At 70.2% G+C, this 56,135-nt stretch carries 51 protein-coding genes and 1 rRNA gene (1 of these 52 running past the window's edge); 20 read left to right on the forward strand and 32 right to left on the reverse strand.

The window, feature by feature from the left end; all coding sequences use genetic code 11:
* Positions 1-102: 102 nt before the first annotated feature.
* Positions 103-224: ribosomal RNA gene (gene rrf / locus CK500_RS02730) — 5S ribosomal RNA — on the forward strand.
* Between the two features lie 181 nt (positions 225-405).
* Complete coding sequence (locus CK500_RS02735; RefSeq protein WP_233138670.1) at positions 406-1,272, forward strand: DUF7504 family protein; 867 nt, start codon at positions 406-408, stop codon at positions 1,270-1,272.
* 15 nt (positions 1,273-1,287) lie between these two features.
* Here the strand turns inward: CK500_RS02735 and CK500_RS02740 are convergent, their stop codons facing one another.
* Complete coding sequence (locus CK500_RS02740; protein WP_095635732.1) at positions 1,288-1,584, reverse strand: hypothetical protein; 297 nt, start codon at positions 1,582-1,584, stop codon at positions 1,288-1,290.
* Between the two features lie 115 nt (positions 1,585-1,699).
* On the opposite strand from CK500_RS02740, the gene CK500_RS02745 reads away from it, so the two are divergent.
* Positions 1,700-2,587, forward strand: coding sequence for a DMT family transporter (locus tag CK500_RS02745; protein WP_095635733.1), 888 nt, complete (start codon positions 1,700-1,702; stop codon positions 2,585-2,587).
* Between the two features lie 94 nt (positions 2,588-2,681).
* On the forward strand, positions 2,682-4,274 hold the full coding sequence (locus tag CK500_RS02750) for a sensor histidine kinase (RefSeq protein WP_095635734.1): 1,593 nt from the start codon (positions 2,682-2,684) through the stop codon (positions 4,272-4,274).
* A gap of 39 nt (positions 4,275-4,313) precedes the next feature.
* Here the strand turns inward: CK500_RS02750 and CK500_RS02755 are convergent, their stop codons facing one another.
* On the reverse strand, positions 4,314-4,811 hold the full coding sequence (locus CK500_RS02755) for an SRPBCC family protein (RefSeq protein ID WP_095635735.1): 498 nt from the start codon (positions 4,809-4,811) through the stop codon (positions 4,314-4,316).
* A gap of 117 nt (positions 4,812-4,928) precedes the next feature.
* Between CK500_RS02755 and CK500_RS02760 the strand changes: the two genes are divergently transcribed.
* Both CK500_RS02760 and CK500_RS02765 read left to right on the forward strand, forming a co-directional pair.
* Entirely contained in the window at positions 4,929-5,855 is a 927-nt protein-coding gene (locus CK500_RS02760; RefSeq protein WP_095635736.1) for a DNA-3-methyladenine glycosylase family protein, read from the forward strand.
* Between the two features lie 137 nt (positions 5,856-5,992).
* Positions 5,993-6,442, forward strand: coding sequence for a DUF555 domain-containing protein (locus CK500_RS02765; protein WP_095635737.1), 450 nt, complete (start codon positions 5,993-5,995; stop codon positions 6,440-6,442).
* A gap of 118 nt (positions 6,443-6,560) precedes the next feature.
* On the opposite strand, the gene CK500_RS02770 is transcribed toward CK500_RS02765, so the two are convergent.
* From CK500_RS02770 to CK500_RS02805, 8 genes are all read right to left on the reverse strand, one after another.
* Complete coding sequence (locus CK500_RS02770; protein ID WP_095635738.1) at positions 6,561-6,794, reverse strand: UPF0058 family protein; 234 nt, start codon at positions 6,792-6,794, stop codon at positions 6,561-6,563.
* Positions 6,795-7,065: 271 nt separating this feature from the next.
* Positions 7,066-7,245, reverse strand: a complete 180-nt coding sequence (locus tag CK500_RS02775) for a DUF7836 family putative zinc-binding protein (RefSeq protein ID WP_050026851.1) — start codon at positions 7,243-7,245, stop codon at positions 7,066-7,068.
* Positions 7,246-7,378: 133 nt separating this feature from the next.
* On the reverse strand, positions 7,379-8,380 hold the full coding sequence (locus tag CK500_RS02780) for a transcription initiation factor IIB (protein ID WP_095636231.1): 1,002 nt from the start codon (positions 8,378-8,380) through the stop codon (positions 7,379-7,381).
* Between the two features lie 328 nt (positions 8,381-8,708).
* Positions 8,709-10,760, reverse strand: coding sequence for a DUF7282 domain-containing protein (locus CK500_RS02785; RefSeq protein WP_198951500.1), 2,052 nt, complete (start codon positions 10,758-10,760; stop codon positions 8,709-8,711).
* Between the two features lie 581 nt (positions 10,761-11,341).
* Positions 11,342-11,650 (reverse strand): hypothetical protein, encoded by a 309-nt coding sequence (locus CK500_RS02790; RefSeq protein WP_095635740.1) that lies wholly within the window; start codon positions 11,648-11,650, stop codon positions 11,342-11,344.
* A 99-nt stretch (positions 11,651-11,749) separates the two neighbouring features.
* Positions 11,750-12,031 (reverse strand): winged helix-turn-helix domain-containing protein, encoded by a 282-nt coding sequence (locus CK500_RS02795; protein ID WP_095635741.1) that lies wholly within the window; start codon positions 12,029-12,031, stop codon positions 11,750-11,752.
* Between the two features lie 85 nt (positions 12,032-12,116).
* Positions 12,117-13,073: a mechanosensitive ion channel family protein gene (locus tag CK500_RS02800; protein ID WP_095635742.1), complete on the reverse strand. Its 957-nt coding sequence runs from the start codon at positions 13,071-13,073 to the stop codon at positions 12,117-12,119.
* Positions 13,074-13,166: 93 nt separating this feature from the next.
* Entirely contained in the window at positions 13,167-14,429 is a 1,263-nt protein-coding gene (locus CK500_RS02805) for a Zn-dependent hydrolase (RefSeq protein ID WP_095635743.1), read from the reverse strand.
* A gap of 100 nt (positions 14,430-14,529) precedes the next feature.
* Between CK500_RS02805 and CK500_RS02810 the strand changes: the two genes are divergently transcribed.
* On the forward strand, positions 14,530-14,745 hold the full coding sequence (locus tag CK500_RS02810; protein WP_233138676.1) for a PLDc N-terminal domain-containing protein: 216 nt from the start codon (positions 14,530-14,532) through the stop codon (positions 14,743-14,745).
* Positions 14,746-14,788: 43 nt separating this feature from the next.
* Here the strand turns inward: CK500_RS02810 and CK500_RS02815 are convergent, their stop codons facing one another.
* From CK500_RS02815 to malA, 3 genes are all read right to left on the reverse strand, one after another.
* Entirely contained in the window at positions 14,789-15,820 is a 1,032-nt protein-coding gene (locus CK500_RS02815; protein ID WP_095635745.1) for a sodium:calcium antiporter, read from the reverse strand.
* A gap of 4 nt (positions 15,821-15,824) precedes the next feature.
* On the reverse strand, positions 15,825-17,327 hold the full coding sequence (malQ, locus tag CK500_RS02820; protein WP_095635746.1) for a 4-alpha-glucanotransferase: 1,503 nt from the start codon (positions 17,325-17,327) through the stop codon (positions 15,825-15,827).
* A gap of 85 nt (positions 17,328-17,412) precedes the next feature.
* On the reverse strand, positions 17,413-19,560 hold the full coding sequence (gene malA / locus CK500_RS02825; protein WP_095635747.1) for an alpha-amylase MalA: 2,148 nt from the start codon (positions 19,558-19,560) through the stop codon (positions 17,413-17,415).
* Positions 19,561-19,726: 166 nt separating this feature from the next.
* On the opposite strand from malA, the gene CK500_RS02830 reads away from it, so the two are divergent.
* Positions 19,727-24,448 (forward strand): glycoside hydrolase family 15 protein, encoded by a 4,722-nt coding sequence (locus CK500_RS02830; protein WP_095635748.1) that lies wholly within the window; start codon positions 19,727-19,729, stop codon positions 24,446-24,448.
* Between the two features lie 543 nt (positions 24,449-24,991).
* Here the strand turns inward: CK500_RS02830 and CK500_RS02835 are convergent.
* From CK500_RS02835 to CK500_RS02860, 6 genes are all read right to left on the reverse strand, one after another.
* A complete protein-coding gene (locus CK500_RS02835) occupies positions 24,992-25,450 on the reverse strand; it encodes a hypothetical protein (protein WP_095635749.1) in 459 nt (152 codons plus the stop codon).
* Positions 25,443-27,305 carry a MutS-related protein gene (locus CK500_RS02840; RefSeq protein WP_095635750.1) on the reverse strand — a complete coding sequence of 621 codons (1,863 nt, stop codon included), beginning with the start codon at positions 27,303-27,305 and terminating at the stop codon, positions 25,443-25,445. The genes CK500_RS02835 and CK500_RS02840 overlap by 8 nt, the downstream gene beginning before the upstream one ends.
* Before the next feature lie 88 nt (positions 27,306-27,393).
* On the reverse strand, positions 27,394-28,542 hold the full coding sequence (locus CK500_RS02845) for an acyl-CoA dehydrogenase family protein (RefSeq protein ID WP_095635751.1): 1,149 nt from the start codon (positions 28,540-28,542) through the stop codon (positions 27,394-27,396).
* 61 nt (positions 28,543-28,603) lie between these two features.
* Complete coding sequence (locus CK500_RS02850) at positions 28,604-30,910, reverse strand: AMP-binding protein (protein ID WP_095635752.1); 2,307 nt, start codon at positions 30,908-30,910, stop codon at positions 28,604-28,606.
* 24 nt (positions 30,911-30,934) lie between these two features.
* Positions 30,935-31,369, reverse strand: coding sequence for a universal stress protein (locus CK500_RS02855; RefSeq protein WP_095635753.1), 435 nt, complete (start codon positions 31,367-31,369; stop codon positions 30,935-30,937).
* A 93-nt stretch (positions 31,370-31,462) separates the two neighbouring features.
* Entirely contained in the window at positions 31,463-32,416 is a 954-nt protein-coding gene (locus CK500_RS02860; protein ID WP_095635754.1) for a transcription initiation factor IIB, read from the reverse strand.
* A gap of 445 nt (positions 32,417-32,861) precedes the next feature.
* Here CK500_RS02860 and CK500_RS02865 point away from each other — a divergent pair, with 445 nt between their 5' ends.
* A complete protein-coding gene (locus CK500_RS02865) occupies positions 32,862-33,263 on the forward strand; it encodes a hypothetical protein (protein ID WP_095635755.1) in 402 nt (133 codons plus the stop codon).
* A gap of 4 nt (positions 33,264-33,267) precedes the next feature.
* A complete protein-coding gene (locus CK500_RS02870; RefSeq protein ID WP_095635756.1) occupies positions 33,268-33,891 on the forward strand; it encodes an METTL5 family protein in 624 nt (207 codons plus the stop codon).
* Between the two features lie 181 nt (positions 33,892-34,072).
* On the opposite strand, the gene CK500_RS02875 is transcribed toward CK500_RS02870, so the two are convergent.
* The 3 genes from CK500_RS02875 to CK500_RS02885 are packed head-to-tail and all read right to left on the reverse strand — an operon-like array spanning position 34,073 to position 35,878.
* The gene (locus tag CK500_RS02875; protein ID WP_095635757.1) at positions 34,073-34,441 is read right to left on the reverse strand and encodes a hypothetical protein; all 369 of its coding nucleotides are present in this window, start codon (positions 34,439-34,441) and stop codon (positions 34,073-34,075) included.
* Positions 34,442-34,483: 42 nt separating this feature from the next.
* A complete protein-coding gene (gene engB, locus CK500_RS02880) occupies positions 34,484-35,104 on the reverse strand; it encodes a GTP-binding protein EngB (RefSeq protein WP_095635758.1) in 621 nt (206 codons plus the stop codon).
* Between the two features lie 60 nt (positions 35,105-35,164).
* Complete coding sequence (locus CK500_RS02885) at positions 35,165-35,878, reverse strand: DUF4013 domain-containing protein (RefSeq protein WP_095635759.1); 714 nt, start codon at positions 35,876-35,878, stop codon at positions 35,165-35,167.
* 116 nt (positions 35,879-35,994) lie between these two features.
* On the opposite strand from CK500_RS02885, the gene CK500_RS02890 reads away from it, so the two are divergent.
* A complete protein-coding gene (locus CK500_RS02890; protein ID WP_095635760.1) occupies positions 35,995-36,747 on the forward strand; it encodes a 5-formyltetrahydrofolate cyclo-ligase in 753 nt (250 codons plus the stop codon).
* Positions 36,748-36,785: 38 nt separating this feature from the next.
* On the opposite strand, the gene CK500_RS02895 is transcribed toward CK500_RS02890, so the two are convergent.
* From CK500_RS02895 to CK500_RS02905, 3 genes are all read right to left on the reverse strand, one after another.
* Positions 36,786-37,013 (reverse strand): hypothetical protein, encoded by a 228-nt coding sequence (locus CK500_RS02895; RefSeq protein WP_095635761.1) that lies wholly within the window; start codon positions 37,011-37,013, stop codon positions 36,786-36,788.
* Positions 37,014-37,227: 214 nt separating this feature from the next.
* Positions 37,228-38,322 (reverse strand): archaeosine biosynthesis radical SAM protein RaSEA, encoded by a 1,095-nt coding sequence (locus CK500_RS02900; protein WP_095635762.1) that lies wholly within the window; start codon positions 38,320-38,322, stop codon positions 37,228-37,230.
* A gap of 37 nt (positions 38,323-38,359) precedes the next feature.
* Positions 38,360-38,944 carry a VanZ family protein gene (locus tag CK500_RS02905; protein WP_233138680.1) on the reverse strand — a complete coding sequence of 195 codons (585 nt, stop codon included), beginning with the start codon at positions 38,942-38,944 and terminating at the stop codon, positions 38,360-38,362.
* A 290-nt stretch (positions 38,945-39,234) separates the two neighbouring features.
* Here CK500_RS02905 and CK500_RS02910 point away from each other — a divergent pair, with 290 nt between their 5' ends.
* A complete protein-coding gene (locus CK500_RS02910) occupies positions 39,235-41,166 on the forward strand; it encodes an aldehyde ferredoxin oxidoreductase family protein (protein WP_095635763.1) in 1,932 nt (643 codons plus the stop codon).
* 76 nt (positions 41,167-41,242) lie between these two features.
* A complete protein-coding gene (locus CK500_RS02915; RefSeq protein ID WP_095635764.1) occupies positions 41,243-41,587 on the forward strand; it encodes a hypothetical protein in 345 nt (114 codons plus the stop codon).
* 41 nt (positions 41,588-41,628) lie between these two features.
* On the opposite strand, the gene CK500_RS02920 is transcribed toward CK500_RS02915, so the two are convergent.
* From CK500_RS02920 to CK500_RS02930, 3 genes are read right to left on the reverse strand one after another with little or no spacing between them, the layout of a single operon-like run.
* Positions 41,629-42,993 (reverse strand): hypothetical protein, encoded by a 1,365-nt coding sequence (locus CK500_RS02920; RefSeq protein WP_095635765.1) that lies wholly within the window; start codon positions 42,991-42,993, stop codon positions 41,629-41,631.
* On the reverse strand, positions 42,990-43,778 hold the full coding sequence (locus CK500_RS02925) for a hypothetical protein (protein WP_233138682.1): 789 nt from the start codon (positions 43,776-43,778) through the stop codon (positions 42,990-42,992). The genes CK500_RS02920 and CK500_RS02925 overlap by 4 nt, the downstream gene beginning before the upstream one ends.
* 48 nt (positions 43,779-43,826) lie before the next feature.
* Positions 43,827-44,939 (reverse strand): aldo/keto reductase, encoded by a 1,113-nt coding sequence (locus tag CK500_RS02930; RefSeq protein WP_095635766.1) that lies wholly within the window; start codon positions 44,937-44,939, stop codon positions 43,827-43,829.
* Between the two features lie 153 nt (positions 44,940-45,092).
* On the opposite strand from CK500_RS02930, the gene dacZ reads away from it, so the two are divergent.
* The 4 genes from dacZ to CK500_RS02950 all read left to right on the forward strand — a co-directional run bounded on the left by dacZ (position 45,093) and on the right by CK500_RS02950 (position 48,815).
* Positions 45,093-45,902: a diadenylate cyclase DacZ gene (gene dacZ / locus CK500_RS02935; RefSeq protein ID WP_095635767.1), complete on the forward strand. Its 810-nt coding sequence runs from the start codon at positions 45,093-45,095 to the stop codon at positions 45,900-45,902.
* Between the two features lie 5 nt (positions 45,903-45,907).
* Positions 45,908-46,696 (forward strand): mechanosensitive ion channel family protein, encoded by a 789-nt coding sequence (locus CK500_RS02940; protein WP_095635768.1) that lies wholly within the window; start codon positions 45,908-45,910, stop codon positions 46,694-46,696.
* A gap of 73 nt (positions 46,697-46,769) precedes the next feature.
* Complete coding sequence (locus CK500_RS02945) at positions 46,770-48,026, forward strand: sensor histidine kinase (RefSeq protein WP_095635769.1); 1,257 nt, start codon at positions 46,770-46,772, stop codon at positions 48,024-48,026.
* A 120-nt stretch (positions 48,027-48,146) separates the two neighbouring features.
* Positions 48,147-48,815, forward strand: coding sequence for a GNAT family N-acetyltransferase (locus tag CK500_RS02950; RefSeq protein ID WP_095635770.1), 669 nt, complete (start codon positions 48,147-48,149; stop codon positions 48,813-48,815).
* A 110-nt stretch (positions 48,816-48,925) separates the two neighbouring features.
* Here CK500_RS02950 and CK500_RS02955 read toward each other — a convergent pair whose 3' ends face one another.
* Both CK500_RS02955 and CK500_RS02960 read right to left on the reverse strand, forming a co-directional pair.
* Complete coding sequence (locus tag CK500_RS02955) at positions 48,926-49,243, reverse strand: RPA12/RPB9/RPC11 RNA polymerase family protein (protein WP_095635771.1); 318 nt, start codon at positions 49,241-49,243, stop codon at positions 48,926-48,928.
* 261 nt (positions 49,244-49,504) lie between these two features.
* A complete protein-coding gene (locus CK500_RS02960) occupies positions 49,505-49,783 on the reverse strand; it encodes a hypothetical protein (protein ID WP_095635772.1) in 279 nt (92 codons plus the stop codon).
* Positions 49,784-49,993: 210 nt separating this feature from the next.
* Between CK500_RS02960 and CK500_RS02965 the strand changes: the two genes are divergently transcribed.
* The 3 genes from CK500_RS02965 to CK500_RS02975 all read left to right on the forward strand — a co-directional run bounded on the left by CK500_RS02965 (position 49,994) and on the right by CK500_RS02975 (position 54,554).
* A complete protein-coding gene (locus CK500_RS02965; RefSeq protein WP_095635773.1) occupies positions 49,994-52,441 on the forward strand; it encodes a DEAD/DEAH box helicase in 2,448 nt (815 codons plus the stop codon).
* A 70-nt stretch (positions 52,442-52,511) separates the two neighbouring features.
* Positions 52,512-52,958 (forward strand): phosphate-starvation-inducible PsiE family protein, encoded by a 447-nt coding sequence (locus tag CK500_RS02970; RefSeq protein WP_095635774.1) that lies wholly within the window; start codon positions 52,512-52,514, stop codon positions 52,956-52,958.
* A gap of 39 nt (positions 52,959-52,997) precedes the next feature.
* The gene (locus CK500_RS02975) at positions 52,998-54,554 is read left to right on the forward strand and encodes a cryptochrome/photolyase family protein (RefSeq protein ID WP_095635775.1); all 1,557 of its coding nucleotides are present in this window, start codon (positions 52,998-53,000) and stop codon (positions 54,552-54,554) included.
* 93 nt (positions 54,555-54,647) lie between these two features.
* On the opposite strand, the gene mvaD is transcribed toward CK500_RS02975, so the two are convergent.
* Complete coding sequence (gene mvaD, locus CK500_RS02980) at positions 54,648-55,646, reverse strand: phosphomevalonate decarboxylase MvaD (protein ID WP_095635776.1); 999 nt, start codon at positions 55,644-55,646, stop codon at positions 54,648-54,650.
* Between the two features lie 394 nt (positions 55,647-56,040).
* Positions 56,041-56,135 carry the 3' end of a hypothetical protein gene (locus CK500_RS02985; RefSeq protein WP_095635777.1) on the reverse strand. Its footprint extends 169 nt past the window's final position, so the window shows 95 of its 264 coding nt (coding positions 170-264); its start codon lies off the right edge, out of view — the gene reads right to left on this strand; its stop codon occupies positions 56,041-56,043.

Below are 56,135 nucleotides of genomic sequence, written 5' to 3' on the forward strand. Positions count from 1 at the left end.
CACGCATACACGGTCGGCCGATCGAGAGGTCGGAACCACCGACACAGGCGTCTCTTCCACAGATTGTGGAGAGAGTCTCGGTTCGAGTCCGAGAGTCGGCGTAAAGGCGGCCAGAGCGGTGGGGGAACACCCGTACCCATTCCGAACACGGAAGTTAAGCCCACCAGCGTACCGGGAAGTACTGGAGTGAGCGATCCTCTGGGAACCGCGGTTCGCCGCCTGCCCATTCATACGGGAGAATACTCCCACTCACAGCCCACGGACACCGTGTCCGTGGGCTGATTTGCTATTCGGCGAGCGGCAGTGCCGTCTACCGCACGCGACCGCATTTCGATCGCCGCGGCTCTCAATATTGAGACTTGTTCCCATAAGTTTATGCACGTTCTCCGTGAAGCGAAGGTAATCATGGCCGCTCCGACAGACTCCGCTCGCGAGTTTGCGGTGCGCGTGTCCGACCGCGGACGGCCGCCGGTTCGTGATCGGGACGTCGGAGAGCGGGTGATCTCACTACTGTTCGGAACGGGAATCGAGGAGTGGCGACGCGGGTGGCGCCGAACCGTCGGAACGGTGCCGGACCGGGAGGCGATCGTTTCCGCGAGCGATCACACCCGCGGTGCCGCGACGGCGACGCAGGTCGTCCCGGACCGGGGGCTCGCGTACACCGTGCTCGGTGCGCCGGTCGACGTCGATCGGATCCTCGAGGCGGTCACGGGCCACTTGGCGGATGCTCGCGGCCTCGAGGTCACGGTGATCGTCGACGATATCGAACCTCTCTTGGCCGAGCACGGCCCGGAGACGGTGAGCGAACTCCTCGACGGCTTGCGGCTCCGACTCGACGACTGTCGGAGCACCGTCGTGATCGGCTGTTCGTTCACGGAGCGGACGGCGCCGTCGGCCGCGTCCCTGTTCGATCCGGCCGACGACGTCGAACGGATGGACCACGCCCTCGCACCCGCTCTCGACGAACTCCGACGGAACGATCCGACGACGTTCGGGTACGTTCGGCGGCACTGGGCGGAAGCGCGGGCCGGTATCGAACGGTGCGATCGGAACTACCCGCAGGCGAAGCAGGTTCACGCGGCGCTTTCCGAGCCGGAGACGACGCCGCGGACGCTCGGAACGGCGCTGTCGGGACTGGTCACGCTCGGCGTCGTCGACACGTGGAGCGAGACCGTCGGCCCGACGCGGTACGATCTCACCGCGTACAGGCCGACGCGCATGTGGGCGGTCGGGGCGACCCTCGCGGCCGCCGACGGGTCGTTCGACGACTGAGGCCGCGGTCAGTCGTCACCTCTCGGCGTCGCTCTGGTCGCCTCCGGGAATTTCCAGGTCGTGTGAGACCACGGTACCGTCGGGTTCGAGGGTCACCGTACCGAGCGTCGCCGTCTCACCCGTTCGGAAGCGATCGGCGACGGACTCAAGCACGGACTGTCGATCGAGCTGCTCCCAGACCGCGTCGGCGACGAGCGACTGGAACTCCTCCGGATCGGTCCACCCGGAGTCGACGTCGGAGGGGACCCCGACGACGACTCGGAACTCCGCTTCGGTGAGGTGGATCCCGACCCCGAACGTGTCTGCGCACATGCGTCGCCGTTCGGCCCCGCTTTTTAAATCCCCGTCGGACGCGTCGCGCTCGGCGTCCCTCGGGGGCGTCCCGAAACCGGTAACCGGGTGCGATGGGAACCCGAGAGTCGAACGGATGTCGACGGATCCCCGCGTCTCGCCGATGCTCGGGCTCGCGGTCGCGGTGGCCGCCGTGAGCGGTGGGGCGGTCCTCGTCCGTCTCAGCGACGCCCCGAGTTCGGTCGCCGCGTTCTATCGGGTGCTGTTCACGACGGTGCCGCTGGTCCCGGTCGCGCTCTGGCGATATCGGGCGCAGCTCGCCGAGGTCACCCGCAGCGATCTCGGGTTCGCGACACTCTCTGGGATCGCGCTCGCGTTGCACTTCGCCGCGTGGTTCGAGAGCCTCGCGTGGACGAGCGTCGCCGCGAGCGTCACGCTCGTCCAGGCGCAACCGGTGTTCGTCGCCCTCGGGGCGTGGCTTCTGCTGCGCGAGCGCGTGACCTCGCGGATGGTCGCGGGTATCGTCGTCGCCGTCGCCGGAATGGCGGCGATGTCGCTCGGTGACTTCCTCGGCGGCGTGCTCGTCGGACCCCGGCCGATCTACGGGAACGGGCTGGCCCTGTTCGGGGCCGTCATGGCGGCCGGATACGTGCTCGCCGGTCGGTCGCTCCGCCAGCGGGTCGCGCTCGTCCCCTACGTGGTGATCGTGTACGGAGTCTGTTCGGTCACGCTCCTCGCGATCGTCCTCGCCGAAGGGCACGGGCTGACCGGGTACCCGCCGAGGGAGTGGGCGATCTTCGCCGGGCTCGCGATCGGGCCCGGACTGCTGGGCCACACCGTGATCAACTGGGCGCTCGAGCACCTCGAATCGAGCGTCGTCTCCGTGTCGCTGCTCGGGGAGCCGGTCGGGGCGACGGTCCTCGCGTTCGCGTTCCTCTCGGAGGCGCCGACGGCGTTCACGATCGCAGGCGGTGCCGTCGTGCTCGCCGGAATCGTGCTCACCGCCACCGAGAGCGGGACGTGACCGTCGGGCCGGCGTTTCCCGAACTGCGGTACGACGTTCTCGAAGCCGATATTTGCGGGTTAACCTTCAAATGCGGTTGGTCCGATCCCTCCGTATGCACCGGCGGTCCGTCGTGATGTACGTCGGAGGAGACGATCCGGACGTGCGGACGCGCGTGTCGGACGCGGTGGAGGCCGCGTGGGGCGGTGCGCGGGCTCCGGAGTACCGAGCGACGGCTCCCGACGCGCTGCTGGAGGCGGCGGAAGACGCCGATCTGCAGCCGCTGGCGGACGCCTGCGGGATCGTCACGACGACCGAGGCTGTCGGAGAGCCGTCGGTCGCCGAGCGGCTCGCACAGACGCCGGACACCGTTCCCGTCATCGTCGTTCTCGAGGGCGAGACCGCCGAGGAGTTCCGGCTCGCGCTTCGGGCGGGCGCCGCCGACGTGGTTTCCGGCCCGGCGCCCGCACGATCCGAGTCGGATCCGGCGGCCGACCCCCTCGTCGAGCGACTGCGCGGTGCGGTGGAGCCGCGGCGGGTTCGGTTCGGGGCGGACGACGCGGATCGCCTCCGCGAGGTCCTGCTGGACTCCGGGTCGACGCTGATGAGCACGCGGTCCGACGAGGTCGACACGAAGATCAGCTGGACCATAGAGAGCGTCGGCGAACACGCCGAGCTCGACCGGATCGTCTGTTACCTCCGGGACGGGGAGGCGCTCGATCCCGCGTACGTCTGGTGTCCGGACGGCTGTGACACCGAGCCGCGCGCGCTCGACCAGTTCCCGGAGTCCGACCGCCTCTCGACCTTCGAGAACGTGGTCAGATCGTCGGCTCCGCCGGAGTCGGCGGAGCGGTCGACGGCCGAGCGCGACACGGCCGGAACGGGGGTCGACTCGCCGGCGACCGTTCACGTTCCGCTCGTGGCCGACTGGGAACTCGTCGGCGTGCTGGCGTTCGAGACCGACGCGCGGCGCACGTGGACCGACGAGGAGGTCGACCTCTATCGGACGTTCGGCGACCTGATCGCGCACACCATCGCGCGCAACGATCGGCGGCTGGAGCTCCGCCGACGGACCGAGCAGCTCGAACAGTTCAGCTCGGTCGTCTCCCACGACCTCCGGAATCCCCTCAACGTCCTGTCGGGGTACTTGGAACTGGTGGAAAGCGAGGTCTCGCCGTCGACGTACGAACCGATGGATCGGGCGGTGACCCGGATGGAGACGCTCATCGACAACCTCCTGATGTTGGCGAAGCGCGGGGAGACGATCGGCGAGACCGAGTCGATCTCGGTGACGGGGATCGCCGAGGAGGCCTGGCAGACGGTCCGTGCCCCCGACGCGACGCTGACGATCGCCGACGAGATCGGGCAGGTGCGCGCGGATCCGAACCGGCTCAGACAGGTGTTCGAGAACCTCTTCCGGAACGCCGTCGACCACGGCGGTCCGAGCGTCGCGATCGAGATCGGTCCCCGAACCGACGGCGCCGGCGGCGCGGGGATGTACGTCGCCGACGACGGGCCGGGCGTCCCCGCCGACGTGAGCGACTCCCTTTTCGACTCCGGATTCTCGACCGCGGACAGCTCGGGTATCGGGCTCGCCATCGTCGACCGGATCGTCGACGCTCACGGGTGGGATGTCGACGTCCACAACGACGACGGCGCAGTGTTCGAGCTCTCCTTCGACGCGGGAACGCCGGTGACCCCGGCCTGAGCGTTCGGACCTCTCTCGGCCGGGATCGAAAGCCGGGAGCTACGGCTCGAACCGCGCGACCGTCCGCCGGTGGCGGTCGCGGAACATCCCTTCGAACCCGACCTTCGCGAACGGCCCCGCCGCGTCCCCGAGGGGGCCGAACGGCAGCCGGTACGAGACGGTGTCCACGAGCAGGGTCTCGTCTCCGTCGGCGTAGAACGCGTGCGTGTGTTCCCATTTCCGGAACGGACCGCCGGACATCTCGTCGACGAAGTGGGCGCGGTCGCCGGGATCCTCCCCGTCGCCGGGCTCGCGCTCAGTGATCCGCGAGGTCCACCGCTGTCGCGGACCGACGCCGAAGGGCCGTATCGACATCCCTATCTCCGATCCCTCGACGAGCACGTCCGGATCCGGCGCTCCGTCCGGCCCGGTGACGCCGGTGATTCGGAGATGCATCCACTCGGGCGTGAGTTCGCGGAGCCCGTCGATCGTGGAGTGAAACGCCCACACCTCGTCGATGGGAGCCGGCACGCGGGTCGTCCGTCGGTACGTCGGCATACGACCGTTACGGGACGAACGGGCAAAAACCCGTCTTCGGCGGCGGTTCGCGGGGTCGGTCCGTTCGCAACTGACCGACCGAAACCCGCATACGGCCGCGGCGCCATCCGATCGGTAATGGAGCGAGGCGCGATCGACGTCGCCGATCTGGCCGGCCCGTTCGATCTCCAAGCGACGGTCGAGAGCGGACAGAGCTACCTCTGGAACCGCGCCGACGGCGGGACCTACGAGGACCTCCACGCGCACGGCGGCGACGCGTGGTACGAGACGGTCGTCGACCCGATACCCGGCGTCGTCGACGAGCGGGTCCCCGTTCGGGTGCGACAGGAGGGCGGGGTCCGCGACGGAACCCTTCACTGGGAGTCGTCGACCGACGCGGTCCCGCTCTTGGAACACCTGTTCCGGCTCGACGACGACCTCGACGCCATTCTCGACGCGACTCCCGATCTCCCGCTCCTCGAACGCGCGTACGACGCCTACGAGGGGATGCGGCTCACGCGCGACCCCGTCTTCCCGTGTCTGATCTCCTTCATCTGCTCGGCGCAGATGCGCGTCGCGCGGATCCACGGGATGCAGCGTCGCCTCCGCGAGACGTACGGCGATATCGTCGAACTCGACGGGGAGGCGTATCACGCGTTCCCGACGCCGGACCAGCTCGCGGCGCGGACCGAGCAGGAGCTCCGCGACCTCTCTCTGGGCTACCGCGCCCCCTACGTCCAGCGGACCGCGGAGATGGTCGCGACCGGCGAGGCGCACCCCCGGGAGGCGTCAGACCTTCCCTACGAGGAGGCGCGTGAGTCGATGACGCGCTTCGTCGGCGTCGGCGACAAGGTCGCTGACTGCGTCCTGCTGTTCTCGCTCGGCTTCCTCGAGGCGGTCCCGCTCGACACCTGGATCCGGACGACGATCGAGGAGTACTACCCGGACTGCGAGCGCGGGAACTACGCCGACACGTCGCGCGCGATCCGGGAGCGGTTCGGCGGGGAGTTCGCGGGCTACGCGCAGACGTACGTCTTCTATCACCTCCGCGCGGGCGGCGAGTAGCCCGATTCGATTCGACGCGGCTCCACGTGGCTCGACGCGACCCAACCCGGCGCGACGCGGACCGCTCCGGCGTCGTTTCGCCTCGGAGACCTGTCGGCCGAACTTTCATGCCGGTTCGCGTGGTACTGCCCCCCGTGATGGACTGCCGAGTCGTCGTCGAGGCCGCCGTTCCGGTGTACGACGTGGAGACCGCCGACGAAGCGGTCCGGATCGCCATCTCCAAGACGGGCGAGATGCTGAACCCGGACCTCAACTACGTCGAGATCGAGACGGGACGCCGCACGTCGCCCGGCGGCGAGGAGCTCCCGCCTGCCTTCGTCGCCGCCGACGAGGCCCTCGTCGCGCTCCGGCTCCGGATGGACGTGTTCAACGTCGACCGCGAGAAACACGCGAGCCGCGTCGCCCGCAAGGAGATCGGTCAGCGGCTCCGAAACATTCCGCTGAAGGTGCTCAGCGTCGAGGAGATCGAGGACGACTCCGAGGCGGAGCCGTCGCCCGACGGGTCGGCGGACGGGGATCAGGCCTCCGGAGACGCGATCGACTCCGCCGACGGGGGAGACGACGACGCGACCGGAGTCCGGGACTAACGCTCGGACTGACGGTTCTCGCTCGGGACGAAACGCACCGCGATGGGGACTCAGCAGTCCGTTTTGGCCGGCGTTGTCACTGAGAACGTAACGATCGGTCGCAGGTAGCGACGAAGATTCAGTCCGCGGTCGGGGCCAGCGGCTCCGATTCAGACTCTTCCATCGGCTCGGTGATTCCCTCGGTCAGCTTAAAAACGGCGGCTTTGTGGTCGGTCTTCGACTTGTGAATCGATGTCGGTTTGACGCCGAGTTCCTCGTAGGCGTCGAGGTCGATATCTTCGTCCCAGAACTCGCACTGCTTTCGTACTTCCGCGAGGAGGCCGTGAAGGTGGATGAGTTCCTGCTTCTTCATGAGTACCAGTCCTTTGCTACCGGAGGTTTATATTATTATCCTGAGTCACGTTACCATGGGTAGCTCCGATTTCCGCGTTTCGGGGGTAGAGAGGCGGCTTTTCGCGTTATCGATCGGGAAGATTCTGCGGCCCGGCCGCTGCTGATCGACCGCCGGACGTCGTGGTTTCCGTCGGTCGATGCGCGATATGCTCGTCTGTCGATGTGTCCCGGACCGCGCTGCGGTCGCGCGCGCTCGACGGACCGACGTGGATCGTCTGAGCCGCCGTGCGTCACTGGAACTGCTTGACCGCTTCGAGATCGCGTTCGGTCCGCATGAACTCCGTCAGTCGGCGCGTCGCGTGACAGTCGGGACAGCTGAAGTTCGAACGAAGCCGCTGAAGGTCAGCGGGGTTGTCCTGCCACTCCTTGTTACACTCCGGACAGACGAGTCTGACGAACGCGTCTACCATGTGAGTGACGTACACGGGGCCGGGTTAAAAACGTACGTGGCGGCTGCGCCGCGCGACGACGTGGCCGAAGCCGGCGTCGATCGAGAGGGGTCGCGACCGAGACGACCCAGACGAACACGGGGACGGAGACGACTCAGGCGGTCAGCCCCTCGCTGGCGTCGAGGAGCTCCTTGTACCGGTTCCGGATGGTGACCTCCGAGATGTCGGCCACCGCCGACACCTCGCTCTGGGTCACCTTCTCGTTCGAGAGGAGCGCGGCCGCGTACACCGCCGAGGCGGCGAGGCCGACCGGCGACTTTCCGCTCGTGATCCCGGACCGCTTGGCGCTGTCGAGCAGCTCGCGGGCGGCTCGCTGCGTCTCCTCCGAGAGATCGAGCCGCGAGACGAACCGCGGGACGTAGCTCTCGGGGTCGGCGGGCTGGATCTCCAGTTTCAGCTCGCGGATGACGTACCGGTACGTCCGGGTGAGCTCCATCTTGTCGACCCGCGAGACGGCGGTGAACTCGTCGAGGCTCCGGGGGTTCCCGGCCTGCCGGGCGGCGGCGTACAGCGCCGCGGTCGCGACGCCCTCGATGGAGCGTCCCGGCAGGAGGTTCTCGCTCAGCGCGCGGCGGTAGATGACGGATGCGGTCTCGCGGACGTTGTCCGGGAGGCCGAGCGCCGAGGCCATGCGGTCGATCTCGCCGAGCGCCTGCTTGAGGTTCCGGTCCTTCGAGTCGCGGGTGCGGAACCGCTCGTTCCAGGTGCGGAGCCGCTGCATCCGCTGGCGCTGGCTGCTGGAGAGGGACTTGCCGTAGGCGTCCTTGTCCTGCCAGCCGATGTTGGTCGAGAGCCCCTTGTCGTGCATCATGTTCGTCGTCGGGGCGCCCACGCGCGACTTGCTGTCGCGCTCGCTGGAGTCGAACGCGCGCCACTCCGGCCCGCGGTCCACCGAGTCCTGTTCGACGACGAGCCCGCAGTCGGTACAGACCGTCTCGCCGTGTTCCGTGTCGGTCACGAGGTTCCCGTCGCACTCCGGACAGGTCGTGGTCCGCTCGCTCGCGGACTCCGTCTCGTCCGTCGTCGATTCGGCCGACTCCGTGGTTCGGTCTCGCTCGATCTCGCTGTCGTAGCCGCGTATGTGTGTCTCAGTCATGGTGTTCATGGTGTCTTACCGATCGAACCTCGACAGAAATACTGGAGCCGGGTTCGCCGATTCGCTAACTCATAGTAAGCACCGAGAGTATATAAATCTTTGCCCTCTTTCACAAGCAATGATATCTGAAAAACCTCCTACCGGTCGTATGTGAGGGTATAACGGGATCGGCGCCGTTTCGCTGCAGCGTCGGATCGCGGGCCGAAGCGATCAGAAGTATATAAAACACGGCGTTTGAGTCGGCGTCGCCGACCCGGCGTCAACGAGAAAGCGCCGCCGAACTGGTGCTGCCGAGCTGGCGCCGCCGACCCTTTTTGAGGAACCGACCTCAGGGGCGACGGCGCGCGACGAGCGCGACCGCGATCAGCGCGACCAGGGCGACGACCGCGCCGAAGCCGGGCGCTTCGTCGCCGCTACCGTCGTCGCTCGCCTCGTCATCGCTCATCTCGTCGTCCGACATGCCGTCATCATCTGACATGCCGTCGTCGTCCGACATGTCGTCGTCGGCGTCATCGCCGTCCCCGCCGTCCGTCTCGTCTCCCATCTCTCCGCTCGCGACCGTCAGGTCGGCGGCGGACATCACGGGTCCGCTCGCGGCCGCGTACGGGCCGTCATCGGCGCCGTCGCTGCCGGGGAAGTCGTAGGCCTCGTTGCCGTTGGTGTCGCGGTGCGCCATCGCGAAGACCGAGTCGTCCTCGGTCAGCGGGTCGTCCAGCGCGATCTCGACGTCGGTGTGCGTCCCCGGTCCGAGGTACGCGCTGGTGCCGCGGATGGAGTCGAACACGGCGCCGTCGGCGAGCGACGAGTCGTGAACCGTCACGAACCCGCCGTCGTGGAGCGTCACTTCGTCGACGACGACGGTGTCGCCGTCGGTCTCCTGCGCGGTCGCCGCGACGAACGCGGTCACCTGGGCGCTCGTGCCGGCCGTCACCGGGGCGTCCTCGCCGGTCAGGAAGGGGCCGTCGGCGTCTCCCTCGCTGTCGACGAAGTCGTACGCCTCGTTGCCGTTGGTGTCGCGGTGCGGCATCGCGACGAGCTGCTCCGTGTCCGTCAGCGGCTCGTCGAGCTCGATCGTCACGTCCTCGTGGACGCCGGCCTCCAGGTACGCGCTGGTGCCGCGGACGGAGTCGAACACGGCGCCGCCGCCGAGCGAGGCGTCGTGGATCGTCACGAACCCGCCCTGGCTCAGGTCGACGCGCTCGACCGTGACCGTCGCGCCGTCCGAATCGGCCGTCTCGAACGCGACGCCCGCGGAGACGGTGACGTTCCCGTCGTCCATCACGATGTCCGACGAGTCGGTCGTGTACGGGCCGTCCTCGCTGCCGTCACTGCTCGGGAAGTCGTACGCCTCGTTGTCGTTCGTGTCCCGGTGCGCCATCGCGAACAGCGCGTCGTCCTCGGTCAGCGGGTCGTCGAGCTCGACGACGACGTCGCGGTGGATCCCCGGTTCGAGGTACGCGCTCGTTCCGCGGATCGAGTCGAACGTCGCGCCGTCCGCGAGCGAGGAGTCGTGCATCGTCACGAACCCGCCCTCCGGCAGGTACACCTCGTCGACGACGACCGCGTTGCCGCCGGAGGACTGCGCGTCGAAGCTCGCCCGCGCGTCGTCGTCGAGTTCGACGTCGATGCCGGTCATCACGATCTCGTCGTCGGCGTCGAGGTACGGGCCGTCCTCGCTTCCCTCACTGCTGGGAAAGTCGTACGCCTGATTGTCGTTCGTGTCCTGATGCGCCATCGCGAAGACCGTGTCGTCGTTCTGTAGCGGGTCGTCGAGCCGGACGCGAACGTCCTCGTGGACGCCCGCTTCCAGGTACTCGGTGGTGCCGCGGATGGAGTCGAACACGGCGCCGTCGGCGAGCGACGAGTCGTGGACCGTCACGAACCCGCCCTCGCTCAGCTCGACGCGGTCGACGATCACGTACTCGCCCTCGCCGGGCTGGTCGGTCCCGCTCACGCTCGCGGAGACCGTCACGTTCGCGTCGTCCATCGCGATGTCGCCGTCGACCGTGTACGGGCCGTCGGCCTCGCCGTTCGAGGAGACGAACGTGTACGCGCGGTCGTCGTCGGTGTCCCGGTGCGCCATCGCGTGGAACGTCCCCGACTCGACCGCGTCAGTGAGCTCGACCGTCACGTTCTCGTGCGTGCCCGCGTCGAGGTACGCGCTCGTGCCGACGACGCTCCCGAGGGTGTTCCCGTCGGTCAGCGAGTCGTCGTGGATCGTCACGAAGCCGCCGTCCGGGAGGTGCACCTCGTCGACGACGACCGTGCTGCCGCCGGACGCGCCGTCGGCGAAGCTCACGCTCGCCTCGTTGGTACCGCTCTGTGCCGCGACCGCGCCAGTCGCGCCGGCGACCGCCGACACGACCACCACGACCGTCATCGCCAATGTCAATGCGCTCTTGCGCATGAGAGAGTCGACCGCGGATATATAAAAAGAGATTTTCCGAACTCCCGCCGCGTTCTCACCCAAATTCGTTCGGAAAGGCTCCCAAAATACGTTTGCAAGCGCTGATGTTCCGTTTCTCGGAACAGCGGTGATCGATAGCGCGAGTGGATCTCGCAGCTCGGCGGTGGTAATTGGATATTTAAACAGGAATGAGCGATTGCGACGATCGCTTATAAAGAACGATGTGGTGGCGTCGCCGGCGGCGAAGCCGCCGGCTGCAAGCGAGAGCTGTGCTCTCGCCCTGCGTGCCTGCGAGGCCGCTCCGCGGCCGAGGAGCACGCGCGAGGGAGTCGGGCGGCCGGAGCGAAGCGGAGGCCGGCCGACGAGGCTGGGGCTTTGAAGGTCTTCACCGCAACATCGTCGATCACTTATAAACACCCGCCAGCACCACCGCAATCAGACTTATAAACAACCACGCTACCAACGTACGAGACTCACTCCCGTCATCGATCAAGCTGTACCTCAACACTCACGGATACTCGCTCGACAGTACGGTAAAAGCGCTCCCGGTCGGCTCAGTCCCACGTGACCCACACGAGGAAGAGGAGCCCGGCAGTCTGGAGCACGTGGAGCGCCATCATCCCGCGCCACGCGATCGGCGGCACCGCCTCGGACGCGAACCAGACCGACAGAGTCGGGTCGAGCAGGTAGATGTACAGCGCGAACGCGTTCTCCCCGAGGAGGAACACGCCGAACATCGCCAACCCGAGGGCGTGCTTCGAGCGGAACTGCGCGTAGTTCCGCCCCCACACCCAGACGAGCGCGAGCAGCAGGGCGACGTTCACCCCCGCCGAGACCCGCGCCACGTCGAACCAGAGACTCATCGTACACCTGCTATCGGCGGGCCGGGTATAACCGCTTTCCCAAATTCGTTCCGAATACGACCCGCAACGCGGCGCTGACGGGTCGAAACTGCCGATCGGTCAGTCGTCATCTGTTTGCTCCATGATCGTTTCGATAGTGTCCCAGTGCTGACGCGCCCGCGGCGTCGGGAGGTAGATGGCCCCGTAGTCGTCGCCGCTACGCTCGACGACGTCGTTGTCCATCAGTACGTCGAGGTGGTGTCGAACGGTCTTGTAGTCCAGATCGAGGTCCTCGGCGAGCTGGTTCGCGTTCCGCGGGCGGTCGTCGAGCGCCCGCAACAGCCGGACGCGGTTCGCTCCGCCCCGCGTTCCGGTTAGCACGTACCAGAGTGCCGCTTCCATCGTATTCGAGTCGTGCGCACGCCACCTAACTCCACCGCTCCCGGACGCGGTCGGCGGGGATCGCGATCGCGGGCCGCGCGTCCCGCTACCGGCTCCGGCTCACCGGGAACGCCACTCTGTCGGGGTTCTCGTTGAACCGCTCCAGAATCCGTTCGTACAGCCGGTTCTTCACGCGCTGTCCGCGGCGCGGGTGGGTGAGATAGCGGACGCGCAGCTCCACCCACGACTCCTCCTGTTTCACGTTCACCGTCGGCTTGTCGTACACCTCCAGCTCCACGGGCGTCTCGGCGAGCGCCTCGCGGTACGCCGCGATGCCCGCGGCCATCTCGTCGCCGAGGAGATCGGTGGCCTCCTCGGCCATGACCTCGCGCGCGAAGTCGAGATCGGTCTCGTAGGCGACCTGCACGGCGACCTCGTTCCACACGTACGCGGAGCCGCCCCCGCCGAAGTTGACCACGTTCGAGGAGAGCACGACGCTGTTCGGCACGGTCACCACCCGCCCGGACGGCTGATTCGTCGTCACCAGCTCGCCGTTGATCTCCCACAGCGTCGTCACGAGGAAGTCGACGCCGATCACGTCTCCCTTCGCGTCGTCGATCCGGACGCGGTCGCCGACGCCGTACGGCTGTTTGACCGTGATGTACACCCACGCGATGAGCGAGAGGAGCGGCTGCTGGAGCGCGAAGGTGATCGCGAAGCCGATGACCCCGAGCGAGAATAAGAGTCCGAGCCAGTTCTCCGTCAGCACCGCGAGCGTCGCGACCGTGCCCACGAACCCGAACGCGAGGCGCAACACGTTGCGCGTGTTGTACGCCCGTCGCTTGTTCGCGGAGCGCATCAACAGCTGGACCGCGAGGAGGTACGACCCGTACAGCACGCCGAACACGGCGACGACGAGCAGCGCGCGTCCGACGACGAGGGTCGCGGGATAGCCGATCAGGTCGGGCCAGTCGGCCAGCGCGCCGGTCGTCGTCACGAGGCCGCCGGCGGCGCCGGCGACGACGCCGAGGCCGATGGCGCCGAGTCCGAGCGGTCGTCTCACGGTCGTCGGTCGCGGCCGACCGCAAAAACGGTTGTGACGGCGGGCGGGGCCGGAGCGGGCGCGCCGTCGACCGTCGAACCGCGGCTGCAACGACTACTCGGTCGCGACGCGCGCCAGCGCCCCCGCGAGGACCTCGGTCGCCGCGGCGCAGTCGCTCCAGTCGGTCCACTCGCGCGGATTATGCGAGATCCCGTCGCGCGAGGGCGCGAACAGCAGCGAGGCGTCGGTGACCGCCGCCACCCGCATCGCGTCGTGGGCGGCCCCGGAGTGGAGGTCGATCGCGGTCCGGCCCGCCCCCTCGGCCGCCGCGTGCGCCTCGTCGCGGAGCCGGTCGCTCATCGGCGTCGGCGCCACGTCGAAGGGGCGCTCGAAGCCCGTCTCGACGCCGCGCTCGCGCTCCAACCGGTCGAGCGAGTCGCGCGCGGCGGCGACGATCCGGTCCATCGAGTCCGCGGTCACGTCCCTGACGTCGACGCCGGCCTCGACGCGACCGGGGACGACGTTGGTCGCGTTCGGCGAGATGGACAGCGAGCCCACCGTGCCGACCGCGGAGGGACTCGAGTCGTCGACGACCGCGTTCGCGGCCGCCTCCACGTCGAGGACGAACTCGCTCGCGGCCGCCAGCGCGTCGGTCCGCTCGCCCATCGCCGTCGCGCCCGCGTGGTTCGCCTCCCCCTCAATCGTCGCCTCGCAGTGGGTGATCCCCGTGATCGTCGTTACCACGCCGGCGTCGGCGGCCGCCTCCTCTACGACCGTGTCCTGCTCGACGTGGAGCTCGTAGAACGCCGCCCACGACGCCGGATCGACCTCGTCGTCGCCGCGGTAGCCGATTCGGTCGAGGGCCTCGCCGAGCGTCTCCCCGGCGTCGTTCTCGTACGCGAGCACCTCGTCGAGGTCGGTCACCCCGGTCGCGACGCTCGATCCGAGCAGCCCGTTCCCGAACGTCGCGCCCTCCTCTTCGGTGAAGCTCACGACGGCGACCGGCCGGGCCGGCTCGACGCCGGCGTCCCGCATCGCGCGCACCGCCTCCAGCGCCGCGTACACCCCGAGCGGGCCGTCGAAGATCCCGCCCTCGGGGACGCTGTCGAGGTGGCTCCCGCTCGCGACGGGCGCCGCGTCGGGATCGGCCGAGTCGGGGGTCCACGTCCCCACGAGGTTGCCGACCGGGTCGACGGAGACCTCGAGACCGGCGTCCTCGAACCGCTCGACCAGCCGGTCTCTGGCCGCGCGGTTCGCCTCGGTGCCGGTCAGGTTCGTTCGGCCGCGCTCCTCGGGGTCGTCCGACGCGATCCGTCCGAACGCCGCGTTCGCCTCCAGGTCCGCCCGGAGGCGGTCGGCGTCGACTGGCAGGTCCATGCCCGGATCGGGGGCCGGCGGGGCAAAACGGTTCGTGGTCGGAGCGCCAGCGGTTCTCGGGGCAGCCAAAGACACTTATTGCTCGACGGAGTCGTCGGGAGTGATGTCCCCGATACTGCTACAGGGAGGAGCCGGTGCGCTCTTCTTCCTGTTCGGCCTCCTCACGCTGCTCGTACAGCTCGGTATCATCGTCTGGATCTACTCCGACGCCCAACAGCGGAGCGACCAGCCCGCGTTCCTGTGGGCGATCGTCGCGTTCCTCGCGCCGCTTCTGGGGCTCGTGTTGTACCTCATTCTCGGTCGCAACCGGTACTGAGTACCGATCTGAGCGATCTGGCCGATCGGGGCGAACCCTCCGTTCACACGCCCCGAAGGACGGTCGTCGCCCCGACCGTCTCCGCAACCACCCACGCGACGAACAGGAGGTACGCGACCAGAAGCGTCGACGACTCCCGCTCGGTGAGCGACAGGTCCGTCCGGAGCGTCGCGAACAGCAGCACGGTCGCGACGGTGAGCACGCCGAGCATCGGGACGGCCGTCGAGAAGTTCACGTCGACGCTCCCGACGATCAACACCCCGACCGGGATGGCGACGAGCAGGTCGAACGTGTTCGACCCCAGCACGTTCCCGAGGCTCGTCCCGCCGCGCCCCTCGCGCGCGGTCCGGACGCTCACCAGGGCGTCGGGGAGGCTCGTCGCGGCCGCGACGATCGTGACGCCGGCGAGGAACTCCGGGATCCCGAACGCGGACCCGAGCGACTCCACCGACCCGACCAGCCGCTCGACGGCGACGCCGATGAGGAGCAGCCCGGCCGCGAGCTTCCCCCACTCGCGGCGGACGGCCACGCCCTCCCGCACGCGCTCGACCGCCGCGTCGCCGACGTCCTCGTACTGGATGAACAGGTAGAGCCCGTACAGCGTGAGCGGGATCGCCGCGACGGGCCGGGTCAGCTCCCCCACGATCGGGTCCGAGGAGACCGGGAAGTAGATCACCGCGAGCGAGAAGGTGACCACCAGCGCCGACACCGCGATCATGTAGAACTGCGCCTCCTTGTACACGATCGCGCGGCTCGCTTCGAGGTCCCCGTCGGCGCCGAACCCGGAGAGCCCGGGAATGACGAGGACGTTGAAGATCGCGGAGCCGACGAGCGCCCCGACGCCCATGTCGAAGACGCCGGTGGCCGCGGTGACGACGACGCTCGCGAACTCCGGGAAGCTCGACCCGACGGCGACGACGATCGACCCCTGTACCACCGCCGGCAGGCCGTAGTACCCAGACAGCGTCTCCGCGGCCTCCTCCAGCCACCCGCTCCCCACCCAAATGGCGCCGGTGGCGACGGCGATCACGACGAGGTGGAGTACCGAGCCGTCCGCGAGCCCCCAGCCGAGCATCGGGCTACCTCACATGTCGGCCGGCGAGCTCCCACAGCCGGTCAGCGATCTCGTCGTCGAGCGCCTCGCGGCGGACGCGCCACTCCCAGTTGCCGCCGAGGGTGCCCGGCTCGTTGAACCGCGCCTCGCTGCCGAGCCCGAGCAGGTCCTGGACCGTCGTCATCGCTAACACCGCCTCCGAGGCCCACACCTCGTCGATGATCTCCCACTCGGTCGGGCGGCCGCCGTCGGCGCCGACGTTGTACCGGAAGCAGTCGCGCTGGCGCTCGGGGAGGTCCTCGAAGTAGCCGACCCACGTGTCCGTGTCGTGGGTCGACGTGTAGCCGACGACCCCCTCAGGGTAGTGCATCGGCTGGTACTCGTCGCCCTCCGCGCACCAGTCGGCGTACTGCGGGACGCGCATCCCGGGGAAGCCGAACTCGGCCATCAGATCGTCCATCGCCGGCTCCTCGAACCCGAGGTCCTCGGCGATGAAGGGCGCCTGCCCGAGCTCGCGCTCCACCGCCTCGAACAGGTCCCGCCCCGGCCCCTCGTGCCACTCGCCGGCGGCCGGGTCGTCGCGGTCGGCGGGGATCGCCCAGTACTTCACGAAGCCGAGGAAGTGGTCGAGCCGCGCCACGTCGGCGAGCTCGAACAGCCGCCGGAACCGCGCGATCCACCAGTCGTAGTCGCGCTCCGCGAGCCGGTCCCAGTCGTAGACGGGGTTCCCCCAGCGCTGGCCGTCGTCGCCGGCGTTCGGCGGCACTCCGGCCACCGCCGCGGGGCGGTTCTCCTCGTCGAGCCGGAACGCCTCGGGGTTCGCCCACACGTCCGCGGAGTCGAGCGCGACGTAGATCGGCACGTCGCCCACGATCGAGACGCCCTCCTCGTCGGCGACGGCCCGGAGTTCCTGCCACTGCCGGTCGAACGTCCACTGGAGGAACTCGCGGAACCGGACCTCGGTCGCGTGGCGCTCGCGGGCGTCGGCGAGCGCCTCGGGCTCCCGCGTCCGGAGCGGCTCGGGCCACTCGGTCCAGGTGTCCTCGCTCCTCGCGTCCGAGAGCGCCCGGAACAGCGCGTAGTCGTCGAGCCACGGCTCGCGCTCGCGGAAGGCGTCGAACGCGGGGGGAGCGCCGCCGGCTCCCTCCCCGCCCCCCGCCTCGTCGAACCGCTCGAACGCGGCGCGCAACAGCGGCTCCTTGTACTCGCGGACGGCCTCGTAGTCGACCCGGTCGGCCGGGAACTCCGGGACCGGTTCGAGGTCGCCCTCGTCGAGCCACCCGTCGTCGACGAGCCCGTCGAGGTCGATCAGGAGGGGGTTCCCGGCGAACGCCGAGGGCGACTGGTACGGGGACTCCCCGGCGGCGTCCATCGTCGGACCGAGGGGACAGATCTGCCAGTGGCGGACGTCGGCGTCGCCGAGGAACGAGAGAAACGCCTCCGCGCCGTCGCCGAGGTCGCCGATGCCGTGTCTCCCCGGGAGCGAGGTGACGTGACAGAACACGCCGCCGGAGCGGTCGAGTCGCATGGGTCCCCCTGCGACCCCCACCGACTCAAGCGTTGTGACCACGCGGTCCCGGCGGGCGCGCCGGCGCCCCCCCGCGGCTGGCGGATCAGCGCTCGGTCTCCCGGACGACCGCCACGTCGTCGACGCGGATCCGCTCGGCCCCCTCGCCGTCGACGACCACGCAGGGCTCGTCGGTCACGAGGTTCCGCTTCCCGTGGTCGGCGCCGACCGCGACGCTCGCCGGCTCGGGCGCGAAGTTGAGGACGACGACCAGCGACTCCTCGCCGTCGCTCCGGCGGAACGCCACCACGTCGTCGGGGTGGACGTCGCCGCTGGCGACGATCGGCCGCTCCGCGAGGTCGCCGCTGGCGACGTGGTATCCGATCCGGTCGAGGTCGCCGTCGGGGCCGAGCGCGGGGTGCTCGTCGCGGACCGCGAGCAGCCGCTCGTAGCGCTCGCGGACGCCCTCGCGGGCGTGCTCCCACGCGATCGCGTCGCGCCGGCCGCGCTGGCCGATCTCCTGGCCCGCGTAGATCATCGGGACGCCCGGCAGGGTGACGATCGCCGCGCCCGCCGCGGCCGCGGCGGCGTCCCCGCACTCGACGCGGTAGCGCGTCTCGTCGTGGTTCTCGATGTACTGGAGGAACTCGGCGTGGTCCGGGAAGCCGATCTCCGCGCGCTGGTCGATCGCGTCCAGCACCGACGCGGCGGGGTCGACGCCCCGCCCGATCTGGCGGAGCTGGAAGTACAGCGTCGCGTCGAAGTGCACGTCGAACATCCCCTCGTGGAAGCCGGGGATGTACGGGATCGTCTCGTCCATCAGCAGGAACTCCCGGTCGATGTCCTTCACCCGGTCGCGGAGCTCCCGCCAGAAGGAGTCGGGGACCGCCCACGCCATGTCGCAGCGGAACCCGTCGACGAGCGGCGCCCACTCGTCGACCACGTCGAGGAGGAACCGCCGCACGTCGAGGCTCGCGTGGTTCAGGTTCGCGATCAGCTCCCAGTCGAAGTACGTGCCCGGCTCGCCCGACTCCTGCCACTCGTAGCGGTCGCGGTACGGGGAGTTCGGGTTCTCGTAGGCGTCCTCGAACCACTCGTGGTCGCGCGCGGTGTGGTTCGCGACGAAGTCGAACAGCACGCGCAGGCCGTGGTCGTGGGCGGTCTCGACCAGCGCCTCGTAGTCGTCGCGGTCGCCGAGGTCCTCGGCCACGTCGAAGAAGTCGGTGATGTTGTAGCCGTGCGGCTTCCCGTCGTGCTGGAGGACCGGCGTGAGCCACAGGGTGTCGACGCCGAGGTCGGCGATCGCCGGGATCCGCTCCGCGATCGCGTCGAACGTCTCTCCCCGCTCGCCGTCTCCATCGCCTCCGTCCCCGCCGCCCTCGCCGCCCCCGCCGCTTCCGTCGGCGAACGTCCGCACGTACACCTCGTAGACGGACGCGTCGCGGGTCCACGCCGGCGGGTCGTTGAGCCGAACCGTCTCGAAGTCGGGCGCGTCCGGACCGCCGATCCGCCCGGCCCCCTCGCTTCCCCGGACCGTCCCGGCGTCGCGCCGCTTGACCGCGACCGCGTCGGCGACGCTGACGCGCGGCTCCCGTCCGGGCTCCGCGGCGACGGCGACCCCGTGGACGCGCAGGCGGTCCGCGACCGCGGCCGCGGGCACCCGGAGCTCCCGTCCGTCGTCGCTCGTCTCCAGGGCGTCCCGCGGGTTGGTCCGCCCCTCCGCGACCGCGCTCTCCACGTCGCGGTCGTCGACGACGAACGTCACCCGCAGGTCCTCCGGGGCGAGCGAGGAGCGGGGGTTCGGCGTCGGCGTCGCGCGGACGACGATCTCGGGGGCGCCGTCGTCGGGCGCGCCGCCGTCTCCGCCGTCATCCACGGTCGCGTCCAGTCGCACGCGCGGCCGTCCCACTCCCTCGTGACCGTGCGACTCCGCGTAGCCGACCGGGGCGTCGCCGGCGGTTCGGTCGCGGATCGCCGTCCCGCTTCCGCCCGCCACGTCGACGCCCTCGTAGCTCGACGGGAACGCGCGGATCGTCAGCAGGTGGTCGCCGTCCGGCGCGTCGAGGCCGATCCGGTAGCGCCCGGGGACGTCGGGAGTGAACTCGGTCACCGGGTCGGGGCCGACCGTCGCCTCGCTGTCCGGGGGCGCGTCGACGACGCGCCACGCGTAGGACGCGCTCGGGTCCGGATCGCGCGGTGCGAGCTCCGTGGTCTCGCCGGTCGCGAGGAATCGCGGGGGTCCGGGATGGTGCATGTCACCCCCATCGGCGCCCGGGGTCTTCGGTGTTGCTCCTGCGCGGGTCGCCGTCGACCGGGCGTCCCCAGGGCCGGATCGCGTCGCGCCCCGCAGACGGCAAGCGTCGCGCCCCGCAGACGGCCTCGTTCGTCAAGGCTTTCACGCCGGGAATCGCAGGGAACCCATGCGACTGCGAACCGCTCTCACAGAACACGAACGTCGGCGCGGCGAGCGCTACCCGGCGGAGCGACCCACCACCGCCGGCGCGTTCACGGGCGACGACGGACGGCTCGTCCACGTCGGACCGGACGGCACCGTCCACGACTGTTCGTACTCCCTGTCCGGGGTCGGCGGCGCCGACCGGCTCCGCATGGGGATCACGGCCGGACGGGGCGTCCGCTGGTTCGACGACCTCACCACGACCCGACAGCACTACGACGGCGACACGCCCCTCGTCGAGACCGAGTACGACGCCGGGCGCTACACCATCCACCAGTTCGACCTGGTGGTGAGCGACACCCACCTCACGCACGTCGAGCTGCGCGGCGCCCCGCCGGCCGGCGCGGAGCTTGTCGCCGCCTGCGCGTTCTCACCCGACATGGTCGAGGGGCGCGTCGGCAACCTCGTCCACGAGGAGGCCGGCCCCGAGGCCGGCAGCGTCGTCGAGGTGTACCACCGCACGGAACATGACTTCCTCACCGCCTCCACGGGGCTGTCGGCCGCGCACGGCCAGCGGCTCCGCACGGTCCCGGAGCTGCTCGGCGAGAACGGCGAGGGGTTCCCGCACCGCGGCGAGATCGACCAGCGCGAGGACTCCCGGCTCACCCCCGACGTGGTCGTCCGCGCGCCCTTCGAGCGCGACGGGCGGACCGAGCGCGTCACGCTCGCGAGCCGCGCCGTCCTCGACAGGCGCGAGACCCGCGAGACGGTCGACGACGCCAAGGACGCGATCACGGACGGCCCCGACCGTCAGCGCCGCATCGACGAGCTGTCGCGGGTCGCGACCGCCTACCCCGACGCCGACGACCTCCGCGAGGCCGCCGAGGGCCGCGGGCCGGTCGTGCCCGCCGACGCGCCGCGCCGGTCGGTGCTCGCGAGCGACCTCCGCGCGCTCGACCTGCTCACCGCCGAGTCCGGCGCGCGGATCGCCGCCCCCGAGTTCGACGCCTTCTACTCCACCTCCGGCGGCTACGGCTACACGTGGTTCCGCGACGAGGCGGAGACCTCGCTGGCCCTGCTCGGCGCGAGCGACGAGCTCGGTCTCGACGCCGACGAGGAGCTGCTCGCGAGCGCCTCCTTCTTCTGCCGCACGCAGGACGCCGACGGCTCGTGGCCTCACCGGGTGTGGGCCGACTCCGGCAAGGTCGCCCCCGGCTGGGCGAACGCCCGGATCGAGGGGGCGAACGGCACCCCCGGGCCGAACGACCAGCTCGACCAGCCCGCGTCGGTCGTCGCCTTCCTCGCCCGGCTCCGCCGGACCGCGGACCTCCCCCCGGAGTGGCGCGACCGCGTCGACGACACGATCGCGGACGCGCTCGATTTCCTCCGGGAGACGACCGAGGACGACGGGCTCCCGCGGCGGTGCCAGAACTGCTGGGAGAACGCGCTCGGGCGCTTCACCCACACCGGCGCGACGTACCTCCGCGCGTTCGCCGCCGCGGCGCGCGCGCCCCTCCCCGACGACGTGCGGGCCGACGCGGCCGCGGCCGCCGCCGCCGCGCTCGCGGGCTTACACGAGCGCTGGAACCCGGACACGGAGCGGTTCCCGCAGCGCGCGAGCGCGGAGGACCGCGACGACCGCCCCGACGCCAGCACCTTCGCGCTCGCGGGCGCGGCGTCCGAGTACGCGGCGCTCCGCGAGGAGCGCGCGGGGGAAACTGACGGAGGTGCCGCCACCGCCGCGGCCGATGTCGACTTCGACGCCTTTCTCGACCGCGTGACGACGCACGTGTTGACGACGATCGGCGAGCTCCGCCGCGAGACGGCGGACGTGGAGGGGCTCGTCAGGTTCACGGGCGACGACTGGCGCACCGCGGAGCAGGGCGGCGCGAAGGTGTGGTCGATCGCGACGCTGTGGGGATCGACCGCCGCCGCCGAGCTGGGCGGGCTGGTCCGGGAACGGGGCGGGGACGCCGGCGATCTGTTCGGCGCCGCCCGGGACCTCTACGCGCTGTGCGAGCCCGACGGGCCGTTCGTCAACGACGCCGGGCTCATCGCCGAGCAGGCGTTCGACGACGGCGACCTCGACGGCGCGACCCCGATCGCGTGGTCGCACGCCCTCCGGATCGACGCGACTGTGACGCTCGCCCGACACGGGGCGCTCCCGGTCCCCCACGACGAGCCGCGGGGGCCGGGCGAGGCGCCCCACTGGACGACCGGTCGGAAGTTCGGCGTCGGCACCCCGGCCGACCACGAGGCCGACGACCCGGTCCCGGTCTGGTTCACGCTGACGGAGGGCGCGCTCACCGAGGCGCGGTTCCCCCGGATCGACGTGATGAACGTCCGGACGTTCGACTTCCTCGTCGCCGACCCGGAGACGGGGTACACGGTCCGGACCTTCGACGAGACGAGCCACGTGACGGCGACGGAGACGGTCGAGCGGACCACGGAGCCGACCGCGGACGACGCCCTCGCGTACCGCCAGACGATCCGGGAGACCGGCGACGGCCACGGCCACACCTGGACGCTCACCGTCGAGTACGCGGTCGACACCGACGGCGACGCGATCCTCGCGGACGTGTCGTTCGAGGGGAGCCGCGAGTACGACGTGTACGCCGTGGTCGACACCACGGTCACGAACGTCGGGACGAACGACCGCGGCGACCGCGTCGGCGGCGCCGACGGGTACCACCTGCTCGCGCGCAACGACGACGCCGAGCGCGGTCCGGGGAAGCTCGTCGACGACGGCGGCGACCCCTTCGAGGTCGCCCTCGCGCTCGACAGCGCCGGCGGCTTCGAGTGGGCGAGCGCGCTCGCGGCTGGCGGCGACGCCGCCGACGCGCTGTTCGCGGACGGCGACCGCGGCGAGGGGAGCGAGACCGCGGCCGGCAACGTGGTGCTCACCGGGCTGGTCGGCAGCGGCACCGAGGTCTCAGACGCGGTCGCGCTCGGGTTTGCCGAGAACGCCGACACTGCCGCCGCGCTCGGCGAGGCGCGCGGTGCCGTCTCCCGCGGGTTCCCGGCGGTCTCCGAGTCGTACGTCGAAACGTGGCGCGAGTGGCTCGCGGACCGGGAGTTCCCCGACTCCGTAATCGGCGACGCAGAGTTAGCGACCCAGTACCGGTTCGCGCTGATGACGCTCGCGGCGGTCGAGGACAAGCGGCACGACGGCGCCGGGATCGCCAGCCCGTCGGTGCCGTGGGGCGAGACCGAGTACGCCGCGGAGGACAGGGGGTACGGCTACAACTTCGTCTGGTCGCGGGACCTCTATCAGGTGTTCACCGCGCTGATCGAGGTTGGCGAGATCGAGCGCGGCGCGAACGCGCTCGCGTACCTCTACAACACCCAGCAGGACGACGACGGGTTCCTCCCGCAGAACACCTACATCGACGGGCGCACGCGGTGGGGCGGCGAGCAGATGGACAACATCGCCTTCCCGTCGGTGATGGCGTGGCAGCTGTACGAACACGGGACCGCGCCCGCCGACGCCGACTACACCTACGACCAGGTTCGCCGCTCGCTCGGCTACATCGCCGCTAACGGCCCGGAGACGGCCCAAGAGCGCTGGGAGGAGGAGGCCGGCTTCTCGCCGTCGAGCATCGCCGCCGAGATCGCGGGGCTGGTCTGCGGCGCCGCGCTCGCGGTCGCCGAGGCCGATCGGATCGAGGCCGACCGAGTCGAGACCGGCGGTGCCACCGCCGGGGAGTCCCCCGACTCGCTCCGCGCCGACGCCCTCGCGTGGCTCGCGCTCGCGGATGACTGGGCGGCCCGCGTCGAGGAGTGGTGCGCGACCGCGACGGGCACCGAGCGGCACGGCGAGACGCCCTACTACGTGCGGATCACGGCCGACGGCGACCCGGAGATCGGTCGCCCGCGAACGATTGCCAACGACGGCCCCACCTACGACGAGCGGGAGATCGTCGACGGCGGCTTCCTCGAACTGGTCCGGCTCGGCGTGAAGCCCGCCGACGACCAAGTGGTCCGCAACTCCGTCTCCGTGGTCGACGACTCGATCCGCGTCGACACCCCGTACGGCCCCGCGTGGTACCGGTACGTCGGCGACGCGTACGGCGAGCTCGCGCGCGGCGACCCCGGAGCGCCGTGGGCCGGGACCGGAGACGGTCGCGGGCGCCTGTGGCCGATCTTCACCGGCGAGCGCGGCGAGTACGAGCTCCGCGCCCGCGCCGACGGCCCCGACGGCTTCGGCGGCACCGACGAGGACGCCCTCGAACCCGACGCCCTTCTGGAGACGATGGCCGGGTTCGGCAACTCCGGCCGCATGCTCCCCGAGCAGGTGTGGGACCGCGAACACCCGACCGACTACGGCTGGGAGTTCGGCGAGGGAACCGGGGGGGCCACCCCCCTCGCGTGGTCGATGGCCGGCTTCATCCGGCTCGCGCACGGCGTCGACGCCGGCGAACCCGTCGAGACGCCGACGGTCGTCCGCGACCGCTACGTTGAGCGCGCCCGGTCGGCGCCCCCGGAGCTGACGGCGACCGACGACTACGTCGACGACGCCCTCGTCGTCGCCGGCGAGACCGACGCGGACACCGTCGCCGTGTACACGCCCGACGGCTCCGAGACCGCGACGCCGACGGACGGCGAGTACGAGTTCCGCCTCGACCCGGCGCTCGACGCGAAGACGATCGTCGTCGCCGCCGCGAACACCGGTGAGGATGGCAATGATAACGCGGTCCTCGGCGAGTTCGCGGGCGCCGGCACCGCGGTCGAGCGGCTCCGGCTGTAGTTGAAGGCGGTTTTTAAGCCGACACCGTTGAACGCCCCCGATCCGCCGGGGTCACGTTCAACCCGGTGGTCGCTGAAGACACCTCCCTTGATCGACGGCGGGAGTGAGTTTTGTAGTTCGTCGGTGGCAAGGTAGTATTTAAATGGTCGTGAGCGACGGCGACGATCGCTTATAAATATGTGCGGTGGCGCGTGCCTGCGAGCGGCCGACAGGCCGCGAGGAGCACGCGCGAGGGAGTCGGCCGGCGCTTATAAGCGCCGGGCGACGAGGCTGGGGAGGCGTGAGGCTGCGGTGCGGTCGCGGGGTGGGACTCAAAGGGGCAGCCGCGAGGCGGGCGCAGGCGACGTAAGCACCGCAGCGAAGGAGCGACAGCGACTGAGCGAGGAGCACAGCGAGCGTGCGCCCGCCTCGCCGGCTGGGGCTTTGGAGGTGTTCACCACAGACACGTCGATCACGTATAAACAGCCGCCAGCGACACCCCAATCTGACTTATAAACAACCGATCCGCCAATTTGCCATACTCACTCCCGCTGTCAATTGCGCTCAGCCGAGCGCGGCCACGTCGAGCTCGACGGTCTCTTCGTCTCCGTCACCCCCGCCGGCGTCGAGTTCGACGCTCTCGACCACCGACTCCCGAATCGTCTCGCGCCACGACTCGACGGCCTCGGTGTGTCGCTCTCTGCGGGTCTCCAGGTCGGCGTCCGGGTTGTCCGCCATCGTCTCGTCCACCTCCGGGTACGGGGGGACGTCCGCGACGAGGTCGCGCGGGTCGACGTGGATCGGGGCGGGGTCGGCGTCGGTGCCGGTCCCGTCCTCGCCGTCCGCGTCGAGCGCGTGCAGCCGGGCGCGCATCCGCCCCGAGAAGGGCGGCGTCACGCGGAGCGCGACCTCGCGATCGCTCCGGAGGGTCGCCTCCAGCGCGGTCGCCACGTCGTCGCGGTGGACCGCGATCGACCGGATCCGGCGCGGTCCGTCGGACGCGGCCGACCCCTCGTCAGTCATCGCCCTCCGACCACTCCGCGTCCGAGAGTGTGCGCTGGACCGCCTCCTCGCCGACCGCGCCGGCGAGGTGCTCGAACCCGGCCCGGACGCCGCGGTCCTTCGCGTTCGCCACCAGCCGGGAGACGATGAACTCCGGCGTCGACTTCCCCACCGTGCCGAACCGCGGCTGGTAGTCGACTCGGAGGTCCAGGTCGCTCGTGAGCCCCTCGGCGAAGATGCCGTCGATCCGGGCGGGCTCCGGGAGCGGACTCAGGTCCTCCGCGAGGTGGGTGACGTACACCCCGAGCGCCCCGCGATCGACCGTGAGCGTCACGAGCCCGTTCAGGAGATCCGCGGCCCGCCCCGGCTCCGTGATGGCCTCGAACTCGTCGACCAACATGAGGGTCCGGCCGTCGGCGACCAGGGGCGGCACCACCGACTTCAGCGTCGACTCTAACACGCCGGCGTTGAAGGAGGCGTGCCGCCGGTGGAACACGATCCGGTCGAACGCGCCGACCTCGGCCTCCTCGGCCGGCACCGGGAGGCCCATGGACGCCAAAAGCGCCACCGCACACAGCGTCTCCAACAGGGTGGTCTTCCCGCCGGAGTTCGCCCCGGTGAGGACGCTCACGCGGTCGCCGGTCGGCGGCGCCTCGGCGCTCGCCACGCCGGGGTCGCCCGCGAGCGAGTGGGTGCCGATCGCGTACGACACCGGCTGGACGTCGCCGTCGATGAAGAGGTTGCGGGCGTTGCGCACGGCCACGCCGTCGTCGACGAGGGTCGGTCGGGTCAGGTCGAACGCGGCCGCGAACCGCCCGAGCGACAGCAGGAACGCGGCGTCGGAGACCGCCGCGACCGCGGCGGCGACGGTGCTCGCGCCCGATTCGTCGCGTTCGTCGTCGTCGGTCTCGGGATTCTCGCCGTCCCCGCCCTCGACCCCCATCCCGCCGAGCCGCTCGCGGATGTCGTCGGCGACGGTCGCCTCGCGCTCCGCGACCGCCTCCTCCAGCTCCGTCACCAGGTCGCGGAGCGTGGCGGAGACGAAGTCGGCGGCGTCGAGCGCCTCGTCCGGCGCGACCGAGCGCACCGTCGCCGGGTCGACGCCGGTCTCGCGCGCGACGTGGTCGACCGTCGCCGCCTCCAGCGCCTCGAAGTCCCGCAGTGAGCCGTCCCGGACCGCGTCGAGCACGTCGAACGCGGAGTTCGCGAGGTCGCGGGCCGCGTCGAGCCGGTCGCGCCGACGGTCCAGCTCGTCGTCCGCGCCGCGCGCGACCTCGATCTCGCCCTCGCCGCCGGCCCCCGCCGGACCGATCGCGCCCCGCACGTCCGCGAGGGCGTCGGCGGCGTCGCGCAGGGCGTCCCCGTCCAGCGCGCCGATCCCCTCGAACGGAGCGTCGGTGAGCCCGGCCTCGCGCAGCGCGACGGCAGTCTCGACGGCCGCCAGGTCAGAGCCCTCCGCGTCGTCGTAGTCGTCGAACGACTCGATCACCCGCTCGCGCTCGCCGTCGTCGAACCCTTCCCACGCGTCGCAGGCGGCGACCACCTCGTCGAGCCGGGACTCGACCGCGTCCCGGTCGGTGAGGGGCGTCAGCACGCGGATCCGGTCGGCGGCGTGGGCGGTCAGCGCGTGGCCCGCCGCCAGCGCGAGGAGGTCGTCGTACACCGAGCGCGTGTCCCCGGTGGCGAGGACGTCCATCCCGGCCTCGCCGTTGGCCCGGCGGAGGATCCGGGTGGCCCGCCCGCGGTGGATCCCGGCGTCGACGAGCGCCCGCACGTCGGCCGCCTCGATCGCCTCGATCGCCCGCTCGGTCCCGAGCGACTCCGCGAGCCGCTCGCTCGTCTTCGGGCCGATCCCCCAGTAGTCCTCCAGTCGCATACCTCGTGGTGTCCCCCCGGCGTCTTGGCGTTTTCGTCGGGGCGCCCCGCGTGGACGCGGTCGGCGGCGGTCGGAGCCGCCGCTCGCCTCAGCGCGACTGCCGGTAGATCAGGTTCCGCTGGATGTCGTTGGCGCCCTCGTAGATCACCGGGATGCGCACGTCGCGGTAGACGCGGGCGATCCGGCGGTCGGTGAGGATCGAGCGCCCGCCGTGGAGCTTCATCCCCTGCTCGGCGCAGTCGGTGGCGACCTCGGTGGACTTGGTCTTCGCCAGCGCGGCCCAGTAGCCGGCGTCCTCGTTGTTCGCGACCTTCTCGCAGGCGCGCCAGTTGAGCGCCCGCGCCGACTCGAAGCCGATCCGCATGTCCGAGAGGGTGTGTTGGACCGCCTGGAACTCGTTGACGGTGCGGCCGAAGGCGTTGCGGCCGTGGACGAACTCCTCGGCCTCCTCGATGGCCGCGGCCGCGAGTCCCAGCCCGTGGCCGCCGACGACGACGCGGCCGTGGTTGAAGAAGTCCGCGAGCACGTAGAAGCCGCCGCCCTCGCTCCCGACGACGTTCTCCTCGGGGACGAAGCAGTCCTCGAAGACGATGTGGCCCTGCTTGGAGGCGCGCATCCCCATCTTCTCGGGGATGTGCTCCGCCTCGTAGCCGTCCGAGTCGGTCTCGACGATGAACAGCGTGTAGTTGGAGTAGCGGTCCTCGCCGTCGCCCGTCTTGGCGTACACCGTGAGCCAGTCGGCCTCGACCGCGTTGCCGACCCAGTACTTCTCGCCGGTGAGCTCGTAGCCGCCCTCGACCTTCTCGGCCTTCGTCGTCATCCCCGCGAGGTCGGAGCCGGTCTCCGGCTCGGAGACCGCGAGCCCCGAGATCTGGTCGTTCTCCGCGACCGGTCGGAGGTACTCCTCCTTCTGTTCGTCCGTCCCGTACTGCTCGACCATCTCGCAGCCGAAGCTCGCGAGCTGGAGCGTGAGCGCGATGCCCGCGTCAGCGCGGTAGAACTCCTCAGCGATCGCGAGCACCTGCGCGAGGTCGTACCCCTTCCCGCCGTACTCCTCGCCGATGTCCTGCGCGACGAGCCCGGCGTCCATCCCCGCCTCCAGCACCTCCCACGGGTACTCGCCCGACTCGTAGTACTCCTTGGCGTTCGGGGCGATGTGCTCGGCGGCGAACTCCCGGGCCTCCGCTTTCACGTCCCGCGCGTGCTCCGGAACGACGCTGTCGTCGAGTAGGTCCATGGGCTACGTGTGGCCCCCGCGGGCAAAACGTTCGTGGAACAACGAAAAACTCCGGGTGAGTTTACACCTGATCGTCCGAACCCGCATCGTTCGGCTCCTCGTCCGCGGCCACGGAGTCCCCGTCTGCTCCTTCCGGGTCTCCGTCTGCGGCCTCCGAGTCCTCCTCTGCGTCTCCCGAATCTCCGCCTCTCTCCGTCGAATCTGCGTCCGAATCTCCCGACTGGTCGTCCGCACCCGGTGATTCCCCGTCCACGTCCGTCGAGTCGGATTTTCCGTCCCCCGAGTCGGATTTTCCGTCCCCCGAGTCGGATTTTCCGTCCCCCGAGTCGGATTTTCCGTCCCCCGAGTCGGATTTTCCGTCCCCCGAGTCGGATTTTCCGTCCCCCGAGTCGGATTTCCCGTCTCCCGCGTCGGCGGGCCCGTCAGTCGGCTCGGCGGAGCCGATCTCGTCGGGCAGCGTTGACGGGTCCGGCGTCTCGCCCGGCGACTCGTCGCTTCCGTCGACCCCGTGCGGTTCCGCCGATTCGATCGGACTCGACGAGTCCTCGGATTCCGAGGCGTCCGCCGGATCGGCCGGATCAGCCGGATCAGCCGGATCAGCCGGATCGGCCGGATCGGCGGGCTCGAACCCGGCCGTCTCCAGATCGGCGTCGGCCTCGCGCCGCGGGTCGTGCCCGCGCTCCCGGAGGATCCGGCGGACGGCCTCCCGGTCGACGGTCCCGGACACGGTTCGGGGGAGCTCGTCGACGTACGCGACGGTTTTCGGGATCTTGAACCCCGCGAGTCGGTCCCGGGCGAATGAGACGAGCTGCGCTTCGTCCACGAGCGGCGCCGGGTCGCTCTCGGCCCGACGGTCTATGTCGCCCTCCGGCGGCTCGGGCGAGCCGTCGCCCTCCGAGCCCTTGCCGCCGACCTCCTCCTCCGAGTCGTCAGGATCGGCCGGATCAGCCATGTTGGCTGGCTCGTCTAGCTCGTCCGGGTCGGTTGGGCCGGCGACTCCCAACAGGTCACCGACCGCGAGCAGCGCGGAGACGCGCTCGCCCCACACGTCGTCGTCGAGCCCGACCACGGCGGCGTCCTCGACCTGCGGGAACTCCCGGAGCACGTCGACCACCTCGCCGGGCTCGACGTTCTCGCCGCCGGTGACGATCCGGTCGTCGAGCCGGTTGAGCACGTAGAGGAACCCCTCGTCGTCGATGCGCCCCACGTCGCCGGTGTGGAGACCGTGCGGGCCGAACGCCGAGCGGTCGAGGGTGCCCTCTTCATCCCCCGGCGGTCCGGCGATGTATCCGGGCGTGATCGTCGGACCGTCGACGACGATCTCGCCGGCCTCCCCGGGCTCGGCCGGCGTCCCGTCCCCGTCGACGACCGTCACGTCCGTGCCGAAGACGGGTCGGCCGACGGTTCCGAGCCGCCCCCGCGTCTGCCGCGGCGTCGCGGTCGCGATCTGCGAGGCCGACTCGGTCATCCCGTAGGTCGGGTACACCGGGATCGAGTAGTCGCGGCAGCGCTCGATCAGCTCGTCCGGGGCGGGCGCCCCGCCGAGCAGCACCACCCGGAGCGTGTCCGAGAGGGTCCCCCGCCGGTCGAGCATCTGCTTGAGCATGGTCGGGACCAGCGAGATCCCGGTCACGTCGTAGGCGTCGATGTCGTCGGCGGTGCCGCCCGGATCGAACCCCTCGCGGAGCACGAGCGTCGTCCCGTAGAGCGCGGAGCGGTACACCGGGGCGAGCCCGCCCATGTGGTGGAGCGACAGCGACACGAGCCACCGGTCCCCGCCGTCGACGCCGAGCCGGAACGCGGAGGCGACCGCCGAGCTGTACACGTTGCCCGCGGTGAGCGGGACCGGCTTGGGCTCGCCTGTCGTCCCCGAGGTGAACAGGACACAGAGGTAGTCGGACTCGGCCCACTCCGCCGGCTCGACGGGGTCCGGATCGACGCTGTGGACCGCCGTGACGCTCTGGGACGCCGGATCGTCCACGGAGAGCACCGGGATCTCACCGACGGCGTCGCACTCCTCGACGGCGCCCACCGCGGCGTCCTCCGTCGGCTCCGCGCACACCACCGCGTCGAGGTCGGCCCGCTCGACGCGCTCGGCGAGCTCCCGCTCCGTCAGCTCCTGTCCGAGGGGGACGAACGTCGCCCCGATGCGCATCGCCGCGTGGACGAGCCCGACGGTGCCGACGTAGGGGGGCGTGAGGACGCCGAGCCTGTCGTCCGCCTCGACGCCGTGCCCGACGAGCCGGCCGGCGGTCTCGGAGACGAGCCGGTCGAGGTCGGTGTAGGTCCACGCCTCGCCGTCCTCGGCGCGGATCAGCGCGGTGTGGTCCGGCGAGGAGACGACCCGATGTGACAGCCAGTCGCGCATCGTCGTCACCGGGGCCGCGATCGGTCACTCATCGGCGGGCTGGCGCACCGTCAGTACCGGCACGTCGGAGGTGCGGACCACCCGCTCCGTGACGCTGCCGAGCAGGTAGCGGTCGAGCCCCCGCCGGCCGTGCGTCCCCATCACGATCACGTCGATACCGTTCTCCTCGACGTAGTCGCGGATCGACTGGTACGCGGTGCCGGTGGCGACCGTCGTCTCGCAGTCGACGCCCGCGTCCGCGGCGGCGTCGGCGACTCGGCGCGTGGCCTCCTTCCCCTCGGATTCCAGCGCCTCGACGACGACGTCGGCGCCGGCTTCGAGCGTCGAGTACGCCGCGCCGTCGACGACGTAGAGGGCGTGCAGGCGGGCGTCGTACTGTCGTGCGAGGTCGATCGCGTGCTCGATCGCGGCGTCCGACGCCGGACTGCCGTCGGTCGGCACGAGGATCTGGGAGTACATCTCGTCGCACGCTACGCTCGGTGTCGATTAAAAACCCGATCACGGCGACGCGTCAAACCCGCCGCTCCTCGGAGGGCGTCGTCGACGGCGGTCCTACCGGAACCCCATCGCTTCGATCTGCTCTTGATACCGGTTGCGGATGGTGACCTCGGTGACCTGCGCGACGTCGGCGACCTCGCGCTGGGTCTTCTTCTCGTTGCACAGCAGCGACGCGGCGTAGATCGCGGCGGCGGCGAAGCCGGTCGGGGACTTCCCGGAGAGCAGTCCCTGTTCCGCGGAGACGTCGATGATCTCTGTCGCCTTCGACTGGACCTCCTCGCTCAGCTCGAGCGACGAGGCGAACCGCGGGACGAACTGCTTCGGGTCGACCGGCTTCAGCTCTAATCCGAGCTCCTGGGAGATGTAGCGGTAGGTGCGCCCGATCTCCTTCTGCGGGACGCGCGACACGTCGGCGACCTCGTCGAGCGAGCGGGGGATCCCCTCCTGTCGGCAGGCCGCGTAGAGGGCGGCGGTGGAGACGCCCTCGATCGAGCGCCCGCGGATGAGGTCCTCGTTGAGCGCGCGTCGGTAGATGACGGAGGCGACCTCGCGGACCGATCGGGGTACCCCGAGCGCGCTGGCCATGCGGTCGATCTCAGAGAGCGCGAACTGGAGGTTGCGCTCGCCCGCGTCCTTCGTCCGAATCCGCTCCTGCCACTTGCGCAGCCGGTGCATCTGCGACCGCTTCTCGGAGGACAGCGACCGGCCGTAGGCGTCCTTGTCCTTCCAGTCGATCGTCGTCGTCAGCCCCTTGTCGTGCATCGTCTCGGTGATGGGGGCGCCGACGCGCGACTTCGACTGGCGCTCCGAGTGGTTGAACGCGCGCCACTCCGGGCCGCGGTCGATGTTCCGTTCGTCCAGCACCAGGCCGCAGTCCTCGCAGACGAGCTCTTGATCGGCGTCGGTGACGATATCGGTGGAGTCACACTCCGGACAGGACACCGTTTCTTCGTCCGATTCTTGCTCGGTCTCCCGCTCCTGTTGGCGCTGGCGGCTCGGACGTTCCATTATAAGGTTTCTGGTTATTGCCGCATTTAAACCTTTGTCCCGGGTCGCAGGTTCGCCCGGCTCAAGCGCCGCTCCGACTGAACGAGTAAACCGGCTTGAAGGCTACTCTGTGGCCCGTTTACCGCGTCTGGGTTGATTCGAGCCGACTCCGGATCGGCCGGTTGCGACGACGGGACGAACGCGGGTTGTGACGGCGACACGAACACGAAACGTGACCGAGCTCGACGGTCGGAACCGCCGGCAGATCCGGGCCGATCACTGGCCGAGATCGGACTGCTATCGGGCTGATGTCGGACTACTATCGGGCTGATGTCGGACTACTATCGGGCTGATGTCGGACTGCTATCGAGCCGATGTCGGATCGATGCCGAGCCGTCGTCGTCCGCGATATATTACTATAAAGCATTTACCAAAGCTTTTGTATTACTAATACATATAGAGGAGTATGAGCACGACGCAGTCCGACGGGATCGAAGCCACGCTCCGCGGCTGTCGCCCCGCGGAGATAGACCCCATCGTCGTCGACGCCGCCGACCTCGAAAGCACCGCTCCCGAACACCTCCGCGACCTCAAAGCCGAGTTCTCCGCCCGCGGCTACCAGCCGGCGACGCTCTCCGTCGCGGCCTGCTTCGACTGCGACGACGCGCTCTCCACCCAGCGCGAGGCCGACCGGCTCCGCGAGTTCGTCCGCGCCGCCTCCTTCCTCGGCGCCGGCCGGATCGAGGTCCGGCTGGGCGAGGTCGCCGACCGAGAGGCCGCCGAGCCGGCGCTGTCGGCGCTCGCCGAGCGCGCGCGCCGCGAGGGCGTCGAGCTCGTCCGCGTCGACGACGGCTCGTCCCCCGCCTGACCGGATGGCGTCGAAGCGTTCGCTCGCGACCAAGCTCGGCGTCGTCGCCGGCTTCGAGGCGCCCAGCGCCGCGCTCGAACAGTACCCGACGCCCCCCGATCTGGCGGCGCACGTCGTCCACCTCGCGGACCTCCACGGCGACGTCGACGGGCGGACCGTCCTCGATCTGGGCACCGGGACCGGCATGCTCGCGCTGGCCGCCGCCCTCCGCGGCCCAGCGCGCGTGCTCGGGATCGAACTCGACCGCGACGCGCTCGCGACCGCGCTCGAAAACGAGCGTCGGGTCGCCGCCAGCGCCCCCGTCCACTGGCTGCAGGGCGACGCGACGCGGCTCCCGCTCGACGTGCCCGACCCCGTGACCGTCGTGATGAACCCGCCGTTCGGCGCGCAGGACGGGAACCGGAACGCCGACCGCGGGTTCCTCGCGACCGCGAGCCGCGTCGCGGCCGTCTCCTACTCGGTCCACAACGCCGGCAGCCGCGAGTTCGTGGAGGCGTTCGCGGCCGACAACGGCGGCGAGGTCACCCACGCGTTCGCCGCCGACTTCGCGATCGAGGCGCAGTTCGACCACCACACCGACGCCTCCCGAGACATCGACGCCGAAGTGTACCGGATCGAGTGGGCCTGAGGGCGACGATCGCTTCTAAACATCCGCCAGCACCACCACACTCCGGCTTATAAACAACCACTCTACCACCGTGTGGGACCTCCTCCCGCTCCCGATCACTGGGTACCGGTCTGACCGATCGAGATGTGAAACGGTCCACTGCGGAGGACTGCGACGGAACCGCCCGTTCCCCTCCACCGACTCACCCGATTCGGTCGGCGTACCGACGACCGAGCAGGAACGCGACGACCGCACAGCCCGCGGCGAACGGGACCGCCGTGTCGACGCCGACGAACCCGCGAGTCGGCGGCACAGTGTACGAGACCGCGGCGGCGACGAGCACGGCGTAGCCGAAGGCGGCGACCCCGAGCAGGGGCGGCCGTGCCCGCGGGAGGGCCCAGAGGCGCGTCCACGTCGCGATCCCCGCCGCGGCGCCGGCGAGGAGTCCGATCGGAAGCCCGACGATCGCCGAAAAGGCGATCCGGGCCGCGAGGAGTTCGGTGAGCAGCGCGGCGACGGCGAGGAAGGTCGCGAGCGCGACGCCGATCGCCGCGGCGGGACGGGCGTTCATGCGCGCGACATCGCCGCCAGCCGACTTAAAAGACGCGCGGCCTCAGGAGACGAACTTCAGCAGGTCGTCGCGGTTGTGCTCGTGGAAGCGCGTCCGGAGGCACTCCTCTAACGCCTCGATGTCGCCGCGCTTCGCGCAGATCGGGGCGATCCGGTCGGACCACTGCTGCCACGGCGGGTAGAGGCCGAGGCGGTCGCAGATCTCGTCGAGCCGCTCGTCAAGGTCGTCTATCTTGTCGGTCTTGTTGACCGCGACGATGGGCTCGACGCCGACGTCTTCGAGGAAGCCGTACATCTCCACGTCGTGCGGGATGTTCCCGCGCTCGGCGTGGCGGTCGATGATGTCGACGGCGGCCTTCCCGTCCATCACGACGACGCCAGCCAGGATCGAGTCGGCGTTCTCCTCCAGGTAGCGCACGATGTTCGTCTTGATCGCCTCGCGGTGCTCCTCCTCGACGCCGGACATGAACCCGAAGCCGGGCAGGTCCGTGAACATGAACCCCTCGCTGGCCCAGTCGAAGTGGTTCGGCTGGCGGGTCACGCCCGGCTTGCCGCCGGTCGAGAAGTCGTGACCCGTGAGCTCGCGCATCAGCGTGGACTTGCCGACGTTCGAGCGCCCCACGAGGACGACCTCGGCGTCGCGGTCCGGCCGGTCTTCGAACATACCCGTACGTGGGCGGTTGAACGGTTTAAAAGGCGCGTCGCGGGACCGCAGTCGGACCGCTCAGTAGGTGACTTCGTCGCCGCCGACCGCGCCGGTGTCGGGGTCGGCCGGATCGGCGTCGATCTGCTCGTTCACCGTCGCGAACGCGGCCCCGAACATCCGGAAGACGGCGACCTGCCCGTAGAACTGGACGAAGGGGACGAGGAGGAGTCCGATGATCGTCGCCGCGAGCACGCCCGCGACGACCCACGTGATCACCGCCACGACGATCGGCATCAGCACGGCGACGAGGTACTCGGTGCTCAACAGGGTGGGCTTCAGGAGGTCGATGTCGAACGCGGCGGCCATCTCGCCGCGGGCCGCGTACGCCGTCAGGCCGGCGGGGACCGCGTAGTAGACGAGGAATAGTACCGGAATGAACGCCAGCGCGAGCAGGAGACCGACGACGCCGATGAGGGCGCCGGCGTCCCCGCCGACCGCGCCGCCGGTGCCGACCACGACCGCGACGACGACCCCGTACACGATCACCGGAACCACCGTGTACGCGATCGTGATGATCGTTCCGATGACACCCTTCATCAGGAGGTCGCCCCAGTCGGTGAACTCCGGCGGCACCTCCTCGCCGGCGATCGTCTCTTCGAGCACCCGCACGAGGTACCCGACGATGACGAACGCCGGGAGGAGGAGCACGGAGAAGAGCCCCAGTATCCCGCCGATGATGATCCGGCCGATCCAGTCGCCGCGAACCGGGTACGAGAGTCCGTCTTCGAGCATAAGTTACTTCACACGAATCTGATGTATAAATACACCGGTAAATAAACGATCGCAGGACGCGAGGGGGACGGCTTCGGGGTCGAGGGGTACTTGTCGCCCCGCTTCCTCTTTGATCCATGGACAAGCAGGCCGTTCGCGAAGCCGTCTGGGACGCCTTCGACGCGGGGGATCAAGCGCGGTTCCCGTTCCCGCCCCACGGTCGGATCCCGAACTTCGCCGGGGCCGACGCGGCCGCGGAGCGACTCGCCGACGCGCCCGAGTGGCGCGACGCGGCGACCCTGAAGTGCAACCCCGACGCGCCGCAGCTGCCGGTCCGCCGGGCCGCGCTCCGCGCCGGGAAGACCGTCTTCGTCGCCCAGCCGCGGCTCCGCGACCCGGACCCGTTCCTCCGGCTCGATCCGGCCGAGATCCCGCCCGAGGAGATCGATGACGCCACCACCGTCTCGGGAATCGACGAGTACGGCGTTCCCACCGCGCCCGAGGACGTGCCGCGCGTCGACCTGATCGTCGCCGGCTCCGTGGGCGTCACGAGCGACGGCGCCCGGATCGGAAAGGGCGAGGGGTACAGCGACTTAGAGTGGGGCGTGCTCAGCGAGCTCGGCGCGGTCGACGCGGACACGACGGTCGCGACGACGGTCCACGAGCTGTCCGTCCTCGACGGCCCCGAATCGGCGGTCGAGGGGAGCGAGTCCGATCTCCCCGCGCCGGACGCCCACGACGTGCCGCTCGACTTGGTTGTGACTCCGGAGCGAACGGTTCGGACCGAGACCACGGACGCGCGACCGGACGGAATCGACTGGAACGCGCTCGACGACGAGCGACTGGACGCGATCCCGGTGCTCGCTGAGCGAGCGCCGGAGAGAGAGTGAAGAAAGCCGGTTCGATCGCCGTCCGACCGAGTCGCGAGTCAGTCTGCGGGCTGCGACGGCGCCGGGGCCGACCGCTCCGTCCGGTGGTCGGCGACGTGGCCGCACTCCGGACAGACGACGGTGCGCTCGTCGCCGTCGCTGACGACGAGCCACCCCTCCGAAACGGGGTTCTCGAAGCTGCATTCCGCACAGAACAGCACCGACTTCGCGCGGAAGGACTGGGAACCGCTGGCGTCCGACCGAGGACCGCTGGCGTCTGCGTTCATACGTTACCTCAGTATCCGGAGGTATAAGGGTCTTTTTCGACCTGATCGATCGGTATGGTCCGCATTCTCATGCAAATTCCGTCCGAAAAAACGGGAGAACCAGATCGAACGTTTCGGAATAGTGGAATAAGCTGATCGCGATTGCCCTCGATCGCTCCCGTTTCGGACGGGGGGCGAAAGGAGGTGGTCGGAAGGGGGTGGGCGAAAGGCGGAGCTACCGCGCGAGCGGCATGTTGTAGCTCGTCTCCTCCTCCATCACGAGCTCCCACGTCGCCTCGCACTCGCAGGACACCTGCTCGAAGACGCTCGGGTCCTGCCGCTTGTCGAAGTCCTTGATCGCTGTCTGGACGCGGTCATCGCACTCGCCGCAGTTGTGCGCCCCGCGGTCGGAGCCGTGTCCGACCGGGTCGGAGACCACGATGGCGTCGACGTCCGCGGTCTCCTCGAGGACGTGCGCGACCGACCAGAGCCACGGCGGCCGGTAGCCGCCCTCGAAGAACAGCTCGTCGACCATCGTGTAGCGCTGGACATTCGTCGGGTTCATCGAGACGGTGTGACAGCCGTCGACGTCGGCGCAGCGCCGGATCGAGTCGATCATGTCGGCGGCGGCCTCGGGCTCCGCGAGGAAGGGGGGCTTCATCAGGAGGTACGCCTTGATCCCCACGTCGGCGTCGAACTCGGCGTCTGCGGCGGCCGCCTCCGCGCAGGCGTCCTCGAAGTCGGCGAAGTCGAAGTACTTGTTCACGCAGTCGTGACGGACGCGGTCGGTCGCCGTTTCCAGCCCGACCGCCACGTCGGTCGCGATGCCGTGGTCCGCGAAGTCGCCGATCTTCTCTCGGCTCACGAAGTCCGGCAGCGACTCGACGACGATCCGGTCGCGGTCCGCGAACGTCTCGGCGATGGCGCGGCGGGTCTCCGCGGGGACCTCGCGCTCGTCGAGGAACGAGCCGGAGGTGTAGATCTTGATCAGCTCTGCGGGGGCGTCCGCCTCCTCGCGCTCGTGGTCGAGGCAGACCTCGATCTGGTTCATGAGGGCTTCGTGGCTCACGCTGCCGCCCTCCACGGACTCCGCGACGTAGCCGCACATCGTGCAGCCGCCGGCGCGGGCCCACCGACAGCCGCCGGTGTTTAAGATGATCGTGAGGGAGTTCACGACCCCGTCGGGCGTGTTGTCCTCGTCGATCCACACGCGGGTGGGCTGGGTCGGGTCGTACGTCTCCGAGCGCTCGGCGCGGATGTCGCGCATCACGGCGTTGTGCGCGTCCATCCCGCGCCCCTGCTCGTACGCGTCGGGGCTCGGCTTGCTCATTACCGGAGGAAGCGGGCGAACGCGTAAAGCCGTGTCGTCATTGCGAGCGGCGCGTGCGTGACGCCTCGTCCGGGTCGGTCTCGTCGCCCGAGCCGATCCCACCGGCCGCGACGAGCGCGGCCGACCCGATCGCCGCCCCGACCGCGTTGACGGCGGCGTCGCGCCACGCGAACGACCGCCACGGGATCGGTGCCTGCACGAGTTCGATCCCGAGACCGAACGCGACCGCTCCGGCGGCGGCGAGGAGGAGCCCGCGCCGCCCCCGACCGATCGCGCGGCTCGCGAGGACCGTCAGGACCGCGTAGCCGACGAGGTGGAACGGGTCGGTGAGCCCGACTTCGAACGGAAGCGCGCCGACCGCGCCGATTCCCGGCCAGCCGGCCCCGCTTTCCGCCCCGCCGCCGGACGCGACACGCGACACGGGAATCACCGACGCGACGAGGACCGCCAGCGCGAACGCGACGGTGCCCAGCCGCGCGTCGCTCCGCCCTCTCCCTGCGGCGGGGTCGGCGTCGCCGTCGGCGTCATCGGTCTCGTCGGCGTCGCTGGCGTCGCCGTCGGCGTCATCGGTCTCGTCGGCGTCGCTGGCGTCGCCGTCGCGTCCGCGGTCGGTCCGATTCACGCCCTCTCGTCCGCGGCCAGCGAAGTTAGCGGTCACGGACTGCCCCGATTCGGACGCCGTCGCCTCCCGGCGCGTCGTCCCTCCCGAAACCGCTCGGCAGTACGGCCCTCGTCTCGTCCGTGCGACACATGCGCAAGCGTCGTCATGTCGGCGATTTTCTCCGGATTCTTCGAGACCACCGTTTATATATCGCCCCGTCGACCGCGGGGGCTCCGACGTAACCGGTTCCCGTTTCGACCGGAGGTGAACAACTAACCCGCTACAGTCCGTCTATAATGAACGAGCATTACATGACTGAAATGGGCGGCTACAGAGACCGAGTTGCACAGGTCGATCTCGGGGACGGAGCGGTCGACTACCGGGGGATCGACGAGGAGGACGCGGAGAAGTACATCGGCGCGCGCGGGCTCGGCGTCAAGTACGTCTTCGACGCCGGCCCGGACGTCGACCCGCTGGGGCCGGACAACCGGCTCGCGATCATGACGGGTCCCCTCACGGGGACCCAGACCGTGATGAGCGGTCGGATCGCGTTCGTTACCAAGTCCCCGCTGACGGGGACGGTCACCGACTCGCACCACGGGGGCTGGTCCGGAGCGCGGCTCAAGTGGGCCGGGCTCGACGGTCTCCTGCTCGACGGCGCGAGCGACGAGCCCGTCTACCTGTTCGTCGAGGACGGCGACGTCGAGGTACGCGACGCCTCCCACCTCTGGGGGCAGGGCGTCCACGACACCATCGACCAGCTCGGCGAGGAGGTCGACGGGAAGGTCGGTCGGAACGTCTCCGTGATGGCGATCGGACAGGGCGGCGAGAACGAGGTGCGCTACGGCTGCGTCATCAACGAGGACGACCGCGCCTCGGGCCGCGGCGGCACGGGCGCCGTGATGGGCTCGAAGAACGTGAAGGCGGTCGTGGTGAAAAGCGGCACCGACATGCCGAAGCCGGCCGACCCTGAGACGTTCCAGGAGGGGTACCAGCAGGCGATGGAGGTCATCCGGGAGTCCGACGTGACCGCCCCCAACGAGGGCGGGCTCTCGATGTACGGCACCAACGTCCTGATGAACGCGACGGAGGAGATCGACGGCCTCCCGACGAAGAACGCGCGACACACCTCCACCGAGGCGTACAGCGAGGCCGACGGCGTCGACGTCCAGGCCGAGCGCGTCTCCGGCGAGAACGTCCGCGAGAACATCCTCGTCGACGAGCCGACCTGTCACTCCTGTCCGGTGGCGTGTAAGAAGGAGGTCGAGGTCGACGTGGTCCACAAGGGCGAGGACATGAACGTCCGCATGGAGTCGTACGAGTACGAGTCCGCGTGGGCGCTCGGCCCGAACTCCGGGCACGACGACCGCGACGAGATCGCGGTCATGCTCGACCGCTGTAACGACCTCGGCATCGACACCATCGAGTCCGGCAACATGATGGCGATGGCGATGGAGATGAGCGAGGAGGGCAAACTGGAGGGCGTCGGCCACCTCGACTGGGGCGACTCCGAGACGATGATCGACCTCATCGACGAGATCGGTCACCGCTCCTCGGACCTCGGCGACCTCCTCGCGGAGGGCCCCGAGCGCGTCGCCGACGCGAAGGACGCCCACGGCAACAAGCTCTCCGTCAAGGGCCAGACGATGGCGGCGTACGACCCGCGCTGCATGAAGGGCATGGGGATCGCGTACGCGACCTCCAACCGCGGCGCCTGCCACCTGCGCGGCTACACGCCGGCCGCCGAGATCCTCGGCATTCCGGAGAAGGTCGATCCGTACGAGTGGGAGGGGAAGGGCGAGCTCACCGTCACCTTCCAGAACCTGCACGCCGTCTCCGACTCCTTCGACATCTGCAAGTTCAGCGCGTTCGCGGAGGGGATCGAGGAGTACGTGCTCCAGTACAACGGCATGACCGGCCGCGACCTCACGGAGGACGAGCTGTTCGAGGCGGGCGAGCGCGTCTACAACCTCGAACGCTACTACAACAACCTCGCCGGCTTCGACGGCAGCGACGACACGCTGCCGAACCGGTTCATCGAGGGGCACCCGGACGCCATCCCCGGCACGGGCGCCAGCGAGGGCCAGCTCGTCGAGCTCGACCAGATGCTCGACGAGTACTACGAGACCCGCGACTGGGTCGACGGCGTCGTCCCCGACGAGAAGCTCGAGGCGCTCGGGATCGACATCGGGCCCGGGACCGGCGTCTCCGCCGGCGACTCCGCGGCGCCCGCCGACGACTGAGGGCAGTCGCGACTCCGCGACTCCCGCGGACGGCTCGCGTTTATTTTTTAAGTGTCCCGCGCCGGTAGCGCCGCGTATGGTCCACAACCCGCTCTCTCCCTCCGAGGCCCTCCGAACGCCGGTCGGGGCGATGCTCGCCCTGTTCTCGCTACTCGTGATCGCCTACTCCCTCGTGATCGTCGGACAGGTCCTCCTCGGCGTGATGGTCGGCGTCGCGCTCCCCGTCGGCCTGTACGTCAGCTACCGGCTGTTCGCCGCGCTCGACTCGATCGCCGACGCGACGCAGCGGATCGCCGACGCCCGCGAACGCGAGGCCGAAGCGTCGGGCCGGCTCGGATCGGCGACGCGACGCGACTCCGCTCCGGGGCGCGACGGCGATGCATCGCGGTCGTCGGACCGGCTGTCGGAGCGCGAGCGGTAGGCGGCCCCGGCGTTCACCCCTTCCTCGCCGGTCCCCCTCGGCTACCCGCCGCGGGATTCGACCGCGTCGCCGACCGACGCCAGCACGGGGTCCGCCTCGTCGCCGATCAGTTCGATCCACCGGTACGCGGCGAACGCCTCGGCGGCCCGGCGGGCCTCGGGACTGCTCGCTTCGAGCGCGTCGTCGGGCTCGGCGAACAGGGGGCGGAACCGTCCCCCGAGCCAGCGCGCCAGGGGGTTCGCGCTCGTCACGAGCCGGTCGACCGACCGGACCGCGTCCTCGCGTGCGTCCTCGACCGCGTCGGCGTCTTCCGGGAACAGCGTCTCCCCGTCCTCGATCAGTCCGGCGAGGTCGTCGAGCGCCCGCAGTCGGACGCCGGCGAGCGCAGTCCGCGTGAGCGCCGTCGCCGGGTGGTCCGGGGTGTAGTCGCCGACCGGGACCGGGTCGAACCGGAGGTCCTCGAAGGTCCGGTGGGTCACGCGAGAAAGGAGCGAGACGCTGGGCGCGTCGCGCGCGACCGGCCGGTCGTCGAGGAACGCGTCCATGCCGGGGCTTCCCCTGAGACCGATCGGGTCGTTCTCGTCTTCGTGAAGCTCTCGGAGCCGGTCGCCGATCGCGGCGCCGACCCGCTCCGCTGCCGCGCGAAGCGGGGCCCCGACCGCCCGCGGTTCCGAGAGCGACTCCCGGTACCGGTCGCGGAGGTGTCGCCCGGCTTCGATCTGCGACTGCACCCGTTCGACGTCGCCGACCGCCTCCCCGGTTCGAAGCGGGTCCGCGCCGTCCGCGACGCCCGTAGAGCCGACGAGGTCCCGGCGGCTCGCAACGTCGAGCCAGCGCTCGATCGGGCCGTACACGGCCGCGCCGGCGAGGGGCGACGACGCGGTCCCCGGGAGGTCGTCCCTCATCTCGCCGATCCGGTTCCGGACGGTCCCCACGCGCTCCGTCACCCCTCGCGGGTCGCCCTCGGTCGTCACGGCGGCCCACGTCCCGACTGCGGTCGCGGCGCGGCCCCGCGCGGTCGCGAAGCGCTCGGCCCGCGCGAGCGGCGTGAGCGACTCCCCCGGCGTCGGGACCGCGTCGCGGGCGTCGTCGCGCCCCGCCGCGATCTGCTCCCGGATCGCCCCGTTCGGAAGCCTCTCCGCCGTCAGCGGGTCGGGGATCGGGTCGAGCAGTCGGTCGACGCGGTCGGCGAACGCGGCCGAGGCCCTGGAGTCGATCGACACGGGGACGAGCCGCGGTCGGTCGGGGACGGGCGCCTCGACCGCCGCCGACGCCCCCGCCGTGTCGAGCGACGGCGGGTCGTCCCAGAACCCTCGGTCGCGCCCCCGGTCGCCGTCGAGACACCCGCCGAGCGCGAGCGCGCCGGCGGCGGACAGCGCCTCCCGGCGAGTGAGCCGCCGGGTCACGAGCGGTCACCTCCGGACTCCCCGGCGGTCGGTCCATCGCCTAAGTCCTCGTCGTCCGAGCCCCCGTCGTCCGGGCTCCCGTCGTCCGCGCTCCCGCCGAGCGCCGTGTCGTCTCCCGGGACGGTCGCGTTCGCGTCGATCCGGTCGTACTCCGTCTCGACGGCCCGACAGGGAGCGCGCCCGCTCGCTCCCGACCCGGTGAGCCGCGAGTCGAGCGCGGCCGGGAGCCTGAAGAGCAGTCCGACGGCGTCGCGCGCGCCGGCCTCGCAGGCCGCGTCGGGCGGCCGGAGCTCCCGGCAGTACTCGTACTCGACGCGACCCGGCCGCCACGAGACCGACCGGATCCGGAGCCGGTAACACGACTTGATGCCGGCGCGGGCGACGAACACCGTCTCCGTCTCGTAGTCGGTGTCGTCGAGGAACGACCGGACCCGCGAGCGGTCCGCCTCGTCGACGCCCGCGGCGACCGTCAGCTCGGCCGCCCGGTCGTCGGTCGTCACGATCTCGCGGGAGACCGGAGCGGGGTCGGTGTCGGCCTCGTCGCTCCCGCCGCCGGCTCCGTCATCCCCGTCACTCCCGTCACCACCGGCTGCCCGGTCGAGAACGGCCGCCTCGCCGCCGGGGTTTCTGACCGTCAACACGGTCGGGTCGTCGTCGCTGCCTGCGGTCGATCGGCTCGTCGAGGTCGCGCCGTCGCCGCCGGGCGGATCGGTGCGGAGGCAGCCGCCGAGCGCGAGCGCGCCGAGCGACGCGCTCCGGAGGAGGGCTCGCCGCGTGGGGGACATGCCCCCGGCTTGGACCGGTCCCGACAAACGTCTTGTGGCCGGCCGACCTCACTCGAACACCGCGTCGAACGCCGACGCGCCGAGCGGATCGAACGTGCCGGCGGCGACGTTCTCGCGGAGGTGGTCCAGGTCGCTCGCCCCGACGAGCGACGAGGTGACGCCCGGCGCGCTCCGCGCGAAGTTGAGCGCGCGCTGGGCCGGGGTCTCGCCCGCGAGCGTCGCGTCGACGTCGGCCGGGATCGCCCCCTCGACGGCGAGTTCGCCCTGCCCGATGCTCGCGCTCGTCACCACGGAGAGCCCCGCCTCGTGAGCGAGTTCGAGCGTCGAGACCGGCTCCGCGTCGCTCTCCCCGCCCGGGAGCCGCTGATTCCGCCGCGTGAAGGCGTCCGCCATCGCGACGTTAAATGGGAGCTGTACCGCCTCGAACCCGTGGTCGTCGCCGGGGCCGACCGCCTCGCCGGCGGCCTCGGCCCGCGCGAGCACCTCGGCGAGCGAGAGGTAGCGCTCGTCGTCCTCCGGGACCCGGAACGCGTCCCACGTCGCGACGCCGTAGGCCCCGATGTCACCCGCGGCGCGCCGACGCTCCAGCAGCTCGAAGGCCGCCTCCAACTGGTCGTACACGTCCGATCGCGACCTGACCGCCAGCTGCGTCTCCGGGTTGTGGACGTAGTAGCAGTCGATCGCGTCGAGCCCGAGCCGCTCTATCGACCGGTCGAGGGACCACTCAAGGAAGTCGGCGGAGATGGCGTGCGCCCCGTTCGCGAGGTCGTCGGGCGCGACGATCCCGGGCTCGACGAATCGCTCGCGGACGTACGCGGCGGGGTCGTCGGGACGCTCGCCGTCGAACGGGAGGAATCCGCCCTTCGTGGCCACGACGATCGACTCGCGGTCGATCGGCGAGTCCCGGACCGCCTCGCCGACGACGCGCTCGGCGCGCCCGCATCGGTAGTTGACCGCGGTGTCGACGTGGTTCACGCCGGAGCGGAGCGCGAGGTCGATCGCCTTCCGGTACGCGTCGTCGACCGCGGGGGTCGGGTCGCCGAGGTACGTCCCGATCCCGACGCTGGAGACCACGCCCGACCCGAACCGGCGGAAGTAGGTGCGACCGAAGGCGTCGCCGAACTCGTCGCGGTAGTCCCAGAGGGCCTCGCGGGTCGCCATGTTCGTCCGATCGGTTGCGCCGCGAGGTGAAAAGTCGCGCGGCACCGCGGCCCCTCGCCGTCGCCGGCGCGCTCGCCGGCGCTCCGAGAGTTGTCAGACGCACGCACGACGCCGACGCAACGACTATACGTCGTCCGGGAGTTCCTGCGAGTAATGGCCTCGCTCACCGACCACCTGTCCGATCTCGTCGAGGACGCCGACGCCGTGTTGCTGTTCTCGCCGACGAGCTCGTTCCACGACCGGTTCGAGGACGGCGACACGGAGATCGTCGTCGTCGCGCCGGACAACGACGTCGACGCCGAGGTGTTCGTCGAGCTCCCCCTCCCGTTCGACAACGTCAAAGACCGGATCCGGTTCGGGATCGAGGGCGCGATGGACGCCGAGCTCGTCTCGGAGGGCGACGAGGTCGTCTGTATCGCCTCGGTGTTCGACGGCGGGTCGGACGCGGTGGTCCGCGTCACCGTCGACGAGACGGTTCACACCGGGATCTACGACCTCTTCGTCAACTCCCGGGCCGAGCCGAGCGTGATCCGCGACGTGTTCGAGGTCGCGATCGAGCTCGGACAGAAGGGGCAGAAGGGGAAGCCGGTGGGCGCGCTGTTCGTCGTCGGCGACGCAGGCAAGGTGATGAACAAGTCCCGTCCGCTGTCGTACAACCCCTTCGAGAAGTCGCACGTCCACGTTGGCGACCCCATCGTCAACGTCATGCTCAAGGAGTTCTCGCGGCTCGACGGCGCGTTCGTCGTCTCCGACTCCGGGAAGATCGTCTCCGCGTACCGCTACCTCGAACCGGGAGCGGAGGGCGTCGACATCCCGAAGGGGCTCGGTGCGCGCCACATGGCCGGCGGGGCGATCACCCGCGACACGAACGCGACCGCGATCGTCCTCTCCGAGTCGGACGGGCTCGTGCGGGCGTTTAAGGCGGGAGAGCTCGTCCTGGAGATCGATCCGGAGGAGTACTAACCGCCATGTCCGCGGTACCGACACCGGTCTCCGAGTTCGTCGCGGCGGTCCCGGACCGGATCTGGCTCGCGCTGTTCGTGCTGCTGTTCGGGCTGCTGGCGGCGTACGTCGTCGGCGTGATCAACCGCCGGCTGCTGACCCGCGCGGGCGTTCCCGAGGTGATCGAGGGGACCGCCTTCGAGCGTACCGCCCGCGAGTTCGACACCTCGACGGTGCGAATCTTAGCGCAGCTGTCGAGCTACTTCATCCTCGCCGTCGCCGTCATCGTCGCCCTGACAGTCGCCGACGTGAACTACCTCGAACGGTTCTGGTCCGACGTCGCCGCGTTCCTGCCGCGGCTGTTCGTCGCGGTCGTCGTCCTCATCGTCGGGATCGTCGTCGGCGACAAGGCGGAGCTGCTCGTCGCCGAGCGGCTCCGCGGGATCAAGCTCCCCGAGCTCGGCGTGTTGCCGCCGCTCGTGAAGTACAGCGTCGTGTACGTCGCCGTCCTGATCGCGCTCGGGCAGGTCGGGGTCCAGACCATCGCGCTGGTCGTGCTGCTGGCGGCGTACGCGCTCGCGGTCGTGCTGTTCGCCGCGCTCGCGACGAAGGACCTCGTGGCCAGCGCCGCCGCCGGCGTCTTCCTCCTCCTGCGACAGCCGTACGGGATCGGCGACGAGGTGCGGGTCGCCGGGGAGCGCGGCATCGTCCAGGAGGTCGACCTGTTCGTCACCCGCATCGAGGCCGATGGCGAGGAGCACGTGGTGCCGAACCACTCCGTGTTCCGCGACGGGATCGTGTTGATTCGGGAGTGAGGACCGGTCCCGACGCCCCGCCGAAATCGAGTGCGGAACGCATATACTCGACCGCATTTTAGGCCGGCCTAAAATGAATCGGTACGAGGAGCAGATCGTCGGGGCCCTGTTCGACGTCGTCGACGCCGAGGAACACGGCGAGGCCAGACGGCTGTTGATGCGCGCGTACGAGTCGAACGCGACGGGCGACCGCGACGAGCTGATCGAGCGGCTCGTCTCGGAGCTGGTCGTCGTTCTCAACGAAGAGCTCACCCGCCGCGAAGGGGCCGACGTTCTCACCGACACGATCGGTTTCCTTCTCGATCGGTTCCTCTCGGTCGTGGAGGTCGCCCCCGTGGCGATCGTCGTCGTCGGCCCCGACGGGACCGTGCAACTGTGGAACGACGGCGCGGAACGGCTCTTCGGTTGGTCAGAGTCGGACGCGCTCGGACGCCGGTTCGTCTCTGGGGAGGCGGAGACGGAAGCGGAGGCGGAGGTGGACGGAGGTGCGGAGGCGGCCGACCCGCTCGAGTCGTCCCTGCAGCGACTCAGAAACGGCGAGCGGTTGACCGGCGTCGAGGCGCGTCACCCGCACCGCGACGGGTCGCTGCTCGAGGTTCGGTTCTGGGCGGCTCCGCTTCGCGACCGCGACGGGGAGTTCACCGGAGCGACGTACGTCGCGACCGACATCGGCGAACGGAAACGGCGAGAGCAGCGGCTGACCGTTCTCAACCGGGTGTTGCGACACAACATCAGAAACGACGCGAACGTCATCGCGGGACACCTCGAAGCGATCGCCGCGAATCGCCCCGACGACGATCCGCACGTCGAGGCGATGGACCGACGCCTCTCGAGCATCGTCGATCTGAGCGAGGCCGCGCGACAGCTCGAGCGTCTGCAGGGCTCCGACGGAGAGGAGAGCCAGACGACGTACGACCTCTCGTCTCTAGTGGAGGGGCGAGCCGGCGATCTCCGCGCGACCCACCCGACCGCGGACGTCGCCGTCCGGTCCCCGGCCGACGCCGAAGCCGTGGCTCACGAGCTCTTTCCGTACGCGCTCGACAACGTCCTGGAGAACGCGATCGAACACAACGACTCGCCGTCGCCCCGCGTTCGCGTGACGGTCCGCGCGGACCGAGACGGCGCCTCCGTCACCGTCGCGGACGACGGCCCCGGACTCCCGCCCCACGAGCGCGAGGTGTTGACGAGGTCCGACGAGACGAAGCTCACCCACAGCACCGGGATGGGACTCTGGTTGGTCCGGTGGATCGTTCGCGCCTCCGGCGGCGAGTTGCGGGCCGCGAAAAGCGACCTCGGCGGTACCGCGGTGACGGTGTCGCTCCGCGGGTGACCCTCGCGCCCCCGTTCCCACACTACGGGTGGCCCCGTTCCCTCGCTATAGGTGGCCCCCGTTCCCACGCTATGGGAGCAGCTATCACGATATAACCCCGCGGAGCACCGACGGGCACGTATGAGCCACGACGCCACCGCCGCCTGCGACGGCTGGGACGGCAGCGAGTGCGAGGGGACGGTCCACTGTCCGCCGCGCTGTCCGCGCTTCGTGGACAAACAGGGGGCCCGGTGGACGATCCGCCCCGCGGTCGACGAGGACGCGCCGTACCTCGTCGAGATGTACGAGCGGTTCGGTCGGGCGGACCGCGCGCAGGGGCTTCCGCCGGTGAGCCGGAACCGGTGCGTCGACTGGGTCGAGTCGATGCTGGCGGAGGGGAGCAACGTCGTCGCCGAGCGGGACGGCGAGCTGTTCGGCCACGCCATGTACACGCCGAGCGACGCGGCGGTCCCCGAACTCGCCGTCTTCGTCCACCCCGCGATGCAGGGGCGGGGCGTGGGCACGGAGCTGTGTCGGCACGTGATCGCCGACGCCGCCGCGGGCGGTCGCGACGGGATCGTGCTCCACGTCGAGACGGGGAACCGCGTCGCCCGCAGCGTCTACCGGACGGTGGGGTTCGAGGTCGTCGAGCGCCGGGGGGACCTCCGGATGCGGCTCGACCTCGACGACCCGATCGCGACCGAGGTTCGCTGGCCGCCGCTCGCTCGCGAGGGGCCGACTGAGCCGCTTCCGCGGGAGCCGCTCCCGATCGAGGTCGGCGGGACGCGGGCCGCGGGCGCCGACGACTAGCCGAGCGGGGACGGAAGCAGCGCACGGCGGGTGCCTTCCGGCGTTCGCCTCCGGAGGAACGGAAGGGGAATCTGCGCGTATTTAAGGAATAAACGCCGGGAGACGCGCCGTCAGGAGTCCCGCCACTTGTGGCCGCACTCGACGCAGGTGAACAGCCGCACCTCGTAGGAACCGCCCGGCTTCGGCATCATCTCGGAGGTGGCCCGGTCGCCGTCGCAATCGTCCGCCGGACAGGGCTCCCGCGTCGTCTCGGCGGCGTCCCCAGTCGCGTCGGCCACCGCGGGCGCCCCGTCGTCCCGCTGTCCCTCTCGGGTCGCCATCGACGCTTCCGCCTGCGAGTCCCGCGGCTCCTCGTTCTCGCAGGAGCGACAGACCCACGCGTCGCCCTCCGTGTGCATCATCGACCCGCACCCGTCGCAGAATTGCATCGTTGACGGATCTACGTGCGTGGTGGATAATAGGCTTTAAAATCCGGCTCCGCTCGGAGGCCAGCGAGCCGCCCCGAGCGATCCGACCGCTCTGCCAGGACTCTGAACCCGACTGCTTCCGACGAGAACGCGCTCGAAGCAGAGGCGCTATACGGGTGTACAGAGGCGCGGCGCTGTTGAAATCACACTTTCAGACACAGAATCAGGTGAAACAGCGGATCGGCGAGGGTGCCTATTTACTGGCGGCTTTATATCAGATTGTTACTCTTCATTCATCAAATGACGAAGGTTCTGCTGAGTGTTCGAGTCCTCACTGAACTCGAAGTCGGTTGCCTCAGAAATCCTCCGCATCGCATCTCTTGTATGTCCTTCACAAATCTCGAGTTCTGCGATTGAATGGTTGCCGTCGCTTGCTTGTTTCTTAAATATTCGTCCACTGTCGTCCTCGAACTGGATTACAAAATAGTGGCCGCCTTTGTCGTCGCTGAATTCCTTGAACGAACTCAACTTCTCTATAAAATCGTTAGCGTCACTTGACATACAGAAATTTATATATTCCAATAACTTAGTAGATACCATCCAACAATTGACCGCAACAGGGTCGGGCGATGTCTCTTTCTGAGGGTTTCGACAGGGCCGGAGGTGCTCGACGGAGTCAGACGGCCCGCTCCGAGACGCGCGGATCTCCTCTCCGAACCCACCGCCCCGACCGCAACGATTAGGGACGGGCGACCCCACGATACCGTAGCCGTGGAGGACGCCATCGAGTGGCTGCGGAACCGACCGTTTTACGAGGGACAGATCGCGGAGCACCGCCGCCTGCCCGCCCGCGAGCCCGAATTCCGTGACGTCGACCTCGCGCCCCGGATGGCCGACGCGCTCGCGAAGGAGGGGATCGACCGCCTCTACCGCCACCAGGTCGAGGCGATCGAGGCGGTCCGCGACGGCGACGACGCCGTGCTCGCCACCGAGACCGCGAGCGGCAAGTCGCTGGCGTACACCGTGCCGGCCTTCGAGGCGGCGATGGACCACGGGGGGCGGACCCTCTATATCGGCCCCCAGAACGCGCTGATCGCTGACCAGGAGGAGAGCCTGAGCGACCTCGCTCACGGGCTCGGCTTCGGCAGCGGCGTCTCGGTCGAGTCGTACACCGGGCGGCTCTCGCGGAGCGAGAAACGGGAGGTGCGCGACCGCGAGCCGACCGTGCTGCTGTCGAACCCGGACATGCTCCACTACGCGCTGCTCCCGTACGCCGGGCGCCTGTGGGACTGGTTCTTCTCCTCGTTGGAGTACGTCGTCATCGACGAGGTCCACAGCTACCGCGGGGTGTTCGGCTCGCAGGTCGCCCTAACCTTACGCCGGCTCGCGCGGACCTGCGAGCGGTTCGGGTCGAGCCCGCAGTTCGTCTGCTGTTCCGCGACGATCAACAACCCCGTCGAGCACGTCGCGACCGTCACCGGCCGCGACCCCGACGGGATCGCGCTCGTCGACGAGGACACGTCGGGGCGGGGACCGCGCGACTGGGTGCTGTGGAACCCGCCCGAGTACGACGACGACTGGCAGGAGCGCGGCAGCGGGCGCCGGAAGTCGAGCCACGCGGAGAGCAAGCGGCTCTTCGTCGACCTCGTGACGGCGGGCGCCCAGACCCTGGCGTTCACGCGCGCCAGACAGACCGCGGAGCAGTACGCGACCGACAGCGCGAGCGACCTCCGCGAGCGGGGCGAGCGCGACCTCGCGGGGAAGGTCGGCGCGTATCAGGCGGCGCTGACCGACGACCGGCGCCGCGAGATCGAGGCGGACCTCCACGCCGGCGACCTCCGGGGCGTCTGGTCGACGAGCGCCCTCGAACTCGGCGTCGACGTGGGCGGGCTCGACGCCGTGATCTTGGACGGCTACCCCGGCACGCGGATGTCGGCGCACCAGCGCGCGGGGCGGGCCGGCCGCGGCGACGACCCGGCCCTCGTGGTGATGGTCGGCGGCGAGGACCAGCTCGACCAGTACCTCATGCGCAACCCGAGCGACTTCTTCGAGGCGCCGCCGGAGGACGCGATCTGCGACCCGGAGAACCGGCAGCTGCTCCCGGGCCACGTCGCCTGCGCGGCCGACGAGAGCTGGCTCTCGCCCGACGACGAGCGGTTCTTCGGGGGGTCGTTCCCCGGCGTCGTCGCGGACCTGACCGACGAAGGCGTCCTGGACAGGCGGGAGGTCGCTGACGGGATCCGGTGGACCCACACCGGCTCGTCGAGCCCGCAGCAGTCGGTGAGCCTCCGGACCGCCGGCGACCGGGAGGTCGACCTGATCGACTCCTCGCGCAACGAGACGGTCGCCTCGCTCGGCTTCGGCGACGCGCTCCGGGACGCCCACCCCGGCGCGATCTACCACCAGCAGGGCCGGACCTACGAGGTGACGAATCTCGACCTCGACCGCGACGTGGCGGAGCTGCAGTCGTCGTGGGCCGACTACTACACCCAGCCGCTCACCGAGAAGGACATCGTCGTGAACGCGGACCTCGGCGAGCGCGAGCTGTCGGCCCGCCCGGACGTGCCGGTCCGGTTCGCCGACGTGACCGTCACGGAGCAGATTACGGGATTCGTCCGGAAGGACGCCAAGACGGGCGAGTCGCTCGGGGAGTCGACGCTGGACCTCCCCGAGACGACGCTGCGGACGAAGGCGCTGTACTTCCCGGTTCCGGGAGACGTCGAGTCGGAGATGCGGGCGCTCGGCGACTCCCTCGACGGCGGGTCCGCCGACGCCGACGCCGACGGCGACGTGGAGGGAAATGCCGACGACGCGGGGGCGGCGACAGACGGCGGCGAGAGCGTCCCGGGCGGCGAGTACGCCTTCAACGGCGGTATCCACGCGGCCGAGCACGGGCTCATCTCGCTGTTTCCCTTCCACCTGCTCTGTGACCGCGCGGACGTGGGGGGTATCTCGACGCCGTACCACCCCCACACGGACGCGCCGGCGGTGTTCGTGTACGACGGCCACCCCGGGGGGGTCGGGCTCACGCGGCGCGGCCACGAGCGGATCGAGGAGCTGATGGCCCGCACGGCGCGGCTGATCGACTCCTGCGACTGCGAGGGCGGCTGTCCCGCGTGCGTCCAGTCGCCGCACTGCGGCAACGCCAACGAGCCGCTGGCGAAGGCGCCCGCGGTGCGGCTGCTGGAGGCGCTGACGGGCGGGAACGCGGATCGGTGAGGCGGATCGACGACCTCCCTGACCGCGTTCACCCAAAGCCACTTGCTCCCGCGCACTCACCGATCCGGCGATGGCGATCGATCTCGACGACGCGGCGGATCCCGCCGCCCGGGCGATGGAGTGGCTCGTGTTGGGGGCGGCGTACTTCCTGCTCATCCTGTTTCTCATCGGCGTCTTCGACCTGTTCATCTCGCTGTACCGGCTGCTCGTCACGGGCGATTTCACCGATCCCATCGAGGTGGTGGGACTGCTCGACAGCGTGCTGCTCCTGCTCATCATCGTCGAGGTCCACCGGACGCTCGTTGCATACGCCCGGGGCCAGCCCGTCCTGCGGATCGTCGTGAGCGCCGCGATCATCGCGGTCTCCCGGCGTGTGATCAGCTACCGGCTCGACGACTACGCCACGGGGGAGGAGGCGCTGCTCGCGGCGGTCGCAATCGGGGCGCTGGTGCTCTCGCTCACGGTCGGGTACTTCCTGCTCGACCGCGTGAGCGTGCCGGGTCGCCTCGAGCTGTGATCCCGGTGGTTTCACGGTCGTCGCACCCGTGGCGATCCCATGGAGCTGTTCTGGCACCGGCGGGACCTCAGAGTCGCCGACAACGTCGGGCTCGCGGCCGCGGCGGGGACCGAGGACGACGCCCGCGGGCCGGCCGCCCCCGTGTTCGTCTTCGACCCGGACGTGCTCGCCCACGCGAGCGACGTGCGAGTCCGGCGCCTGCTCGACGGGCTCGCGGCGCTGCGGGACGACTACCGCGACCGCGGCGGCGACATCCTCGTCGCCCGCGGCGACCCCGAGACCGTGCTTCCTGCGTTGGCCAACGCCCTCGACGCCGACCGCGTCGTCTGGAACCGCGACTACTCGGGGCTCGCACGCGAGCGCGACGCGGGCGTCCGCCGGGCCCTCAACGAGGCCGGGATCGAGCGCGAGGCCCACCACGACGCGGTCCTCCACGACCCGGACACGATCCGGACCAACGCCGGCGACCCCTACTCGGTGTACACCTACTACTGGCGGAAGTGGACCGACCGCGAGACCGACCCGCTCGCGCCGACGCCGGAGGCGGACGACCTCGTCGGCGCGGACGCGTTGCGGGCGGCGGTCGGGGGCGGAGGCGGCGCCCTCGCCGACGGCGGCCTCGAACCGGAAACCGATAGCGCCGCGATCGACCGCGTCGCCGTCGGCGATCTACCCGCGCCCGCCGATCTTGGGTTCGCAGAGCCGGACGCCGAGCTCGGCCCCGCGGGCACCGACGCGGCCCGCGAGCGACTCGACGACTTCCTCTCGGAGGCGGTGTTCTCGTACGACGCCGAGCGCGACTACCCCGCGCGGGAGGCGACCTCCCGCCTGTCCGCCTTCCTGAAGTACGGCGAGATCGGGATCAGGGAGACGTACGAGGCGACCGAGGAGGCGATGGCCGCGGCTGAGGAAAAGGCCGGAAAGGGAGACGGGGACGACGACAACGACGACGAGGGACCCGCCGCCGCGGTCGAGGAGTACCAACAGCAGCTCGCGTGGCGGGAGTTCTACGCGCAGGTCCTCTTTCACAACCCCGAGGTCGTCACCGAGAACTACAAGGAGTACGAGGAGGGGATCGCGTGGCACGACGACCCCGAGGAGATTGCGGCGTGGAAGCGCGGCGAGACCGGCTACCCCATCGTCGACGCCGGGATGCGACAGCTCCGAGAGGAGGCGTTCATGCACAACCGGGTGCGGATGATCGTCGCCTCCTTCCTCACGAAGGATCTGCTCGCGGACTGGCGACACGGGTACGACCACTTCCGCGAGCGGCTGGTGGACCACGACACCGCCAACGACAACGGCGGGTGGCAGTGGGCGGCCTCGACGGGGACTGACGCCCAGCCCTACTTCCGCATCTTCAACCCGATGACGCAGGGCGAGCGCTACGACCCCGACGCGGAGTACATCACGGAGTACGTCCCCGAGCTCCGGGGGCTCGACGCCGACCTGATCCACGGGTGGCACGAGCTGTCGCCGACCCAGCGCGTGAACGCCGCGCCCGACTACCCCGCGCCGATCGTCGACCACGCGGAGCGGCGCGAGGAGGCGCTGGCGATGTACAAGCGGGCGCGCGGTGAGGACCCGGACGAATAGGTGGAATAGACGGAATGGACGGAATGGACGGAATAGTCGGAATCGGCGGAATGGACGGAATAGGCAGAAGCCGGCGACGAACCGGCGGCTCGGTCAGAACAGCGCTTCGCTCTCGTCGAGCACCCGTGCCGGGCCGCCGACCTCCCACACGTCGGTGTCGATGCCGATCTCGGCGATCCGGCTCTCGACCTCGTCGACGTGGTCCGCGAGCGTGTTGACGTACACGGAGGCGCCGGTGTCGGTCGAGAAGTAGACGGGGACGCCCTCCTCGCGGAGCTCGCGGACCGCGTTGAATACCGCGATCGTCTCGGGCTGCCAGTACACCCACCCCGAGGGGCCGGTCATGGTGGTCGCGGTGAGCGAGAGGGAGTCGTGCTCGGCGGTCTCGAAGATCCGGTCGAAGTCGCCCGCGCGGAGGGCGTCGGTCATCTCGACGAGCTGGTCCTGGACGTGAGCGGTCCGCGCCTGCATCATGTGGCTCGCGGCGGCCTCGCGGTGGGCCTCCTCGGTCTCCTTGTACGCGGGGACGTGCGCGGCGACGATCCGGAGGTCCTCCTCGGGGTCGAACCCGTCGTCGCCCGTCCCCACGTCGAGGCGGTACGAGCGGCAGTCCTCGTCGTTGAGCCCGGCGTCGAGCCGGGAGTACGCGCCCGTCACCGCGCGGGCCGCGGAGGAGGAGCCGCGGCGGGCGACGGTGGAGACCTCGGGGAGCGACAGGTCGAGGCCGGCGGCCTCGGTGAGGGCGAGCGCGGCGGCCGCGAAGCCGGACGAGGAGGATCCGAACCCGATGTTCGACGGGAAGGAGTTCTCGCTCTCCAGCCGGACCGCCGCGTCGACGCCGGCCAGCTCGCGGACGTGGTCGACGACCATGTCGATGCGCTCGGCCGCGCGCCCGTCGACCTTCTCGCCGCCGATGACGTAGGTGTCCTCGCTCGCGTCGGGCTGCCACTCGACGGTGGTCGTCGTCGCGGTCGGGGCTGTACAGAGGCTGATGCTGTCGTGGTACGGGAGTCGGAGCTGCTCGTCGCGCATCCCGTGGTACTTGACGAGCCCCTGGATCGGGTGGGATCGCGCGGTGGCCTTCTCGGTCATACCTCGGGAAGCGTCCGGCGGGGGATTAGTCGTTGCGATGGGCGAGAGTGAAAGCGTAGCAGATTACAGCGACGACGTATCGATTCGATCGAGACCGATGCGGTGGCGCGCCCCGGCGAGCGGCCCGGAGGGCCGCGAGCCGACGGTGCGAGGGACGCGGTGAGCGCTCGCAGAGCGCGAACCGCGAGGCTGGGGAGGCGTGAGGCGCGGTGCTGTGCGGGGCGGGACTCGAAGGGGCAGTCGGCTCCGGGAAGACGGCCGACGTAAGCACCGAGGAAGCGAACGAAGTGAGCGACCGAGGCGCGCAGCGAGGCCTTCGACCGGAGCCGACTGGGGCTTCGGAGGCGTTTACCGCGGTCTACGATCGATTGCGTATCAATGAGAGGTGCGACAGTTAGTCTGAGTTCCGAAGCAGCAGGTAGATCACGACCACCAAGAGCATCACGTCGATCCCCGCGATCACCGTCAGCGGTGTTCCGAATCCCCACT

The organism is Halorubrum salipaludis, from assembly GCF_002286985.1.
In the GTDB taxonomy this organism is placed as follows: Archaea; Halobacteriota; Halobacteria; order Halobacteriales; family Haloferacaceae; genus Halorubrum; species Halorubrum salipaludis.

What these genes read in the sequence shown, in the direction of transcription:
- CK500_RS02735 (WP_233138670.1), top strand. Translation starts at nt 406, where the DNA reads ATGGCCGCTCCGACAGACTCCGCTCGCGAGTTTGCGGTGCGCGTGTCC.
- CK500_RS02740 (WP_095635732.1), bottom strand. Translation starts at nt 1,584, where the DNA reads ATGTGCGCAGACACGTTCGGGGTCGGGATCCACCTCACCGAAGCGGAG.
- CK500_RS02745 (WP_095635733.1), top strand. Translation starts at nt 1,700, where the DNA reads ATGTCGACGGATCCCCGCGTCTCGCCGATGCTCGGGCTCGCGGTCGCG.
- CK500_RS02750 (WP_095635734.1), top strand. Translation starts at nt 2,682, where the DNA reads ATGCACCGGCGGTCCGTCGTGATGTACGTCGGAGGAGACGATCCGGAC.
- CK500_RS02755 (WP_095635735.1), bottom strand. Translation starts at nt 4,811, where the DNA reads ATGCCGACGTACCGACGGACGACCCGCGTGCCGGCTCCCATCGACGAG.
- CK500_RS02760 (WP_095635736.1), top strand. Translation starts at nt 4,929, where the DNA reads ATGGAGCGAGGCGCGATCGACGTCGCCGATCTGGCCGGCCCGTTCGAT.
- CK500_RS02765 (WP_095635737.1), top strand. Translation starts at nt 5,993, where the DNA reads ATGGACTGCCGAGTCGTCGTCGAGGCCGCCGTTCCGGTGTACGACGTG.
- CK500_RS02770 (WP_095635738.1), bottom strand. Translation starts at nt 6,794, where the DNA reads ATGAAGAAGCAGGAACTCATCCACCTTCACGGCCTCCTCGCGGAAGTA.
- CK500_RS02775 (WP_050026851.1), bottom strand. Translation starts at nt 7,245, where the DNA reads ATGGTAGACGCGTTCGTCAGACTCGTCTGTCCGGAGTGTAACAAGGAG.
- CK500_RS02780 (WP_095636231.1), bottom strand. Translation starts at nt 8,380, where the DNA reads ATGACTGAGACACACATACGCGGCTACGACAGCGAGATCGAGCGAGAC.
- CK500_RS02785 (WP_198951500.1), bottom strand. Translation starts at nt 10,760, where the DNA reads ATGACGGTCGTGGTGGTCGTGTCGGCGGTCGCCGGCGCGACTGGCGCG.
- CK500_RS02790 (WP_095635740.1), bottom strand. Translation starts at nt 11,650, where the DNA reads ATGAGTCTCTGGTTCGACGTGGCGCGGGTCTCGGCGGGGGTGAACGTC.
- CK500_RS02795 (WP_095635741.1), bottom strand. Translation starts at nt 12,031, where the DNA reads ATGGAAGCGGCACTCTGGTACGTGCTAACCGGAACGCGGGGCGGAGCG.
- CK500_RS02805 (WP_095635743.1), bottom strand. Translation starts at nt 14,429, where the DNA reads ATGGACCTGCCAGTCGACGCCGACCGCCTCCGGGCGGACCTGGAGGCG.
- CK500_RS02815 (WP_095635745.1), bottom strand. Translation starts at nt 15,820, where the DNA reads ATGCTCGGCTGGGGGCTCGCGGACGGCTCGGTACTCCACCTCGTCGTG.
- malQ (WP_095635746.1), bottom strand. Translation starts at nt 17,327, where the DNA reads ATGCGACTCGACCGCTCCGGCGGCGTGTTCTGTCACGTCACCTCGCTC.
- malA (WP_095635747.1), bottom strand. Translation starts at nt 19,560, where the DNA reads ATGCACCATCCCGGACCCCCGCGATTCCTCGCGACCGGCGAGACCACG.
- CK500_RS02830 (WP_095635748.1), top strand. Translation starts at nt 19,727, where the DNA reads ATGCGACTGCGAACCGCTCTCACAGAACACGAACGTCGGCGCGGCGAG.
- CK500_RS02835 (WP_095635749.1), bottom strand. Translation starts at nt 25,450, where the DNA reads ATGACTGACGAGGGGTCGGCCGCGTCCGACGGACCGCGCCGGATCCGG.
- CK500_RS02840 (WP_095635750.1), bottom strand. Translation starts at nt 27,305, where the DNA reads ATGCGACTGGAGGACTACTGGGGGATCGGCCCGAAGACGAGCGAGCGG.
- CK500_RS02845 (WP_095635751.1), bottom strand. Translation starts at nt 28,542, where the DNA reads ATGGACCTACTCGACGACAGCGTCGTTCCGGAGCACGCGCGGGACGTG.
- CK500_RS02850 (WP_095635752.1), bottom strand. Translation starts at nt 30,910, where the DNA reads ATGCGCGACTGGCTGTCACATCGGGTCGTCTCCTCGCCGGACCACACC.
- CK500_RS02855 (WP_095635753.1), bottom strand. Translation starts at nt 31,369, where the DNA reads ATGTACTCCCAGATCCTCGTGCCGACCGACGGCAGTCCGGCGTCGGAC.
- CK500_RS02860 (WP_095635754.1), bottom strand. Translation starts at nt 32,416, where the DNA reads ATGGAACGTCCGAGCCGCCAGCGCCAACAGGAGCGGGAGACCGAGCAA.
- CK500_RS02865 (WP_095635755.1), top strand. Translation starts at nt 32,862, where the DNA reads ATGAGCACGACGCAGTCCGACGGGATCGAAGCCACGCTCCGCGGCTGT.
- CK500_RS02870 (WP_095635756.1), top strand. Translation starts at nt 33,268, where the DNA reads ATGGCGTCGAAGCGTTCGCTCGCGACCAAGCTCGGCGTCGTCGCCGGC.
- CK500_RS02875 (WP_095635757.1), bottom strand. Translation starts at nt 34,441, where the DNA reads ATGAACGCCCGTCCCGCCGCGGCGATCGGCGTCGCGCTCGCGACCTTC.
- engB (WP_095635758.1), bottom strand. Translation starts at nt 35,104, where the DNA reads ATGTTCGAAGACCGGCCGGACCGCGACGCCGAGGTCGTCCTCGTGGGG.
- CK500_RS02885 (WP_095635759.1), bottom strand. Translation starts at nt 35,878, where the DNA reads ATGCTCGAAGACGGACTCTCGTACCCGGTTCGCGGCGACTGGATCGGC.
- CK500_RS02890 (WP_095635760.1), top strand. Translation starts at nt 35,995, where the DNA reads ATGGACAAGCAGGCCGTTCGCGAAGCCGTCTGGGACGCCTTCGACGCG.
- CK500_RS02895 (WP_095635761.1), bottom strand. Translation starts at nt 37,013, where the DNA reads ATGAACGCAGACGCCAGCGGTCCTCGGTCGGACGCCAGCGGTTCCCAG.
- CK500_RS02900 (WP_095635762.1), bottom strand. Translation starts at nt 38,322, where the DNA reads ATGAGCAAGCCGAGCCCCGACGCGTACGAGCAGGGGCGCGGGATGGAC.
- CK500_RS02910 (WP_095635763.1), top strand. Translation starts at nt 39,235, where the DNA reads ATGACTGAAATGGGCGGCTACAGAGACCGAGTTGCACAGGTCGATCTC.
- CK500_RS02915 (WP_095635764.1), top strand. Translation starts at nt 41,243, where the DNA reads ATGGTCCACAACCCGCTCTCTCCCTCCGAGGCCCTCCGAACGCCGGTC.
- CK500_RS02925 (WP_233138682.1), bottom strand. Translation starts at nt 43,778, where the DNA reads ATGTCCCCCACGCGGCGAGCCCTCCTCCGGAGCGCGTCGCTCGGCGCG.
- CK500_RS02930 (WP_095635766.1), bottom strand. Translation starts at nt 44,939, where the DNA reads ATGGCGACCCGCGAGGCCCTCTGGGACTACCGCGACGAGTTCGGCGAC.
- dacZ (WP_095635767.1), top strand. Translation starts at nt 45,093, where the DNA reads ATGGCCTCGCTCACCGACCACCTGTCCGATCTCGTCGAGGACGCCGAC.
- CK500_RS02940 (WP_095635768.1), top strand. Translation starts at nt 45,908, where the DNA reads ATGTCCGCGGTACCGACACCGGTCTCCGAGTTCGTCGCGGCGGTCCCG.
- CK500_RS02945 (WP_095635769.1), top strand. Translation starts at nt 46,770, where the DNA reads ATGAATCGGTACGAGGAGCAGATCGTCGGGGCCCTGTTCGACGTCGTC.
- CK500_RS02950 (WP_095635770.1), top strand. Translation starts at nt 48,147, where the DNA reads ATGAGCCACGACGCCACCGCCGCCTGCGACGGCTGGGACGGCAGCGAG.
- CK500_RS02955 (WP_095635771.1), bottom strand. Translation starts at nt 49,243, where the DNA reads ATGCAATTCTGCGACGGGTGCGGGTCGATGATGCACACGGAGGGCGAC.
- CK500_RS02960 (WP_095635772.1), bottom strand. Translation starts at nt 49,783, where the DNA reads ATGTCAAGTGACGCTAACGATTTTATAGAGAAGTTGAGTTCGTTCAAG.
- CK500_RS02970 (WP_095635774.1), top strand. Translation starts at nt 52,512, where the DNA reads ATGGCGATCGATCTCGACGACGCGGCGGATCCCGCCGCCCGGGCGATG.
- CK500_RS02975 (WP_095635775.1), top strand. Translation starts at nt 52,998, where the DNA reads ATGGAGCTGTTCTGGCACCGGCGGGACCTCAGAGTCGCCGACAACGTC.
- mvaD (WP_095635776.1), bottom strand. Translation starts at nt 55,646, where the DNA reads ATGACCGAGAAGGCCACCGCGCGATCCCACCCGATCCAGGGGCTCGTC.